This window comes from Blautia ammoniilytica (assembly GCF_025566965.1).
Taxonomy (GTDB): Bacteria; Bacillota; Clostridia; order Lachnospirales; family Lachnospiraceae; genus Blautia_A; species Blautia_A ammoniilytica.
The window spans coordinates 1-44,730 of record NZ_JAOQJL010000033.1 but is presented as its reverse complement, the minus strand read 5'-3'; the positions used below and the strand labels follow the sequence as shown (position 1 = coordinate 44,730).

The following is a 44,730-nucleotide window of genomic DNA, read 5'->3' as shown; positions in this document are numbered from 1 at the left end:
CAAACAAAAATATCCTGACAGTTACAGAACTTTCTGGCTCTGCAACTTGTTCAGGATATTTTTATTTTGATAAATACTTTCTGTTTTTGGCCGCAAAAAATCCTTATTGGGATTTTTTCAGCCGCATTTTTTTCTAGGCAGTTTTTCCTTCAAATTTTCTCAGTTTTTCGTATAAAAAACGATGATATTTATTTATATTTCTTCCAATAGCATACAGCATGAATTCTTTATATACCTTATCTGCCGAACGGTAATTAAAACGCCGAAAGTTCTCATTTTCCTTGATATCTCCAAAATGTCCTTCCGTCTGAATGGAACGTGTCTGGCGTTTCAGGATCCCGCGTTCACTCTGGATATTGGCATGGGATCTTTCTTTCAGTTCCTCCCATTGTTCATTGATCTTCATGACTTTGTTCTTTTCGGCATCTTTCTCCGCATCATACTTATACAGACAGCGCGCTTTATGCTCACATCCGCTGCAGTCTGCACAGCCATATACCTCAAAGGTCTGTGTATATCCATCCTGCTCTTTGCTCTCTGTCCTGAGATGCCGCAGTTCACGTCCGTCATGGCAGATATAGAACTGTTCATCTTCAAAGATCCCTGTCCTCATGTTGTAATATTTACTGATATCTTCTGAATAAGCGCGTGTTTTTCGCTTTTCATGATCCTGCAGTTTTATATAACTGGATATTTCATTCTGTTTTAAATAAAGCAGATTTTTTTCACTACAGTACCCGCTGTCCGCAGTTACTTCTTCCAGAATATTCCCGAAAGCATTCTTATGTTTTTCAAGGACCGGGATCAGGGTATTATAATCGGTGCGGTCGCTGCTTACATATCCATGTACGATAAAATAATTCTCTACCGCGATCTGAACATTATATGCTGGCTTTAACTGTCCGTTCAGCATGTGATCTTCTTTCATACGCATAAAAGTCGCTTCCAGATCTGTTTTGGAATAACTGTTTCTGTCTTTTCCCATGATCTCAAAGCATTCTTTATATTCCATCAGTCGTTTTCCGCATTGTTCCAGTTCCTCATGCAGCTGTTGAAGTTCAGGTTTTCTTTTTCCTTTTCCGTAAACGAATTCGATTCCCTCGTTATCCGCGATCATCGTGAGTTTGTTCTGGAGTTTCCGTATTTCAAGCGGCGAACAGTTATCGATCTCTATAATACGGTTATTTGAGAGTTTTTTATGTTTTGCAAGCTTTCGTTTTCTGTTCTTTTCGATCACTTCCCGGACTTTATCCATCCCTTCGATCACAAACATCTGTGCATTTCCCAGCTCGTACCTTGTCCCATAATCATTCTCCTGCAAAAAAGAATTATATTTTTCAAAAAGCTGGTCGATAGAGTCCAGAAGTCCTGCCAGATGGTAATTGATGCTTCCGCGCCATACAAAAGTATAACGGTTCGCATTTGCCTCTATCTTTGTACCGTCAATAAAAAGTTCTTTTAATGTGACCAGCCCTTCTTTCTGCAGCCGCCGCATAAACTGGTAATTCAGGTCATCCAGGACATCAGATGTCAGCTTCCTGTTTTTAAAGTCATAAAAAGCATCACGTTTCGGTTTTTGTCCGCGTGTCAGCCAGATAAAAGCAAGGTCTCTTTCACACAGATCAACAATACGGTCAACAGAACGTATTCCCCGCATATTTGCATAGGTAACTACAGCATACATCATAATTGGGTTGTACCCGGTTCTTCCCTTATCTGAACACTTGGCTACCAAGCCAGAAAAATCTAATTCCTCCATCACTTTTTTCAGGGTATAGACTGGATCGTCGTCAGGTAAACTCAATTCGAAGAAACTAAAGTTAATTTTTTGTTGCCCAAACTCAAAAAAATCGTTATAATAATTAGTTGTTAGCATAGTTACATTATAACATGTAACGGAGAGAAAGATGGTTGTCGTTAGCCATCTTTTTTTCTTTTTTCAGATAAATTCAAGGGAGGGTATGACTCGTTGTGAGTCATACCCTCCCTGCAGACTGTAGACAAAGCCCTGCTTTTGCAGGGTTTTGCTATTATTGGAACCGCTTTTCTGATATAATAAATATCAGAAGGGCGGTGTTTTTTATGATGACGAAAAATACAGATAAAAAAAGAGAACAAATGATGATGTTTTCCATGGATGACATGGTACCTCAAAACCATATGCTGCGATTGATTGATAAAGCAATCAATTGGAACTTTATTTATGATCTGGTTGAAGAAAAATACTGTCCGGATAACGGTCGTCCCAGTATGGATCCCGTCATGCTGATAAAGATACCATTCATTCAGTATCTCTATGGGATAAAAAGCATGCGTCAGACCATGAAAGAGATCGCGGTAAACGTTGCATACCGCTGGTTTCTCGGACTAGACATGTTAGATCCAGTNTATTCCCCGCATATTTGCATAGGTAACTACAGCATACATCATAATTGGGTTGTACCCGGTTCTTCCCTTATCTGAACACTTGGCTACCAAGCCAGAAAAATCTAATTCCTCCATCACTTTTTTCAGGGTATAGACTGGATCGTCGTCAGGTAAACTCAATTCGAAGAAACTAAAGTTAATTTTTTGTTGCCCAAACTCAAAAAAATCGTTATAATAATTAGTTGTTAGCATAGTTACATTATAACATGTAACGGAGAGAAAGATGGTTGTCGTTAGCCATCTTTTTTTCTTTTTTCAGATAAATTCAGGGAGGGTATGACTCGTTGTGAGTCATACCCTCCCTGCTTTGGAACTATCTATTTCCCGACAGCCCCTTGCATTTCAGAGTAACAATATTTAATGATGGCTTTACGGGTGATGATCCCGATAAAAAATCCCTGATCATCTACAACCGGAACATAATTCTGGTTAATGGCACGGTCTACCAGATCTTCCATATCAGAATTGATATGTACCGGCTTGTAATTGGCACGGCGTGGAATGGCCATGATCGGTACACTCTCTGCATCTTTCAGGTCTGAGATCTCCAAACGCTGCATGCCCCAGAGAAGATCTCCTTCTGAAATCGTGCCGGTGTATTTGCCGTCCGGACTTAATAAGGGAATACAGGAGAATTTTCTGTGTTCCATTTTTTCAAGAGTCTGCCGCAGGGTTTCATTTTCAAAAATATATGCTACCTCGCTTTTGGGGGTTAAAAAAAATAATATATTCACAATGGATCCCTCGTTCCTGTTCTTTTATAAGAGCGGTATGCCGCCCTGTGCTGCTTTTTCCTGGATCTCCTCTGGCCAAAGAGAAACATGGACTTCCCCGATATGTGCCTTGCGAAGGAAGAACATACAGATACGTGACTGTCCGATACCACCGCCGATGGTATAAGGCAGCTCCTTATTCAGAACCGCTTTCTGGAAGGGAAGCTCTCTCCGGTCGTCACATCCTGCTTCTGTCAGCTGTTTATCCAGAGTATCTTCATCCACGCGGATACCCATGGAAGAAAGCTCAAGGGCAATGTCAAGTACAGGATAGTATACCAGGATATCGCCGTTTAATTCCCAGTCATCATAGTCCGGGGCACGGCCGTCATGACGTTCTCCATTGGTAAGGGTCTTTCCTACCTGCATCAGGAAAACAGCACCTTTTTCTTTGACGATCTTGTATTCTCTTTCCTTTGGGGTGAGCTCCGGATACATATCTACCAGCTCCTGTGTGGAAACAAAAGCAATCTCCCGGGGCAGGATCTCTTCTATGTAGTCATATTGTACAGCCATATATTTCTCTGTTTTCCGAAGAACGCTGTAGATAGTACGAACCGTGGAAATCAAGGTCTCCATGTTGCGCTCTTCTTTGGAAATGATCTTCTCCCAGTCCCACTGATCCACATAGACAGAATGAATATTATCCAGATCCTCATCCCTGCGGATGGCTACCATATCAGTGTACAGACCTTCCCCATGGGAAAAGCCGTATTTTTTGAGGGCATATCTTTTCCATTTGGCAAGGGAATGGACGATCTCAGCTGGTTGATCCTGGCCTTTGATATCAAAGCTTACAGGGCGTTCTACGCCATTCAGATTGTCATTAAGGCCGGATGAAGGATCAACAAAGACAGGGGCTGATACACGGAGAAGGTTCAGCTTCTGTGCCAGTGTCTGCTGGAAAAAATCTTTGACAGTTTTAATTGCTACCTGGGTATCGTGGAGATTCAGGTCTGCATGATAACCCATGGGAATAATCAGTTGTTCCATAGGAACCTCCTTGTTATATATTTAAAATCATCTTTACAGTCATAAAAAGATATCTGTGCAAAGAACAGTATAATTATAACAGGAAAATATGTAAATGGCAATTTACACCTTGAAAGAATTATATAAAATAGATAATATATTAATATTAGAAGGAAAAATAGATGTAATATGGCTGTAGTATGAGGATGGCAGGAAGGAGTTTTACAATGAGAAAAGAATGTCAGGTATGCGGCGGTCCGATTGTCAATGGAAGGTGCAAGCTTTGCGGCATGCCATATCGAAATGATGAGATTTTATATCACCTGAATGAGAATCGAAGAGATCATTATAAGCATGCCTCTTGGAGAGCCAGGATTATGATGGAGGATGAGGAACGTCCTTTGGGTGATAAGAAGATACAGGAGTATCCGCAGGATGGACAGAAAAGGTCAAAGCCAGCCACAGGGACAGGCACCAGGGCGGCAGGGAGAAGTCAAGGTGCGCATCAGACTGTGAGAGGAAATGCACAGCCAGCCGCCAGAACTGTCAATAGGGAAAGGAAACGGAGAAGAGGAAGTGTCATATGGTTTATGGCATTGATTATTTTGATCAGTGTTGTACCGGCAGTAATCGAAGAATTGAAGGACAGGACAGACTCTGCTTATCAGGAAACGTACGATAACCTGACAGAAGATTCCTGGGAGGAAGCGGACACAGTTCTTACTTTGACAGGTGATGATCTACTACTGGTGGGAACAGACCTGGAAGCAGGATCCTATATCTTCACTGTGACAAAAGGGTATGCGAATATTCGTGTAGAACATAATGGGCACAGTGCGATGTATGGGCTGGCACAGGATAATGAGAGAAAATTTTATCTTTTAGAAGGGGATATGATCTGGCTGGAGCATTCTTCCCAGGATACAGATGCAGAAAATGCAGAAGTAGAGATACAGGGGATTTGAAAAGGGGAGCTGCCGGATGTATCGGGGAGAGTATAAATCCAAAGAGAAACACCCGGTAGGGGAGCTACCGGGTGTTTCGAGGGGAGTATAAATAATTAAATAAGGGGTTATAAACGGCATAGTTTGATAGGGCGCGAAATGGCGTAAATACGCGGAAAATCGGGTGTCGAAGTTTACTGGGGTTCATATTTGGGGAGGGCATCTTGGACATATTTTGGACATGAAAGTGGAATAAGAGAGCGAGGAAAAACTTATTTTTCAATGTATCAGTTGTAGAAAAGGAGAATATTAGCTATAATATAAAAAAGGAGCAAACTGTTGAAGGATAATTACATGACGCACAGAGAAGGGATGTGATATTATGGTAACAACAGAATCTGTAACTATTAAAGTTCCGGTAGGAATGTCTAAATATCTGGTAACTATGACACCAGAAACTGAGCTTACCAGAAATGCACTATTACTCTATCCTTATATATTAAATCAGACAATATCTCATGGTCGGGCTGCAGAGATACTGGGTATCAGAAAATCGGAGCTGATAGATCTGTATGATAAGCTGGGATACTCCTATTTTGATATGACTATGGATGATCTGGATGCTGAACTGAATACTTTCAGAGAACTTAAAAAGAGGGAGACTGCGGTATGATCGTTGTGTCAGATACCACACCGCTGATATCACTTCTAAAAATCAATCAGTTGGATTTGCTTGAAAAACTATTTGGAGAAGTTCTTATTCCAGAGGCAGTTTTTAATGAATTAACTGTAGATGAACGCTTTCAACTAGAAGCCAAGGTGATTAGACAGAAGGAATTTATTGCAGTAAAGCCTGTCAATAACCTTGAATCAGTCAGCATATTGAAAAGAGCAACTGGTCTTGACCAGGGAGAGAGTGAAGCGATTGTTCTGACAGATGAATTAAAAGCGGATTTATTGCTGATGGATGAAGCAAAAGGAAGAAATGTATCAGCACAGATGGGACTTAAAATTATGGGAACCATAGGGATTCTTATGGCTGCATATGAGGAACATGAATTAACGTCTGATGAAGTAAGGGAATGTGTTGATGGTTTGCAGCGTGCAGGACGGCATATCGGACAAAGACATTATCAGATGTTGTTGGGACGATTAAAAGACTAAAGATTAATAGTTAGAGACGGTATTAACGAAGTTTTCTATTGCTTATAGAGAAATGGAAGAGACTGGAATTTGAATTCTGGTCTCTTTTTTTATATTTTCAAATTTGCAACAGATAAAAAATTAAATATGCTCATAGAAGGGAGAATTGGAACCAGAGCAGGTTCGAAACATTATGGACAGTATGATAAAAAAATTGTATGACATGGAACTGGAAGAACTAGGACGGAGCGGCTGGCAGGATGAAAAATTACTGTCAGAAGTCAGAAAACTTCTGGAAAAGAACAAGGCTTCTATCCAGGTTGACGATAAAACTGGACGTGAGGGGGGGGGGATCTGGCGTTTGCGATTGCTGAGGTGGGAGAAGAAATTGGGTTTACGCAAGGATTCAAGTGTGCCTTTCAGCTTTTTATGGAATGCAGAAGGGAATAGAATCAAATGGTACAAGGTATTAAAGATAAGGCTATGCGTGGGGATACGCATAGCCTTTTAAAGAGTTTTTATAAATTCAATTAATGCACGCTGTTGTTCTTCTGAGAGGGCTGCTGAAGCCTCAAGTAAACTTCTCTGAGTTTTGGTAAGAACATAGGGTTCCTCGTTTTCAGAAAAGAATTGTGAGAGGGTAATCCCGAAAGCACTACATATTTTTTCAAGAGAAGGAATTGAAGGCACTAAATCTTTCCGATACCAGGAAGAGATGGTTGATTGAGTCAGACCAGATTTTGTAGCAAGCTGGTATTCTGTCCAGCCTTTTTGATTGCGATAGGTCGTAATTTTATCAAGTACAGGCACCATAATATCACCGTCTTTCTGTTAGTATATGGTTATAGTAGAGGAAAAACAGTAATAATATGCTATATCGTATTAAAATAACGAATATTAGTTGAACAACGAAAAAAGGTGCTATAATAAAAGTACATAAGAGAAAAGGGGGACTAAATTATGTCAATTGGAATTGCAGCAACAATAGGAATGATAGCAACGATGGTAGCAATTGTGCTATTGTATGTGAAGGTATTGCCAAAGAAATATGATGGCAAATTGGACAAGATTCATATTACTTGCTGTAATAGTTGCAGGGTACACGGTAAATAGTTAGTACCGTGCTTTTCGCCTAAAACCATGAGATAATCCCTTTATAAAACTAAAAGTTTTTTAAAGGAGAAATCTTATGGATAAGATCACACGTCAGATCCGTATTGAACATTGGACCCAGATCATGAATGAATGTTTGAACAGTGGCATGAATAAGACCGAGTGGTGCAGGGCAAATGGAATCTCAGACAAACAATTCTTTTATTGGCAAAGGATTCTCAGAAAAGAAGCTTTTGCTGCTTTGACATCAAAGGAACTTTCGGTTATTACAGACCCGGCAGATGAAACCAGCCCGCGAAAGATCTCATTTGCAGAGATCAGTCTTCCAATCAAACAGGAGCCTGTCAGAAATGGATTCCAGCCAGATATCATCATCCGGAAAGGATCGGTTTCTGTAGAGATATCCAATTCCGTTTCAGCAGAACTCCTGTCACGGATCGGAGAGATCTTTCATGCTGAATGATGCTTCTGGGTTTCGCAGAATCTACCTGGCTACCGGTTACACAGATCTGAGACGTGGTATGGAAGGCCTTGCATCCATCATCAAGTTTAATTTTCAGCTGGATCCGTATCAGAAAGATATCCTGTTCCTGTTCTGCGGAAGGCGGACTGACCGTATCAAAGGGCTGGTCTGGGAAGGCGATGGCTTCCTACTCTTATACAAAAGACTGGAACTGGGCGCATTTAACTGGCCCCGCACGAAAGAAGAAGCACTGGAGATCACACCGGAGCAGTACCAGTATCTCATGCAGGGACTTGAAGTTGTTGCACGCCATCCGATCCAGGAAGTCAGACCGGGGAAAGTCTTATAAAGTCCTGTGCAAAACAGAGAAAATAAAAAAATATCTTCCGGTCATTATAAGCTCAGAAAAAAAGTTATCCACTTTTCATGATCCGCTGTCTTCATTTATTAAGGAGTACTTTCAGGCCATTTACGGGGTTTGTGGATAAGTACTCTGAAAAGCCCGAAAAACTATTAGTTTTTTGAGTTTTTCAGAGTGTTCATCCATTGGTAAAAATGACGGATGCTCTATCTGCCGGATTCGCTTTTTCTTTATCTTTGCGTTACAATAAAGACATCAGATAAAGGAGAAGGGCATCCATGGCAAAAGTATATACAAAAGAAGAACTGAATAGTTTCAGCAGGGAAACACTCATGGCAGTCATCCTGTCCATGCAGGATCAGATCAGCCAGCTGAATACAAACATGGAGCGCCTTATCGAGCAGATCGCTGACGCAAACAACAAGCGTTACGGCCGTTCTTCCGAAAAGCTGGAGACGATCTCCGGACAGATGGAACTGGAACTTATCTTTAACGAGGCTGAAGCACTTACGGAAACACTGTATGTGGTCGAGCCTGCTGAGGAAGATGTGATACAGCCGCGCCATCGTAAGAGTAAGGGAAAACGCGAGGCAGATCTGAAGGATCTTCCGGTTGAAGTGATCAGCCATACCATGTCAGAAGAAAAACTCCGGGATGTCTTTGGCACAGATGGATGGAAGCAGCTTCCGGATGAGATTTATAAAAGAGTCCGTGTACAGCCTGCTGTCTATACCGTTGAGGAACATCACGTGGCAGTCTATGCCGGCAGGGACAACCAGACGATCATAAAAGCAGACCGCCCAAAAGATCTGCTGCGTAACAGCCTGCTCACTCCATCACTTGCAGCAAGCATCATGAATGCCAAGTACGTAAACGGGCTTCCTCTTTACAGGATCAGCCAGGAATTCCTGCGGAATGACATCCATATCTCCAGACAGGTCATGGCAAACTGGATGATCCAGTGTGCAGACAGGTATCTGGGTATCCTTTATGACCGTCTCCACAGGGAACTGTATCAGTTTCATGTGCTTCAGGCGGATGAGACTCCGGTCATGGTCACTAAGGATGGACGGCCGGTGAACAGCAAAAGTTACATGTGGATCTATCGGACTGGAAAGAGTTATACAGATACCCCGATCATCTTGTATGAATACCAGCGCACCCGGAAAGCGGATCATCCGGAAGAATTCCTGAAGGATTTTAAAGGGATCGTAGTCTGCGATGGTTACTCTGCATACAGGAAACTGGACAGGGAAAATCCAGACATCGTCTTTGCGGGCTGCTGGTCCCATGCAAGGCGTAGGTTTGCGGAGGCGTTAAAAGCCCTGCCAAAAGCAGTACAGAAAAATGCAAAAGAGACGATAGCCTACGAAGCAGTCAGCCGGATTGCCGCGATCTATCATCTGGATAACCAGATGGAGGGACAGCCTGCAAAAGCCAGAAAAATGTATCGTCAGACCAACATCAGACCTCTTGTAGAGGCCTTCTTTGCATGGGCAAAAGAGATACAGTCTAAAAACCAGCTTTCCTGCGGAAAGACTTTGGATGGGATCAACTACTGTATCAACCAGGAAGCTTCTTTGAAAGCCTTTCTGGAAGACGGTGATATTCCTATGGATAACAATACGACAGAAAGTGCTTTGCGTAGCTTTTGTCTCCATAAGCATACATGGAAGCTGATCGACAGTCTGGATGGCGCAAATGCCAGTGCCATTATCTACAGCATCACGGAAACTGCAAAGGCTAATAATCTCAATCCGTTCCGGTACCTTGAATATATCCTGACTGTATTAAAAGACCATCAGGAGGATAAGGAATACAGTTTTATAGATGATATTCTTCCATGGTCTGAAAAACTTCCAGAAATATGCCGGAGTAAAACAAAAACAATTAATATTTAAAACCTTGCCGCCGGAAACGGCGGCTTAAAGTTAGAGTAGTACGGATGGATTACCGTATACGTTGCAGGCTTAGGACATGCGCGAGAATGGTTAATAAAGGATTATGCCGGAAATCCTGAAATGAAAACATTTGGGATTTCCAGAGCTACTTTTGGGGATCTGTAAAAAGCACTAAACTGGATCTATCCAGTTGTGGCGATATTGTGTATCATTCCTTGTTTGAGATATTCAGGTGATGTATAACTCGCCAGGAAAATCTCCCTGATACCCTTTGAACATCAATTTCATTGATGGCTACTCGTTCATTCTGAACGCTATATTTGTTATATCTTACAAGAACAATAGAAGCACATCCGAAAATCACAGAGAATATAGTTGCTTCAATAGATTGGCATCTCGCCTGGAATCTCTAACTGTTAGATTTTCCAACACACTCTTTTCCGTTTCCGGGCTCCAATAGATTCTAAGATTTTCTTTTGCACGAGTGATTGCAGTATAGAAAATATTGTGTGTAATGCGTTCTTCAGTTTCGGTGGTAATTACAATTTTCACAGAACGATATTCCAAACCCTGAGCCTTGTGGATGGATACCGCATAAGCAACTTGAAATGGAACCACTGTGTCAGAATAATCATCATCTTCATCGGTGCTTCTGTATTTATCAACGCTGAATTTAATTATAGAATTTCCGCTTTTAGATGCATCCATCAATTCAAAATCATACCCCCATGCATCCAATTCATTAATCACGCAATCCAACTCAATTTCGAACCAAATCTTCATTTCCTCTGTTGCAATACCAACAATACGCCCCTTCGAATTATTGTGAATCAAAGGAGAGAAGCGGTCTGATTCATTAAACAATACAGGATCGCCAACTTTATACAATCCAATCCCCCATTGCATTGCCGGACTCGGATTACTGTTCTGTAAGAAGCGATTGATGTTATTAATTCCGTACAATCCATCGTAATTTAAGCAGAGAATGATTTCATCTTCTTCTGCATGGGAGAAAATAGATTCATCCAGACGGATGGAATATTTGCTCTTAACCATAGGCTCCAAAATTGCAATGTCCAGATTTCGCACTCTTTCCCACACGGTGAGAAGGTTTTCATTTTGCGTTCTGTATGGATGTGTTAGTTCGAAGATAGAGTCTTTGGAAATGAAATTGCGTGCAATATCAAACCAATTTCCAAAATAGATTGATTCAATCTGATAAACATCTCCTACAAGAACCAGAAGCTTAAACTCTGCCTTTTCTAAGACTTTTCGCATATCAGAATTGCTTACTGTACTACACTCATCGATAATAAGAACATCGCATTCTGTGTGCTGATTCTTTTCGGAAATAAAACTTGCAATGGTATTAAACTCTCTATTGCTGGCGGTTACTTTCCTGCGCATATTGTCTACTGCTGGATGTGTATTCGCCAAATACAACTTTTTCTGGTTAGAAAAGAAGTTTGAAATATGATTGATCAGCGTTGATTTTCCAGTTCCGGCAGAACCATAAATAAGCGCCACCTGCGATTTTGCAAACATATTTCGCAATGCGTCTTTTTTCTCTGGCGAATCAATAGAATATGAGCCTTTGTTCAGCCATGAATCTACAGATCCGGTATATTGTGCTATTCCACTTGTTGCCAGATCTCGTAATTTTTGAATTATGAATGCGCTATCATCAGCATATCCTTTGATATACACAAAATCATGAAAAGTCATCAGCTTTCTGTGTTCATGTTTTGGAAGATATAACTTGCGATTATATGTACTAATCAGCGCATCGATATTATCAAAACCTACTATATCCTTTTGGGGTGTAAACAACATCCCTTCTATCTCTGTATTATTTTGAATATGGCGTGCGAATAGTTCATGTTCTCTACCTTTTTCCGATAGGCAGTCCAGCAAATCGTATATGCGTGGATTATGATTTCTCAATGATGTACAAAACGGCATCCTATCAAACGGAATACATCCATAACTTAAATTTAGCCCTGACAACAACGAACAGCCATTATTCCAACGTTGCCATTTAATAATTCTGTTATTCAAATGGTACAGTAGATACTTAAGTACATTACATCCAGGCTTATTGGATAAGATTATCTCTCTACACTGATCAAGGGTGTCAAAAATATAAGTCGTTCTTGCCTGACTTGTAATCTGATTTTTTACAAAACCATAATACCGTTCTGAGCACGCAACCAACTCTGATAGTGGCATTTTAGTTTCCGTCAAAAATCGCATCAATTCGGAATACTCTTTTGTTCCTGTGTTGATTTTAGAATGTTTTCCGATAATATCTGCAAAATTATCCAATTCGCAGGGACGTATTGATACATTCCACCCATCGATAATTTGAATAGTCATGTCTTTTCCTAAAACATTGATCGAATCATTACGAATCGAAAGTTTTACCGCATAGTTACTTAGTATTTCATAACGCGAAAAAGCGATTACTCGGTCAAATTTGCTTATTTTACTGTTTGCTGCAGTAAATGTAACTTCGTAGTATATTCGCTGGTTCACAAAGAACGGCTTAATCTTTTGAATGTAATATCTATCTGAATATATACTTGTTGAACATCCCTGACTTGGACTGTAAATTTTTTCTGCAATTTTCTCGTGATACTCTGACAGTTCTGTATCCGTATCCAATGGAAAATCTTCAATATTATCCAGAACATGAAGCCCATAAGTATCATTAAGAAAGATTTTTATTTTCAGGAGATACTCATAGTACTTCAGCATTAATCTTTCAGAACCATTTTCATCTAAAGTGTAATGTGACACCGACTTTTGAAGAAGCTCATGAAATTGGTGTAAAAAACGGAGGTCTCCTCTTGTTTGCAAATACTTCAACGCTTCAACATTTAGAGCATAATTATTGGGGTCGAGGTCTGAACCATTAGCATATACTTTATCTGCAATGTATTCTACAAAATTACGTAACTGCGACAAGATATTCTGGCTCAATAACCCACGTTCTGAGTCGTCAAATCTACTGATATTTTTACAAATCACTTTGTCTGTAGCCAGTATTGCACTGTCAATTTGCATCATAGTTTTTCCCTCCAATCAAATGAGTTAAATATGTTTTAGTAATATCGGTTACTGGTTTTGCGAGTAATTCTTTCTGATATTATCCTCAATCAGTAACTGGGCATCATATTCAACAGAATCTTCCCAATTTTGAGTTGTATTGCAGCGTAGGCACTCCATTTCTGTTCCATACAGACCGCCTTGTTTGAGCCTCATACCACACTTTGTGCAAACTGGATGCAGGTTGCTAATGGTGTATTTCCCATCATACATTTTGGAATAAGTCCACTCCCATGAATAACCCAACATGTAATCCTTGGTGTATTGTAAAAATGTGGGGGGTATATTATTTGACTGGGAACCCGATATTTTTGCAACCACAAACAATCCAACTACGATAATTGCAATGGCAATAAGCAACCACCATACTTTAATTTCAAAATTCAGGAAAGAAACGACACCATTAAAAATAAATCTCATAACATTCTTAAAGGTACTTAACCAATCAATACCCTGAATCCAATCCAGTAGCAAAGAAAGAAGTACGCCACCTATTACAGTTGTTCCAATTCCAAGAACCCAAGGATTCTTTGCCCATTTCTTCATTGCAATCACCTCATTTCAACCGTTTACATAACGGCAGTATCTGTTCAATCTTGTTAGCAATTCTGATTTGTTCTTCATATGGGGGCAATGGAACTAAATATTCTCTGAATCTGGACAAGGAGATAAACGACTGCACACCACCGGATGCTTCTTTTTTTAACTTGTACTGAGCATAGAAGAAGAACCAGTACATATACTGCATAGAAATATCAGTATCAGCAAACTTCTTAAACAAAGCCATGTTTTTGATACAAAACTCGCTGTCTTTTTTCACTAAAACAGGATTTCCTATTGAGCCAATCATCGCAAAAAGAATATCGTCATCGTCAACCATAGACCTTGCATTTATTTTATCCGCATCTTCTTGGGTGATATATTTCACATTGCCATAATCAATGGTGCCGTTGCTTAAATTCTTACTTGTGACCAGTGGAATACCCATAGGAACATACTTCGGGCTATCATGTGTACCATCACGGACATCAATAATGTCTGATAGTCGCACCCACTTCCAGCTCTCCGGAATATCAAAAGGAATTTCATTCTCTGCAATTTCGGGCAGGGGTTTTTCCTTTTTGATTTTCTTTTCCGCAATGAGCCGTTGCTTCTCTGCCTGAATTTGTTGATAGAGTTCCTCGCCGGTGCCTTCCTCAGCTCGCTGCTCAACGAGCTTACCCTGAATGGCATATTGCAGAATGGACTTCTTCATATCCTCCGGGAACTTGGCGTTAAACTGCTCCAGCTTCTCATAGGAAGCAGCATAGCGGTCAACCAGAGGGAGGAGTTCTTCAATCTTGGCAACGATGCGCTTTTGTTCGACGAGAGGGGGAAGAACAACCATAGTGCTTGCTATAGCATCTAATACCCAATTTTTATTTCCCACTCCTCTTGTATTCTCGGTGGCTTGTGCTTGTACCAGGGGGCTCATAAGCATATAATACAAAAATTCTACATCTATACATTTGCAATCGAATTTGAGCAATGCCACACTTACAAACAGGCTAAATGGTTCGGTAGTATCTACGATTGCGGGAACGCCTGTTGTACCTACCTTTGAAAGTATTAAGTCCTCCTTTTCTGGATTGCATCGTGCATACAATTCTTTGTGTTCTTCTTCTGAAATATATTTAGTGTTTTCTAACGATAGGAAACCGTTGCTCATATCTTTAACAGATACAAATTTAACTCCTGTAGAGGTATATTTAGGGGTCTTGTGAGTACCATCAGTAAGTTTATTCAATATGCTTCCAAGAGTAACCCACATCCAATTCTCGGGAATATCAAAAGGTACTTCTTGAAAATTGATTATTGAGTTGGTTCTCTTGTCTTTTTTAATGATTTTTTCTTTTATCAACACTTCTCTCTTTCGTTCGATTTCCTGAAAGAGTTCCTCGCCGGTGCCTTCCTCGGCTCGCTGCTCCACCAGCTTGCCTTGTATGGCATACTGCAAAATACTCGCTTTTAACTGTTCCGGTGTCATTCGCTCACACCTCCCGGCAGCAGAGCTTCCAGTTCTGCCAGTACCTTATCAATTTCCGCATTGAGGGCAGTCCGTCTTTCCTGATATTCCCGGATAGTGTCCATTGGGTCAAGGATTTCTTCTTCCTCATGGGGATAGCCGCACAGGTCGATATTGCAGCCCTGTTCATTCAGCAGATAATCTGCGGTAAACTTCTGCGCCTTGAAGTTTTCGCCGTCCGTAATTTCCTTTCGGTCATTCCACCAGGCGATGCAGTCATCAAAGTGCTTCAGCTCCATCGGCTTGGTCTTAGAGAAATGCTTTCTGTCAGACGGAATATCTACCCGATAAAACCATGTCTCTGTGGTCGGCTTTGTGTTGTCAAAAAACAGCAGATTGGTTGTGATTGAGGTATAAGGGCTAAACACAGAGCCGGGTAGCCGGACAATCGTGTGCAGATTGAACTGGGAAATGAGTTTCTTCTTGATGTTTACCTTGGCGTTGTCCAGACCAAACAGAAAGCCGTCCGGCACGACAACGGCGGCTCTGCCGTTCTTCTTCAAGCGGTACAGGATGACCGACATAAACAGGTCGGCTGTTTCCGAACTTGCCAAGTCGTCTGGGAAGAAGCCTTGAATAGACTTGTCCTCATGCCCACCATAGGGAGGATTCATCAATATCACATCAAACTTATCATCATCCGTATAGTCCAACAAATTGTGTTTCAACGAGTTCATGTGATAGATGTTCGGGACTTCAATGTCATGCAGCAGCATATTGGTTACGCACAGCAGATAGGGAAAAGGCTTTTTTTCAATTCCGTAAATGCTATCATCCAGCTGCTTCTGAGCGGCGGTGTCCGTTACCTGCTTGGAGAGCTGTCCAAGCCAAGAGGTGATAAATCCACCGGTGCCACAGGCGAAATCTGCCATCTTTTCGCCCAGCTGCGGCTTTATCATCAATGCCATAAACTCGGTGACTGCTCTCGGCGTATAGAATTCACCGGAAGAACCAGCAGATTGCAACTCCCGCAAAATCTCCTCATAGACAAAACCGAAAGCATGGCTTTCCTTCACATCGTCAAACTCAATCTCGTCAATGACATCAATGACCTGACGAAGATAAACGCCGTCCTTCATATAGTTGTTGGCATCCTCGAAGGTGGACTTGACAATGGCTTTCTTAATTGGAGTATCGGGTGTCACCTTGATACCCTCATAGAGAACCGCATCACCATCTTTCACATCATTGCCTTTCAGAACCGGGAACAAGGTATTGTTGACAAAATTAAGGAGCTTATCTCCAGTCATAGCATGACCGCTACCATCAGCTTTCGCCCAATTTCTCCATCTAAGGTCTTCGGGAATGATGGATTCATAATTATCCTCATTCAGCTCCCAATCATCTTCTTTTGCGTCATAGACTTTGAGAAAAAGCATCCATACCATCTGCTCAATTCGTTGCGCATCGCCGTTGATACCAGCGTCCATACGCATTATATCTCTAATTCTTTTTATAAAACCTGACTGCATCGCCATATTTATCCTACCTCTACTTCTTCATAGATACTTGCCTCAAGCTCTCTAACAGCGGTTTCATATTGAGCCTTGCCGCCAAACAGCTTGACAATTTTTGCAGGCTTACCGTAATTGGCAAAATCCGCAAGGGAGAGAACTTTAATATCCTCAACCTCTGTGATACCTTGGTTCATATACTTATCCAGCAATATATCAAGAACGGCCTGTGCGTCGGCAGAATACTTGCTGAAAAAGTCTTTCTTCTTAACATTGTTAGCCCGTTCTTTTCGGGTCAGCGGCTTTTTACCATATGCCACATAACAGATGAAGTCGAAATCGTCCACATCTTCCATACCTTGGTCTGCTTTCAATGCTTTTAGATCAATGCCCATCGCCGTGAAAGATTCCTCAATAGTTTTCTTTTTGTCCGACGCTTTCCACTTGCGGATAAAATCGGACAGCGAAGCGTATTCACCCTTGATGTTGGTTCTGGTGTAGTCGATAATGTCCTCCTGTCTGAGGAGTTTTCCATTCGCATCATAAACTGAAACGGTCTTGTTGATAATTTTTACCTTGCAGCCATCTCTGTCAACGACGGGCGTTTCCACAGGGTCATCAGGAGGCTGCATACCTCCACCACCGCCACGACCGCTACCCTCTGGCTTGGAGCCGCCATGCTGGAAGCCCTCATCCTGCTCAACCGGGCCGTCCCAATCCGGGTCGGAAAATAGCCTTGTCACATTCCGAAAGTCCATGACAACAAAATGTGTTTTGCCGTCTTTTTCTCTGATACGGGTTCCACGCCCGATAATCTGCTTGAAAGTGGTCATGCTCTCAATCGTCTTGTCAAGAACAATGAGCTTGGTCATCTTGCAGTCAGCTCCGGTGGAAAGCAGTTCCGATGTTGTTGCAATAACGGGATACGGTTCGGATACAGAGATGAAATAGTCAAGTTTGGACTTGCCGTATACATCTGAGCCAGTAATTCTCACGCAATAGTCCGGGTTCTCCTTCACCATATCCTGATTACAGTTGGTAAGGGCAATTCTCATGCGTTCTGCATGATCTTCGGAAGCGCAGAAGACGATAGTTTTCTGCATTCTGTCGGTGCTTTTCAGATATTCCGTAATTTCCCTTGCAACCTCATCAATGCGGTCTTGGAGAATGATGGTGTAATCGTAATCCCGGTTGTTGTAAATGCGGTCTTCAATGACATTGCCGAAAATATCGGTCTGCCCCTGGTATGGTCTCCAGCCGTCTCCGATGTTGGTTGTGATATTGATGACCTTAAACGGGGCAAGGAAGCCGTCCTCAATGCCCTGTTTTAAGCTATAAATATAAACCGGCTCTCCAAAATAATCTATGTTCGATACCTTTTCACTTTCCTTTGGAGTAGCGGTCATACCGATCTGAGTGGCAGAAGAAAAGTATTCCAAAACCTTGCGCCAGTTACTATCTTCCTTTGCACTTCCTCGGTGACACTCGTCTACAATAATAAGGTCGAAATATTCTGCCGGTATCTGCCTGAAATGTTCTTCATCGTTCTGACCTACCATCTGATGATAGAGGGCAAAATTCACTTCATGGGCTGCAATTTCTCTCAAACATTCTTTGTCAGAAAAATTAACCTTGTAAATTGTCTTTTCAAGCGGTGCGAAGTCCTGTGCAATACTTTGGTCTACAAGAATATTTCTGTCCGCTAAATACAAAATTCTCTTTTTAAGGTCAGAACGGAGCAGACGATATACAATCTGAAAAGCAGTATATGTTTTGCCTGTTCCGGTAGCCATGACAAGCAGCAATCTCTGCTGTCCTCTTGCAATTGCTTCCACCGTTCTGTTCACAGCATTTCGCTGATAATATCTTGGCGGATAAGTACTCTGAGATGAATAATACGGCTGGGAAACAATTTTCTTTTCCACGACAGAAATGCCATTTCCACCATTTAGCTCCGCATAGTAACGTGCAATCAGCTCATCTTGTGTCGGAAATTTCTCCAATTCAATCTGTTGCTCCTGTCCGGTCAGAAAATCATGCTCATAGAAAGCGTCACCGTTTGACGAATATGCAAACGGCAAATCCATCATCTGAGCATATGTCATCGCTTGCTGCAATCCATGAGATACAGAGTGATTGTTATCCTTTGCTTCCACAACGGCAATCGGCTTGCCATCGTTTAAGTACAACAAATAATCGACAAACTTGGGTTTACTGCGAACTACGATATTGCCCCTGATGTTGATGCGACCATCTGTGATTCTGGTCTCCATCGTGATATGACCTTTCCAGCCTTTCAGAATAGCAGGAGTAATATAATTCAATTTGATATCTTCTTCTGTCATTTGTTTCTTTGATAAAACAATACTCATCAGTATATCCTCCTTGCCTTAAGCTGTCTGTTCTGGAATGATATCCAGAATATCATCTATGGAGCAATTTAACACTCCGCATATTTTAACCAAAACCTCTACTCGGACATCTTCGTTCTTTCCAAGTTTTGCCATGGCATTTGTACTAATTTTTGCTGCCTTAATAAGTTCCGTCTTGCTCATACCACGATCAATAAGAATTTTCCATAATTTATTATAACAAACAGCCATGTTTCAACCTCCCACAAACGCAACTTCTCATAATTTTGTGCTATAAAAACATTATACCTCTTTTTTCTCAAATTTCAATTTCAAATTGCAATTCTCAATCGATAAATATTTTGATCCAATCCGCATTCCTGCCATCCTACCATATAGCTGAATTGTCAAAAGCACAATTCTGGAACTGCCATAAATACAATTCAAGAATTATCCCATCAAAGAAATAAGGCTGACCTGTTACAGTCAGCCCTAAGTAAAAATTCTATATTCTGTTAGCCAAAAATCAGTTCTGCATTTACGATTTCTTCTGCCTGTGATTTCAGACTACTCATGTGTTGCATCCAGGCAAGTTGCTGAATTACCTTATCCGGAGCCGGATTTTTCTCCAGAAGTTCAGTCATTATCTGTTTTACTCTACGGCGAGCTGTTTCGTCAATTTCCCATAAGTGCGGAAACAAGGTCCCAGTCAGAATCATGTCGTCCAAGAGTATTGGATTGTTTTCCACAAGAAACGCTCTGCGCATCCTGCCGTACTTCCCAAGCGGTTTATCACTTGTGTGGTTCAACTGAATATCAGGGATAAGATAATCACCGCAACGGGTATAAGTCAAATTCTGTGCCATAGGTCACTCCTCCAATCATTTTTTCTTTCACCTTCATTGTAATGGATGCTCCCATAAAAGTGAAGTTTGTAGACCGGTGGCTTCGAGCATAGCGCATATCTTCTGATAAACCTTTCGTGACGGTCTGCGATTGCCTCTTTCGAGCTTATAGTAGTAACTGGGTACAATCTCTATTTGCTCTGCAAAAGCCTTCAGCGAGAGCCCCAGAACCATTCTAACGCTCTTTAAAGCTTCCGTATATGGTGTGGCAAGGAAATGAGAGAAATCATCATAGAGTAAAGACTCTTCAATTTCCAAAATATCCGCCAGTTTGACAGCTACATCATAAGGGATGGGCTGCTTTCCATTTTCATACATCACAACAGTTGATGGTACAATATCCAGCTTTTCCGCCAACTGTCTTGTTGTCATCTGTTTTCGCTGACGGTAGTACTTGAGATTGTCGCTCGGTAAGTTGGTCTTTGGTTTTTCTTCAAAAGGTATCGTTAAATGGAGTAACAGCTTGCCCTGATAAAATTCACACAGCGATGTGTGATTGAAAATACCATTGCAAATGCAATTAATATGTTTACATTGAATTTTGAGGATGATGATGTAAATTATAATCTTTATCGTTCTACGGATTATTATGATGCAGCGTTAAACCAAAATATATATTCTGGTACATATGCAATTAAGGATCTTAATGCTGTTATTAATTTGCAGTATAACGGTTGTAGATTGTGAGAACGCTGACGAAAGCGATTTAAATGAAATTATAGGCGATGTACTTAAAGAGGCATATGAAGTTTCTGAAGATGGTAGTATCTCGCTGCGAAAACCATTTGTTCTTATCATTTGAAGTTTAGTGAAAGTTAAAGAGTATAGGGGTAACATAAGGAGAAATTGCTATGAACGACAATAATATTAACGAGATCTCAACTGCTCCGGTATGCGTAAACCGGAAGGAATTTATGAAAATTCTGGGATGTGGACAGTACACAGCAGATAAGATTGCCAGACAGTCTGGAGCCAGAATTGAAATAGGAAGACGAGTATTGATTTACATGCCGAAGGTTAATCAATATCTTTCAGATGTAACAAATTTAAAGTGATGTATATGGTGCTCTCCAGCAAATGCTGGAGGGCACTTGAAAACTGGAGGGATAAGATGAGCACAGATAATAATGGAAAAAAGCTGCCAAAAGGCATAAGGATGAGAGGCAAAGAATTATATGAGGCTCGCTTTACTTACAAGGGGGAAACTTATGTACTGTATAATACAAACCTTAAATTACTCCAAAATGAACTGGCAGCCAAAAGATATGAAGTTGAACATGGATTTTATGCGAAAGAGAGCAATGTGACTGTAGATTCCTGGTTTCATACGTGGATGGAAGAGTACAAAAGGAATAACGTCAAGTATGGCACATACAAAGTATATCTGGACGAGTACAAGACACATATTCAAGAAACTCTGGGGAGAAGACAGTTAAAAGACGTCAGAGGCGAGCATATCCAGAAGCTATTTAATGATATGGCTAAGCGTTATAGCCATACGACTGTCAATCTGGTAAGGGTTATACTGAGTGGGATGTATACACAGGCTGTTCGTAATGGAATGGTACTGCGAAATCCAGTAGAAAATACTTCTATCAAGAAGAAAAAGCGGAAAAGAAAAATACGTGTAATGACTCAGGAAGAACAAAAACTATTTATGAGATATTCGAAGACCAGTCAATTTTATGACCTGTATATTGTAGCTCTTGGAACTGGGATGCGTAGCGGAGAACTGCGGGCGTTGCAATGGTCAGATATAGATTTTGACAATAAAATTATACATGTGAATGGAACTTTAAAATACGTCGCTAAAGCTAGAGAAAAATATATGATTGATGAGCCTAAGTCTGAAACTAGCAAAAGGGATATTCCAATGCTTGAGAACCTTGTGAGTGTACTGCGTGAACACAGAAAGCACCAGCTCGCGACAAGAATGCTTCTGGGTAATAAATGGAGACCAGAATCTGGCTTCGAGAATCTAGTGTTTACAGGCAGCTTTGGCAGGTGTATCTCTGAAACCGCATTATACGAGGACATGAAGAAAATCAGAGCTCAAATTAGGGAGGATGGACATGTGTTTGGAGAACATACACCTCATTCGTTGCGGCATACATTTGCAACAAGGGGCTTTGAGAGAGGAATTCCGCCAAAGGTCATGCAGGAAATCTTGGGGCATAAGTCTATCACGATGACTCTGGATATCTACTCACATGTACTTCCAGATAAGAAGGCTGAGGAGATCAACAAGTTGGCGGCGATGTTTTAGCGGAAGTAGTAAAATGGTACAAAACGGTGGAAATAGAACTGCAATTCGGGTATAATAAAAGTAACAATAGGTTCTAAGATTTGTTAGCTGTGAAGGACACAGCTGATAGATATTGTATTATGGGAGGTGACATTATGCCAAAGCGTATGCAGAACTTGATTGAACAGTATGTAGAGGCGATTAAGAAGATATATGGTTCGCATGTAAGGCAGATAATTTTGTATGGTTCTTATGCCAGAGGCGATTTCAGACCGGATTCGGATGTTGATATTATGATTTTGGTGGATATGTCTGACCTGGAATTGAAGGCATATGGACAGCAGCTTTCGTATATGACTTATGATTTTAACATGGATCACGATCTTGATATAAAGCCGATAGCAAAAAGTGAAGCACATTTTAACAAGTGGATCATGAACTATCCGTTCTATTCTAACATTCATAAAGAAGGAGTAGTGTTATATGGAGCAGCCTAACCAGGAAATTGGCACCAGGAAAGACCTTGTCCTATATAGACTGGAGACCGCGAGAAAAGATCTGAGATCGGCAAGAGCTTTGCTGGCAATAGAAGATTACAAAGGTGCCAACAACAGGGCTTATTATTCGATCTTTCACGCAATCAATGCGGTGCACGCGGTCAGTGGAAAGGCTTATAAGCGTCATAAGGACGCTGTAGCCAATTTTAATAAGGACTATGTTCGGACTTCTATATTTCCCAGGGAAATGGGGCGGAAGATCGGGCAGGCAGAAGAGATTCGTCACGCCAGCGATTATGACGATTTTTATATTGCAAGCAAAGAAGAATCCGAGAGGCAGATTTCTGTTGCTGATGAATTTATAGTATTGGCAGAGAAATATTGTATGGAACAGCTTCAGGAGAAGAATTAGAGTGGGGGCAGTCAAAGAACTGTCCTCATTTTTATTATAGGAGAGAGCTAAAACTGGGACGGAAAATAGAATCTTGGACATATTTTGGACATACCTATCAAATGTTACAGAAATATTACGAGAACGATGAACCCAAAAATCCCACAAACCCTTATAAATCCAAAGAGAAACACCCGGTAGGGGAGCTACCGGGTGTTTCGAGGGGAGTATAAATAATTAAATAAGGGGTTATGTAAAAAAAATTTTTGAAGGGTAAATTCTTTTTACAGGTTAGATTATAATATAAAATGGAAAAAAAATCAATATCATTTTGATGAATATTCCGTCTGTTTTTGGAGATAATGAACAATGCAATGAAATTAATCTGCAACAGGAGGAAAGATTAAATGGCAAAGAATTATGAAAATGAAAGCAGAAACAGCAGAAGTTCTATAGGAAATGTAAATGGATCCAACCGAAATTCCAATAAAAACGCAATGGATACAAAGAACTGCAGAAACGCAAATACTTCTGATAAGAGTAAAAACAAAACAGAAGATGAATATGACCGGGAAGAAGACCGGTACTAAAACGGATTTTCTGATTTGGGATGCTGCCTGTGCAGCGTCCCTTTTTATATGATAAAGCAGAAACATGTGCACATTCTTTTTACATCCTGTATGCATATCATATAATAAAAAGGAGTTTCTTATGTTTCCCTTTGAAACAATGTCAGCAAAAATGCTAGATGATTATGTTGGACGCAAAGACGCATTGATCATAGATTTACGGGGACAAGAAGAATATGAAAAAAGTCATGTAAAAGGTGCATTCAATATGCCATATGAAAGATATATGGAAACAGGAAGTCTTTCCATGGAACTTTCAAAAGGAAAAATCTTTGTGTTTTACTGTGACCGGGGAGGTGCAAGCCTGAAGGTGGCAAAGGAACTGGCTGTAAAGGGTTACAGAACCAGATCTGTGATTGGAGGATTCCATGCATATCGGGGAAGAAACCTTGTAATTTCCGGCTAACCGTGATAATGTAAAAAGGAATACCGTAACTGTTCAGTACCCGTACAGTTACACAATATTTAAAAAGATAGTTGCTATTTTAAAATATTTTTAATGAGGAGAAATTTTCATGAAATACATGTTTGCATCCGATATCCATGGTTCCGCATATTATTGCAGGAAAATGCTGGAAGCATACGAGAAAGAAGAAGCAGAGCGCCTGGTGCTGCTGGGCGATCTGCTTTATCATGGACCACGTAATGATCTTCCAAAGGATTATGCACCCAAGCAGGTAATCTCCATGCTGAATGAAATGAAAAATCAGATTTATGCAGTTAGAGGCAATTGTGAAGCAGAAGTTGATCAAATGGTACTGGAGTTCCCAGTTTTGGCAGACTATTGTATTTTAGCCATTGATGATCTGACCTTTTTTGCAACCCACGGGCACGTATATAATCAGGATCATCTTCCTCCACTAATGGCAGGCGATATTCTGATCCATGGTCACACTCATGTATTGAAAGCAGAAAAAAGAGACGGATATATTCTTTTGAATCCAGGCTCTGTTTCCATTCCGAAAGAAGGGAATCCGCCTACGTATGCGATATATGAGGACGGGATCTTTTCTATCCGGGATTTCGATGGAAATACGGTGAAAAGCCTGAAGCTTTCATAATCATCAGAAGAAAGGGATTTATCCATGGAAAAATATGAATTGATCGCACCCTGCCATTTTGGACTAGAAGCAGTATTAAAAAGAGAAATCCTGGATCTTGGATATGAGATCAGCAAGGTGGAGGATGGAAAGGTCACTTTCCTGGCCGATGCACAAGGCATCGCAGATGCCAATATTTTTTTGCGTACAACAGAAAGAATCCTCTTGAAGACAGGAGAAGTAAAGGCAGTTACCTTTGATGAGCTTTTTGAGAAAACAAAAGCTATTCCCTGGGAAAGATATATCCCAAAGGATGGGCGTTTCTGGGTGGCAAAAGCCAATTCCATTAAAAGCAAGCTTTTTAGTCCTTCGGATATTCAGTCAATTATGAAGAAAGCCATTGTAGAACGCCTGAAGGAGGTTTATCATATTTCCTGGTTCCCGGAAGACGGACCGGAGTTTCCTATCAGGGTTTCTTTCATGAAGGATATTGCTACCATTGGAATCGATACATCCGGTATTTCCCTTCATAAACGGGGGTATCGCCAGATGACTGTGAAAGCACCGATCACAGAGACACTGGCCAGTGCACTGATTCTTCTTACTCCCTGGAATAAGGACAGGATTCTGGTTGATCCATTTTGCGGCAGCGGTACATTCCCTATTGAGGCTGCGATGATCGCTGCAGATATAGCGCCAGGTATGAATCGGTCCTTTCTTGCAGAACAGTGGAGACATCTGGTGCCAAGAGGCTGCTGGTATCAGGCAAAGGAAGAAGCTATGGATCGGGTAAAAATGGATATAGAAACAGATATTCAGGGGTATGATATTGATCCGGAAGCTTTAAAAGCAGCTAGATCCAATGCAAAAATGGCGAAGGTTGACAAGCTGATCCATCTTCAGCAGAGACCTGTGTCACAGCTGCGTCATTCCAAGCCATACGGCTTTATTATCACAAATCCTCCTTATGGAGAAAGACTGGAAGACCGAGAAGCACTTCCGGCTATTTACAAAGATCTGGGAGAAAGCTTCCGCAATCTGGATAAGTGGTCCATGTATATGATCACTTCCTACGACAGGGCAGAAAACGATATAGGGCGGAAGGCAGATAAGAACAGAAAGATATATAATGGTATGCTTAAGACCTATTTTTATCAGTTCCTTGGGCCTAAGCCGCCAAGAAAAACAGAAAAGAAGGAGTCCCTATGAAAAAGATAATTTTTGCAACAGGTAATGCGGAAAAAATGAAGGAGATCCGGGAGATCCTTTCAGATGTGGATACAGAGATCCTTTCCATGAAGGAAGCAGGGATTTTTGCAGATATTGTAGAGGACGGAAAGACCTTTGAGGAAAATGCTGTTATTAAGGCAAAAGCAGTGTGTGCGTTATGCGGTGAGACGGTTCTGGCAGACGATTCAGGTCTGGAAATCGATTATCTGAATAAAGAACCAGGAGTGTATTCTGCCAGATATATGGGGGAGGACACGGATTATCATATTAAGAATCACAGTCTGATCCAAAGACTGGAAGGAGTTCCGGATGAGCAGAGGACTGCAAGATTTGTATGTGCCATTGCAATGGCCTCTCCTGATGGCACCGTAAAAACAGTGCAAGGTACCATGGAAGGACGGATTGGCTATGAGGAAAAAGGGGAAAACGGATTTGGCTATGACCCCATCTTTTTCCTTCCGGAATATGGATGTACTTCTGCAGAACTTTCCATGGAAGAGAAAAACAAAATCAGTCACAGAGGAAAGGCTTTAAGAGCGATTAAGGACGAATTGAAATGAAAGTACTGATTGTCAGCGATACACATGGAAAGGATGAAAATCTGGAAGAAATCGTCCTGAGAGAAACGCCTTTTGATTATTTTATCCATTGTGGGGACGTGGAAGGAAGAGAAATTTTCATGGAGGCTTTGGTAGAATGTCCTTGTACTATTGTTTCCGGTAATAATGATTTTTTCTCAGACCTTCCAAGAGAAGTGATGATCCAGCTGGAAGGGCACAGGATCCTGGTGACTCACGGACATTATTATGGGGTCAGTATGGGGCTCTATGGGGTTTTAGATGAAGGAAAAGCCAGAGAATGTCAGGTAGTATTGTTTGGTCATACCCACAGGCCTGTAGAGGAAACAGAAGAGGGGATTCTTCTGCTGAATCCGGGAAGCCTGTCCTATCCCCGTCAGGAAGGACGAAGGCCAAGTTACGCAGTAATGGAACTGCAGCAGGGGAAGGCACCGGTGGCAGAGATCAGATATCTTTAAACAAACAGAAAAATAGGAGGCAGTAATAAGTGGAAAAGCAGATTGCAGTATTGATCGATGGTGATAATATTTCTGCAAAGTATGCAGAATATATTAAACAGGAGGCAATGGAGTATGGAAATGTGCGGATTTTCAGATTGTATGGGTCTGTGAATTCACAGACAGTGAAGGCGTGGTATAAGGTGATGCCTCTTCAGGGAATTATGCCAGTGCTTCAGATTTCCTATGCATATGGGAAGAGTATTGCTGACCAGGCCTTGACCATTGATGCAATGGATCTGCTTTATACTGGCGGTGTAGATGTGTTCTGCATAGTTTCCAGTGACAGTGATTTTACAAAGCTGGTGTACAGACTTCGGGAAGCAGGTAAGACAGTGGTAGGCATGGGCGAAAAGAAAACGAAAGAGGCACTGGCGAAGGCTTGTGATGAGTTTAAGATCCTGGATCTGATCTATAAAGAAGCAGAAGAGGAAGAAACAGAGGTACAGGCAGATTTGCCGGAAGAAGCAGAAGAAGTTCAGCTTCTAGATGATGATCAGGATGATATTCTGCCTGAAGAAGCAGAAGAGACTGCAGAGGAGATCAGTATTCCATCTGAGGAGGAAGTGATTCGGTATATCCTGGATTATCTGGATGAGGATGAGAATGTGAATCTTGCTGAGATTGGAGCTGTGCTGAAGCAGAAATATCTGGGATTTGATGCCAGAAACTATGGGTATAAGAGTATGACCAGTATGATCAAAAATCATTTTGACTGTTTTGATCTGATCATTGAAAATGCCAGGGATGGGATCCATAAGATCATGTATATCAGTAAGAAATAGTGGATTTTGTGCCTGTTTTCCTGGGAATAAAAAAATTCAAAAAAAAATAAAAAAATTTCAAAATAGGTGTTGACATTTAGGTATTGCTATAATATAATACATCTTGCGTCAAGCGACAAAGCAAAATTTCATAAGTCGTAAATGATTACAGCGGGGTGTGGCTCAGTTTGGCTAGAGCGCCTGGTTTGGGACCAGGAGGCCGCAAGTTCGAATCTTGTCACCCCGATTGCTGTTAAACATCATTACCGTTTCAGCGAAATGCGGGTGTAGTTCAATGGTAGAACACTAGCCTTCCAAGCTAGATACGTGGGTTCGATTCCCATCACCCGCTTCTCTGATGAGGAGAGATGTGTCAGTAGCTCAGTTGGATAGAGCAACGGCCTTCTAAGCCGTGGGTCGGGGGTTCGAATCCCTTCTGACACGTTATGGTGGATATAGCGCAGTTGGTTAGCGCGCCAGATTGTGGCTCTGGAGGCCCAGGGTTCGAATCCCTGTATCCACCTTTTGCCTTTGGGCTATCGCCAAGCGGTAAGGCACAGCACTTTGACTGCTGCATTCGCTGGTTCGAATCCAGCTAGCCCAGTCTTTTATATGGGATATTAGCTCAGTTGGTAGAGCACTTGACTTTTAATCAAGTTGTCCGGGGTTCGAATCCCCGATGTCTCATTGGTTTAGGCCGTAAATCTTATATGAGATTTACGGCTTTTTATTAAACAGGTATGTTGTCTGATGACGGCATCACCATACATGACATGCGGATATGGCGGAATTGGCAGACGCGCCAGATTTAGGTTCTGGTGTCTACGACGTGCAGGTTCAAGTCCTGTTATCCGCAGTTTTTAGGTTGTTGTATAATCGACATCCGTGAAATTCTTTTCAGGGATCAGTACATTATGCAGCAGCCTTTTTATGTAACAGGCATTCTTGAATAAGATGTATGAACCAGAAGACTACAAAGTTCAGATCTAACGGCAGAAGCTGCCGGGAAGGGAGTATTTATGGACGTTGTTAAATTTCAGAAAAGGCTGCAGAAGCTTTGCAGCATTGCAGAAGAGAATGGACAGGTGCTGAGCCAGGCACAGATCAGGGATTGCTTTCAGGAGATGGAACTGGAAACCGAACAGATGGTGAAGATGCTCCAATACCTGAAAACAAAAGGAATCCAGATACAGGGGGCAGAGACAGAAAAGTGTGAAGAGCCAAAACTGCAGTCCGGCACCAGGATGCCGCTTACTGCTGAGGAAAAAGCATATCTGCAAGAATATCTGAACGGGCTTTTGACAGAAGAATTTGAGGAGCAGGAATTGCTAGAATTGTTTCAGAGGACTGCCCATGGGGATGCACTTGCCCTGGGAAAACTAGCCCAGGTATATCTGCCTGTTGCGGCCAATATGGCAGCAGAGATGAACTGTGAAGAGATCCACCTGGCGGATTTGATCCAGGAGGCTAATGTGGCACTTTTGGAAGCATTGGAGCAGGAAAAACCGCAGGTGAAAAATGACCAATGGCTGCGGTTACAGCTGCGGAAGGGAATCCTTGCAGCTATTGAAGAACAGACGGAAAGAAAATTTCAGGATGACAGTCTTGTGGCAAGGGTAGAAAAGCTGGAATCGGCAGTGAAAGAACTGACAGATGATGATGGAGAAACACGATTTACTCTGGATGAATTGGCTGTGATCCTGGATATGAAGACGGATGAGATCCGGGATGTGCTTCGTCTGACAGGAGACGATAAATAAAAAGAGGTGGGAGTCTTCTCGACTGAGATAAAATAAACCTGAGGGGTCCTTTCCTGATTGTAATTTACAGATAAATATGGTAGTATTATTTAAAATATTCAGAACCTGACGTATTTACAATTCTAAATTACAATAAAAAGGGGTGGACTGTATGGAATTGGAACAATATTGTGAATATTCAAAGGTTACTAGAGGAGAAAAGCAGGCAGACCTGGTATTGAAGAACGCACAGATCATTAATGTATTCACAGGAGAGATCCTGCCTGGGAATGTGGCTGTTACAGACGGGATGATCGTAGGAATCGGTGACTATCAGGGAAAGGAAGAACATGATCTTAAGGGTAAATATCTTTGCCCTGGATTTATTGATAGTCATCTTCACTTGGAATCTACCCTTGTTACACCAGGGGAGCTGGTAGCGATTGCATCCAGACATGGGACCACTACTTTTGTTGTAGATCCTCATGAATCAGCCAATGTATCCGGGCTTGAGGGGATCCGGTATATCCTGGATCAGACAGCGGATTCCTGTGCAAATGTATATGTGATGATGCCGTCCTGTGTTCCGGCTACAGGGATAGATGACAATGGATGTACCCTGACTGCTGAGGATATGGTTCCATATCTGCCAAATAAACGAATCCTGGGATTGGGCGAGGTGATGGATTATCTTTCTGTTGTAAATGGAGACAAGTCCATGCATGATAAGCTGCTCCTTTTCCGGGATAAAATTAAGGATGGTCATGCACCTTTCCTTTCAGATCAGGATCTGCAGGCATATGTGATGGCAGGCATTGCCACAGATCATGAGTGTTCGGATTTTGAATACGCAATGAAAGAACGGAGATGCGGGATGCATGTACTGATCCGGGAAGGAAGTGCTGCCCGGAATCTGGAAGCAATTGTTACAGGCATTGTAAAGAATAAAATGAACGGAGAGGGTTTTTGCTTCTGCACAGATGATAAGCATATTGAAGATATTGAACGTGAAGGCCATATTGACCATAATGTGCGTAAATCTATTTTGCTTGGCATGGATCCTGTTGAGGCTATTCAGATGGCAACGATTCGTCCGGCTATGTGCTACGGACTGCAGCATCTGGGGGCTATTGCGCCTGGACGTCAGGCTGATATGATCGTGCTGGATGATCTGGAAAAGGTATCCGTGCAGGAAGTATATTACCAAGGGAAAATCATTAAAAAAACAGAGCAGGTGCAGATCAAGAAATGCAAGACGGAATTGAAAAATACAGTTCATGTGGGAGAATTTTCTGCTAAAAAGCTGGAACTTTCTTCAGAAGATGGAATGTATCATGTAATCCAAATGGAAGAAGGGCAGATCACTACAAGAAAACAGATCCTGAAGCTAACCGGACCTGGAGAATTATTTGTTCCTGATAAAGCGTACAGTAAGATCGCAGTAGTTGAGCGGCATAAAGCTACAGGGAAAACAGGAAGAGCTGTTGTAAAAGGGTATGGCATTACAGGCGGAGCCATTGCATCCAGTGTTTCTCATGACTCCCACAATATTATTGTGATCGGAGATAATGATCAGGATATGGCACTTGCTGTACAGGAACTGATCCGTGTGCAGGGAGGCTATACCATTGTGGCAGATCATAAAGTGTGGGAGACCCTTCCCCTTCCTGTTATGGGCCTGATGAGCGATGCCGGATATGAGACCATAGAAAATACTCTGCGGCACATGAAAGAAAAAGCCCATCAGATGGGCATTCCAATGGGCTTTGATCCTTTTATTACATTGTCTTTTATGGCGCTTCCGGTAATTCCCCAGATTCGTATCACTCCCAGAGGTATATATGATGTGGAAACCGGTGGATTTTATAAAAGCTAAGTACAGGTGAGACTGTTTCAGGCCACATAACGAAATGGCTGAAGCAGTGGTCCAAGTATTCGGTATAGTATTTGTTTAGGCAGGGGCATGGTCTGAGGGATCATGCCCTTTGGCATTTCGTAATTGTTTTTATCCAGGATACGTCGGCTTTGTGCCAAGTAGCTATTCAGATATCCAAGCAGATCCTGATTTAGTTCCTTACTTTGCACACAAAGCATAAGTTCTGTATCCATATAGGTGCTTCGCATATCCAGATTATAGGAACCGATCAGGGAAAGATCATCATCGATAAGAATGGATTTTCCATGGGAGGACTGTCCACCGTCAAATTCATATAAAGCAGCACCGGTATCCAGAACCTGCTGCTTGTGCAGCAGATAGTCACTGGAAGCAATCACATTGTCACCGTTTTCTACAGAGTTGATGATCATGGAAAAGTCTGAAACATTCTGGGATATTTCTTTTATGCCAAAGGACATCTCTTTATCCAAAACCACATAGGGGGTATGAAGAATCACCTTTTCCCGGGCAGAGGCCATCAGGTATTGCAAAGTATTCCATACATATGGTTTCTTGCCATAAGGAGTGATAGGTCCAAAGATCAAACAGGTCTTCTGGGTGGGAACGGTATGCTCCTGATAGGAATAATCCTGAAAACACTCCGGGTACAGATCCGAAAGCGTTTTATATCGATCTTCCAGAAGGAGGATCTTTTTTTGTACTGATTTCTGGGAAGAAAGAGATTCCTGATCGTGGAAATCTTTCACATAGGAGCTTTCCCATATGCTTTGGAAATATGCTTTCACCTGGGAAATCACGCTATTTGTACAGCCATTTTTAAAATCTGTGTTATAAATTAGAACTTCACGGTCATAGCTGCGGGAATCTGTAGGATAGCTTCCCAGGAAATAATCAAATGTATTCCGGCCTCCAAGGAGAAGAAGCTGATCATCGCAGATCACATATTTGTCATGCATCCTGCCGTTAATACTCCATGGCCGAAGTAGATTTACCGGATTGTAAATACGGATGTGGATATTAGGATGGCTGGACAGGGCATAGAAAAAAGGCTTTCTTTCCATACGAAGCAGTCCGGACATTCCATCTACCAGGATATTCACCTTTACCCCGCGCTTGGCTGCATGATAAATGGCGGCGGACAGATCTGTAGTACTTTCATCCTCACGGAAATCAAAGGTGGATAGGATCACTTCTTTCCTGGCAAGTTCCAGCATCCGGATCCTCTGGGTAAGGGCTTCCTGATTCTCTTCTACGATATGGGCCCGGTCAGCACTAAGAGCATCCGAATCTTCTGTATAATAATCTTCTTTTGAGAATGTCTTCTCATCGACGGAAAGCTGTCCAGGAACCGCAAAGGGGGCAAGTGCGCCGATCGCTACATAAAGGAGCAAAATAACAATAATACTGGAAACCGGATGTCTCCGAAAAAAAGACAGAACTTTTCTCATACAGGCAATTCCCTTTCTGTGTAAGGCTGAAGTTATTTGACTATAAAATAATATTCGTCCTCAACCGAGGGAATATTGGAAATTTGGCAGTCATCAATGCGGATAAACGTGCCGCTTTCCAGGGAAGTAAGCATATGGAAAATACTGCTTTCTTCGCCTTGTACCTCCATCTCGACCCTGCCGTCCCAAAGATTGTCAACCCAGCCTGTAAGTCCGTAAGCTTCGGCAAAATGCATGGCCATGTAGCGAAATCCTACACCCTGCACCCTGCCTGAAAAATATATGTGTTTTCTTTTCTTTTTATCCATGTGTGTTTACCTCGCTTTGATTATCATACTATGTTTATTTCACGGAATCAAGGAACAAAAAGAGAAAGGTCAGGAGTAATGAGGAAGTCGTGGAAACAGACTTGCTTGATTTATCCTTGACAAGCATAAGGATCTTATATATAATTGGTTCGTAAACGAACAGTTCGCATACGAACAATTATAACTGCGGAAAGGAGGAAATCATGGAGAAGGAATTAAAGAACAAAGAGAGACATATTGGATATGAGGTGCGTACTCTTGATAATATGATTGGCAGGCGTGTGAATTGCTGGCACTCCAAAATGGATGAGGAAGTGGGGATCACCCGTATGCAGGCATGGATCATAGGATATGTATATGAGCATTCAGAGAAACCGGTTTTTCAAAAAGATCTGGAGGAAAATTTCCAGATTGCCAGATCAACTGCTACTGGGATCCTGCAGCTGATGGAGAAAAAGGATCTGATCGTAAGAAAGCCTTATCCGGGGGATGCCAGATTGAAAAGACTGGAGCTGACTGCAAGAGCAGAGAAGTATCAGCATGGGATCATGCATAATTTTGATCTTTTACAGATTGCCCTGAAAAAAGATATTCCTCAGGAAAAGCTGGATACGTTTTTCCAGGTTGTGGATATGATAAAGAATAATATAGAAAAGGAGGATTTCCATGATAAAAACATTATTGAGCCAGGTAAAGGAGTTTAAAAAGGCTTCGTTCCTGACTCCGGTCTTTATGATACTGGAGGTTGTGGTAGAGACCATGATACCGGTCGCCATGGCACTGATGATCGACAACGGGGTGGAAAAAGGCAACATGTCTTACATTTACCGCGTGGGTGCTGTTATGGCGGTACTTGATATTGCAGGTTTGATTGCAGGCTTTCTTGGCGGAAAATATGGTGCTCTGGCATCTTCAGGATTTGCCAGAAATCTCCGAAAGGCCATGTACACCAATATACAGACATTTTCTTTTTCAAATATTGACAAATTCAGCACAGCAGGTCTGATCACCCGTTTGACAACAGATGTGACCAACCTTCAGAATGCATACCAGATGATTCTTCGTATGTGTACCCGGGCACCAGCCAGTCTGATCTGTGCCATGACTATGGCCTTCCTGATCAATGCCAGACTTGCAAGTGTATATTTGATTGCAGTTATTTTTCTTGGTTTTGCATTGGTTATGATCCTTCGAAGGGCTACCAAGTATTTTCAGGAGGTTTTTAAGAAATATGATGACTTGAATGCAAGCGTACAGGAGAATATATCCGGAATTCGCGTGGTAAAAGCTTATGTGCGTGAGGATTATGAAACCAGTAAATTTCAGAAGGCCTGCAATAAAGTATACGAAATGTTTGTACGGGCAGAAAAGCTGGTTGTTATGAATATGCCGCTGATGCAGTTTACTGTATACGCCTGCATTCTTTGTATCAGCTGGCTTGGGGCAAAAATGATCGTTGGCAGCAGTCTTACCACCGGCGAACTGATGAGCCTTCTTACTTATTGTATGAATATCCTGATGAGTCTGATGATGCTGTCTATGGTATTTGTTATGGTGACTATGAGTATGGCCAGTGCAGAGCGTGTGACAGAAGTTATTAATGAGAAAGCAGATTTGTCCAATCCGGCACAACCTGTAGTTGAAGTTCCGGATGGAAGGATTGACTTTGACCATGTTTCTTTCCGCTATAAGAAAGAAGGAAAAGAAAACGTATTGAAAGATATTAATCTGTCCATTCACGCAGGGGAAACCATCGGTATTATCGGAGGTACTGGAAGCGCCAAATCCAGTCTGGTGAATCTGATCAGCCGCCTTTATGATGTAAGCGAAGGAAGTGTGAAAGTGGGCGGGATCGATGTGCGGAATTATGATATGGAAGTGCTTCGTAACCAGGTTGCGGTTGTACTTCAGAAGAATGTACTTTTTTCCGGAACAATACTGGAAAATCTTCGCTGGGGAAATAAAGAGGCTACAGAGGAAGAGTGTGAAAGGGCCTGTCAGCTTGCCTGCGCAGATGAATTTATCCAGAGAATGCCAGATGGATATCACACTTATATTGAGCAGGGCGGTACCAATGTATCCGGTGGACAGAAGCAGAGGCTGTGTATTGCCAGAGCACTTCTTAAAAAGCCCAAGATCCTGATCCTGGATGATTCCACAAGTGCAGTGGATACGGCTACAGATGCAAAGATCCGAAAGGCTTTTGCGGAAGAAATCCCGGATACAACCAAGCTGATCATTGCACAGCGTATTTCCAGTATACAGAGTGCAGACCGTATCATTGTAATGGAAGATGGACGAATAAATGGCTTTGGAACTCACGAAGAACTTCTGGAGAATAATCCTATTTATCAGGAAGTATATCATTCCCAGACCAAGGCTGGTGGTGATTTTGATGAAAACAGAGGAGGTGAGCAGGCATGAATAATACCAGAAAAGTACCTGGAAGGCCAGGAAAGGGCGTTGGTCCAAAGGTGGAGAACCCAGGAAAAATGCTGAAAACGCTGATGGCTTACATCCTGAAAAGCTATAAGATCCATGTAGGGATTGTTGTAGTGGCCATATTTGTCAGTGTGCTTGCAAATGTACAGGGTACTATGTTTACAAAGACATTGATCGATCAGTACATACTCCCTCTTCTGCAATCTGACCAGCCGGATTTTCATCCTCTTGCCATGGCAATTCTTAAAGTGGCCGGATTTTATGCCATTGGAGTTGCCAGTACCTATTTGTACAACCGGATCATGATCTATGTAAGCCAGGGGACTCTTCGGAATCTGAGAAATGACATGTTTGCAGGTATGGAAAAGCTTCCAGTTAAATATTTTGACACCCATGCACATGGGGATATTATGTCCATCTATACCAATGATATTGATACACTGCGTCAGATGATCAGCCAGAGTATTCCCCAGCTTCTTTCCAGTGCTGTGACCATTGTAAGTGTTCTGGTTAGTATGCTGATCCTGAATGTACCTTTGACTTTAGTTACCCTTGTGATGGTAGCTATTATGCTCACAGCAAGTAAAAAGGTGGCATCTTTAAGTGGAAAGTATTTCCTTGATCAGCAGAAGAACCTGGGTGTGATCAACGGCTATATTGAAGAGATGATGGAAGGCCAGAAGGTAGTTAAGGTTTTCTGCCATGAGGAAGAAAGCCTGGATAAATTTAACGAACTGAATGACCAGCTTTTTGCCAGTGCGAATAGTGCTAATAAATTTGCCAATGTAATGGGCCCTATCTGTGCACAGATAGGAAATCTAAGTTATGTGATCTGCGCCATTGTAGGCGGAGGCCTGGCGTTGAATGGCATCGGAGGGTTTACTCTGGGCGGACTGGCCAGCTTCCTGACTTTTAATAAAAGCTTCAGCATGCCTATCAATCAGGTGAGCCAGCAGTTTAACAGTATTGTTATGGCTCTTGCAGGAGCAAAACGTATCTTTGAACTTCTGGATGAGAAGCCGGAGACAGATAAGGGATATGTTACTCTTGTGAATGTAAAGGAAGAGAATGGAGAACTGAAGGAAACTGATGCGAGAACCGGACGATGGGCATGGAAGCATTTTCATAAGGATACCGGAAAAACAGATTATGTTGAACTGAAAGGGGATATGGTTCTGGATGGAGTGGATTTTGGCTATAATGATGATAAGATCGTGCTCCATGATGTGAAAATGTATGCAAAGCCAGGGCAGAAAATTGCTTTTGTTGGATCTACAGGAGCAGGAAAAACTACTATAACCAATCTTTTGAACCGTTTCTATGATATTCAGGATGGAAAGATCCGATATGACGGTATCAATATCAACAAGATCAAAAAAGCAGATTTGCGCCGGTCCATGGGGATCGTACTACAGGATACTAACCTTTTTACTGCTACAGTGAAGGAAAATATCCGTTATGGAAAGCTGGATGCTACAGACGAGGAGATTGTTGCAGCTGCTAAACTGGCCAATGCAGACAGTTTTATTCGCAGACTGCCAGACGGATACGATACCATGCTGCGTAATAACGGAGCGAATCTGAGCCAGGGACAGAGGCAGCTTTTGTCTATTGCCAGGGCTGCTGTGGCAGATCCACCGGTGCTGATCCTGGATGAAGCCACAAGTTCCATTGATACACGTACTGAGAAACTGGTGCAGGATGGTATGGATAAGCTGATGAAAGGCAGAACCACCTTTGTGATTGCTCATCGTTTGTCTACTGTACGGAATAGCGACTGCATCATGGTATTGGAACAGGGGCGTGTGATTGAGAGAGGCTCCCATGAAGAACTAATGGCTGAGAAAGGAAAATACTATCAGTTGTATACAGGCTGATGTTCACATGCTACATTTTCCAAAAACACAGGTTGACAAGAACACAGATGGAAGATTATAATTTTAAATAATGCGTTCGACTTGAACTGTCAAATATTTCTTCTGAATTCAGGTGGTAATGCGGAAGGATTTTCGCCCTGAGCTTTATGACAGCTCGGGGCGTTTCTTTACTATGAAAGTCCCGGACAGATGTGGGAGTATCAATAACTGGGAGCATCTGACTTTCATAGTAGTCAGAAAATACATCCAGGATAAGGAGGCTAAGAACATACATGAAACAGATTTCTGGGAATAAACTGCTTGTAAAAGCTTTGAAAGAAGAAGGCGTGGAATACCTTTTCGGGTATCCTGGTGCCTGTACCATTGATATAAGCGATGAATTGTACAAGCAGGACGATATTACCATTATCCTGCCACGTCATGAGCAGGCACTGGTGCATGCGGCAGATGCTTATGCAAGGACCACAGGAAAGGTAGGCGTATGCCTGGTGACAAGCGGCCCTGGAGCTACCAATTTGGTAACAGGGCTTGCTACTGCCAATTATGACAGTGTGCCCCTGGTATGCTTTACCGGTCAGGTTGCACGTAATCTGATCGGTAATGACGCTTTCCAGGAAGTTGATATTGTAGGGATCACACGCAGTATTACCAAGTATGGGGTGACTGTGCGCAGAAGGGAAGATCTGGGAAGGATCATCAAAGAAGCATTTTATATTGCAAGTACAGGCAGGCCAGGCCCTGTACTGATCGATCTTCCCAAGGATGTAATGGCTGAACTTGGTAGCGCAGAGTATCCGAAGAGTGTGAACATCCGCGGATACAAGCCCAATACCAATGTGCATATCGGTCAGCTGAAACGTGCTATCAAGACTTTGAATAAAGCGAAAAGGCCATTGTTCCTGGCTGGCGGTGGAGTGAATATTGCCCGAGCTAATCAGCTGTTTCGTCAGGTGGTGGAAAAGACAAATGTGCCGGTGGTTACTACAGTTATGGGGCGCGGTGCTATTCCTACAGATCATCCGCTATTTATTGGCAACCTGGGAATGCATGGTTCTTATGCAGCCAATATGGCAGTTAGCAACTGTGATGTACTGTTTTCAATCGGAACCAGATTTAATGATAGAATCACAGGAAAGCTTCATGAATTTGCGCCCAATGCACAGATCATCCACATTGATATTGATACAGCATCCATTTCCAGGAATATTCATGTAGATATTCCTATTGTTGCAGATGCCAAAGAAGCACTTGAAAAGATGAATGAATATGTGGAAAACTGTACCACCAAGAAATGGCTGAATGAGATCCAGGACTGGAAGGAAGAGCATCCATTGACTATGCGTCAGGGAGCACCCCTTGGACCTTTGGATGTGTTCGGCGAAATCAATCGCCAGTTTGATACAGCAATCATTGTTACAGATGTGGGGCAGCATCAGATGCTGACTTCCCAATATGTGGAGATCACAGAGAAGAAGCAGCTGATCATGTCCGGCGGACTGGGAACTATGGGATATGGTTTTCCAGGTGGGATCGGAGCACAGATCGGTAACCCGGATAAGCCTGTGATTGTTATCTCAGGTGATGGAGGAATGCAGATGAATATTCAGGAATTTGCCACAGCAGTCCTGGAAGAACTGCCTGTCATCATCTGTGTATTTAATAATGAATATCTTGGAATGGTCCGCCAGTGGCAGAAGCTTTTCTATGGCAAGCGATACAGCATGACCAATTTGAAATATGGTGCATTGTACAGAAGGAGCGAAGGACAGGAGATGCCTGCGTATACTCCGGATTTTGTAAAGCTTGCAGAAAGCTATGGAGCAAAAGGTATTCGTGTTATGAATAGAGAGGATGTTCCGGCAGCTTTTGAAGAGGCAAGAAAAAATACAAAAGGACCTACACTGATCGAGTTCATCATTGACCCTGAAGAGATGGTTTATCCTATGATCAAGCCAGGCGGTACACTGGAAGATATGATCCTGGATTGTTAAGGAAAGGGAGGAACAGTACATTGGATAAAGGATTAAAGAAAAGATGGATTTCCCTGTATGTGGAGAACCAGGTAGGTGTTCTGGCAAAGATTTCAGGACTTTTTTCAGGGAAAAGCTATAATCTGGACAGCCTGACAGTAGGAACAACAGAGGATAATACAGTGTCACGTATGACCATTGGTACATTTTGTGATGACGAAACCTTTGAACAGATCAAAAAGCAGCTGAACCGTATGGTAGAAGTGATCAAGGTGATTGATTTCACAAATATGTTTGTACGTATGAAAGAGATTCTTTATGTAAAGGTATTTGGCTGTAGCCCGGAAGATAAGGTGGAACTTTTTCAGATTGCAGAGACCTTTAAAGCACGAGTGATCGACTATGGCAAAGACAGCCTGCTTCTGGAATTTGTGCAGACAGCTACGAAGAATGACGCTGTTGTTAAGTTGATCAAAGAAGAGTTCGGACATATTGAAGTGGTTCGAGGAGGAAGTGTAGGCATTGAATCCATCAGTATGATGGAACGCTAAGTGTGGACCGGTAATATATGCTAGTTTGATCTGCTGAAAATACGAGGAAAATTATTATGAAAAAACAACAGATACCCTTAAAGAATTCCCTTCTCCTGCTTTTAACCGCAACCATTTGGGGCGTTGCGTTTGTGGCCCAGAGTGTAGGAATGGATTATGTAGGAGGCTTTACCTTTAATATGGCCAGATCGTTGATCGGGTCTGCAGTACTCCTTCCTGTGATCTGGTTTATGGGCAGAAACAGCAGCAAGAAAGCGGAAGAGGCACAGGGATCCGGTAGCAGGAAGGATCTGCTTTGGGGAGGCCTGGCCTGTGGAATTCTTATGTGCCTGGCAAGTAATTTCCAACAGTTTGGTATTAAATATACCACTGTTGGTAAGGCGGGATTTATTACGGCATGTTATATTGTACTGGTGCCTATTTTAGGGCTTTTTCTGAAAAAGAAGTGTTCTCCGTTTATCTGGCTGGCAGTAGCTATGTCCGTTGCAGGACTTTATCTTTTGTGTATTACAGACGGATTTTCCATTGGAAAAGGAGATATTCTGGTTCTGATCTGTGCTGTACTTTTTTCATTCCATATTCTGGTGATCGATTACTATTCACCGAAAGTGGATGGGGTAAAGCTGTCCTGTATCCAATTTCTGGTGTGTGGGATCCTGTCCGGGATCCCGGCACTGATTTTTGAAAAGCCGGAGATGTCTGCAGTTCTTACGGCCTGGCAGCCCATCCTGTATGCTGGTGTAATGTCTTGCGGAGTGGCTTATACTCTGCAGATCATTGGACAAAAAAATATGAATCCAACCGTAGCATCTTTGATCTTGAGTCTGGAGTCCTGCATCTCTGTTCTGGCAGGCTGGGTGATTCTGGGACAGCAGTTAAGCGCAAGAGAGATTGCTGGCTGTGTGATCATGTTTGCAGCCATTATTCTTGCACAGCTGCCGCAGAAAGAGAAAGCGTAAATGTAAATATAAGCGTATTGAACAGTTGCACATAAGTAAAACATAAGCAAGTATAAGCAAACATAAGTAAACCCCTGGGATATCAGGCAGTGACTAATTAGTTTCCTGCCTGTATCACAGGGGTTTTATCTCAGTCGAGAAGACTCCCACCTCTTTCAGGTGGTGAGTAACGCAGCTGCTCGACTTGAAATTACTTATTCAGATGTAACAGGTTCCGTTTTGCTTACAGGAAAATGTATTTCAAAACAAACAGAATCGCCAGAACATACATAAGTATACTGATCTTCTTTTCTTTTGCTTTGCCTGTTACAAGATTGATCACTACGTAGGAGATAACGCCAAGGGAGATACCCTCGGAGATACTGTACAGGAATGGCATTGCGATGATAGCGATAAATGCCGGGATCGCTTCTGTCATATCGTTGAAATCAATCTTGGTAACGGATGTTAACATTAAGAATCCAACCACGATCAAAGCCGGAGCTGTGGCAAAGGATGGAATTGCCAGGAAGATCGGGGAAAGAAGCAGGGACAGACCAAATAGGATTGCAGCCACAATAGAAGTAAGACCTGTACGGCCGCCTTCGGCAACGCCGGAAGCACTTTCTACGAATGTTGTTACTGTGGAAGTACCGCACATTGCACCTACTGTTGTACCTACTGCATCAGACAGAAGAGCACCTTTGATCTGAGGAAGCTTTCCGTCTTTGTCCAGCATATCTGCTTTGGATGCAACACCGATCAGGGTTCCCAGAGTATCGAACATATCTACAAACAGGAAAGCAAACATGATAACTACAAAATCAAGTGAAAATACAACGGTAAAATCCATTTTCATGAAAGTCGGTGCCATGCTTGGAATGGAAATTCCATTGGAGAAATCCGGAAGCAGGCTGAAGAAACCAGCTTCAACATTTGGTACATAAAGGCCTGTGAACTGACAGACAATACCAAGTGCCCATGTGATCAGGATACCCCAAAGGATACCGCCTTTTACATTCTTTACAAGAAAAACACCTGTGATCAGCACACCGATCAGAGCAAGAAGAACTGTGATACCCTCTGTGTTGAAGGTTCCGTTCTGAGCTGCACTTTTAAAGGAGAACATACTTACAAGTGTGGAGTCATTGTTTACAACGATTTTTGCATTCTGCATACCAATAAATGCGATGAAAAGGCCAATTCCTACAGATACTGCATGTTTCAGGTTCATAGGAATGGAATTAAAGATCGCTTCACGCACATTGGTAAGGGAAAGCAGGATGAAAATGATACCTTCCACAAATACTGCTGCAAGAGCCTGTTGCCAGCTGTAGCCCATACCTAATACAACTGTGTAGGCAAAGTATGCATTCAGTCCCATTCCAGGTGCAAGCACAAATGGATAATTGGACAGCAGTGCCATCAGACATGTGGCGATAAAGGAAGACAGAGCAGTAGCTGTAAACACAGCACCACGATCCATTCCTGATGCGGAAAGGATATTCGGGTTGACTGCCAGGATGTAAGCCATGGTCATGAAAGTAGTGATGCCGGCCATGATCTCAGTCTTAACATCGGTGTGGTGTTCCTTCAGGTGAAAAAGTTTTTCTAGGTTCATAGAGTTACCCCCTTCATTTGGCACTTTGGTGCCTTGTATTATCTATCTTCAGTGTTGGAAAAAATAGAATTTCCGCACACGAATTTTTGAATGATATTGCTGCTATCGGAAAGAGAAATCAGTCTTTCAAGGCGGGTCAGAGGTGGCAAAGAACGAGGAGATGGAAGACTGGAATCATCCAGCACCACTGCATCAAGTTCGTAGCCTTTTTCAAAACTGCCTGTTTTTCCAAAAAATGAACCGCCGCCTATTGTAGCCATGTAAAAAGCTTCAGGAAGTGTTAAAGCCTTAAGTGAAGGATCTACAAGGCGCCAGCGAAGCTTGGATACCTGGATAGCATCTGCGATGGCGCGCAGCATGGAAAGAGAAAATCCTCCGGCAATATCTGTTCCAAGACCAACATGAAGCCCTTCCCGCAGATATCGGGCTGCAGGTGCAATACCAGAGGAAAGATTGGTATTGGACTGAGGACAGTGAGCTATATAAACACCCTGCTTTTTCATAAGGGCAATTTCTTCTTCTGTGGAATATACACAGTGAGCCATCACAGTAGGACAATGATCTCTTCCAAAAAGGTTGAAATGATCATATGCATCTCCATAAAAAAGACTGTCCGGACACAACTCTTTAACCCAGTGTATCTCTCCGGGATTCTCAGAAAGATGGGACTGGACAGGCAGATGAAATTCCTGCTGGATCTCAGATAAAAGAATCAGCAGTTCATCGCTGCAGGAAGGAATAAAGCGGGGAGTGAGGATAGGAAAGGTATTCTGATAATGCCGGCCAGAGACTGCATCTATCCATTGCCTGGTGGCAGCAGCAGAAGTGCTGGCGTTCTGCTCCATGAGATATGATGGGGCATTCCGATCCATATTTACTTTCCCAACCATTGTCTTGAGTCCGGTGTCTTCCAGCAGATCCATAAGAATCATAGTGGCATCTGTGTGAAGAGTTGCAAAAATGCAGGCTCTGGTGGTTGGACTTTGTTTCAGATCTTCGGTAAAAATCTGATATGCTTTTTGGGCATAATCAGATTCTGCATATCTGGCCTCCTCTGGAAAGGCAGAGGTATTCAGCCAATCAAGCAGTTCCAGATCCATACCTGTTCCTCTGAATGTATACTGAGGGGCATGAAGATGCAGATCTATAAGCCCTGGAATGATCAGTTTGTTGGTATGATCGATCACCTGGATTCCCTGAAAACAGGCTGGAAGTTCCTCATAAATGCCTTCAGAGATACCATTGTTGCAGATAAGATATGCATTTTCACGGATGATCAGATTCTGTGAGTCCTTGCTGTAACAAAAAGTGCCTTTTAATGCAAATATGTTATTGAGCATATACGTTTACCTCCTAACAGTATAGATGCTTATAGACAACTATTACGGTAGTTGGTAGAAACGTCCAACCTATTATGGACTTATATAAGCGGTGTTGTATATAACTGATAATTCTATATTCCTATATTAAGAGATATTGGACAATATGTCAATGATTGGTTGCAATTCTGAGCGGATTCTATAATTTAAAGAATTTTGAAAACGTAAATAAAACTGGTGTAAAGACTTATCTGAAAAAACTTAAAAACTTTTTAAAAAAAGTGCTTGACGAATGCTTTTGGGTGTGGTAAAGTAAACAAGCTGTCACAAGGAAGTGTTTCTGAACAACTGAAAAATTAGTAAGTTTTCAGAAAATTAAAATTGATGTTGACAAATGACTGAACTTGTGATAAAGTAACCAAGTCGTTGAAACAGAATGACAGATATCATTATCTTAAACAGTTTTGAAACTACTTAAAAAGTTTTAAAATAACTTAAAAAGTTCTTGACAAACGAAAACAGATGTGATAAATTAGATAAGCTGTCGCAAGACAGATGACAATGAACATTGATAACTAAACAGTGAAACACATACGATTCTCGAAAATTCTTTAACACACTACGATCACTTGACGAAGCGAAGCTGAGTTTAGTGAGAGTGCGGTTCGGTTTTTAAAAACCGAACTTCATTGTTTGAGTGAATGAACTTTAAAACAGTAATGACGAGAGATAACTAAGCTAGTTGGTTGTCTTGAGACATCAAACTTTA

At 42.0% G+C, this 44,730-nt stretch carries 42 protein-coding genes, 7 tRNA genes, 2 pseudogenes and 1 riboswitch; of the genes and pseudogenes, 34 read left to right on the top strand and 17 right to left on the bottom strand.

Annotated elements, in window-relative coordinates:
• Positions 1-133: 133 nt before the first annotated feature.
• The gene (locus OCV61_RS14370; RefSeq protein ID WP_158422381.1) at positions 134-1,876 is read right to left on the bottom strand and encodes an IS1182 family transposase; all 1,743 of its coding nucleotides are present in this window, start codon (positions 1,874-1,876) and stop codon (positions 134-136) included.
• Between the two features lie 206 nt (positions 1,877-2,082).
• On the opposite strand from OCV61_RS14370, the pseudogene OCV61_RS14365 reads away from it, so the two are divergent.
• Positions 2,083-2,382, top strand: a pseudogene (locus tag OCV61_RS14365) (transposase); the annotation flags it as partial.
• A 6-nt stretch (positions 2,383-2,388) separates the two neighbouring features.
• Here the strand turns inward: OCV61_RS14365 and OCV61_RS19005 are convergent.
• From OCV61_RS19005 to asnA, 3 genes and pseudogenes are all read right to left on the bottom strand, one after another.
• A pseudogene (locus tag OCV61_RS19005) lies at positions 2,389-2,619 on the bottom strand (transposase); the annotation flags it as partial.
• 125 nt (positions 2,620-2,744) lie between these two features.
• Positions 2,745-3,161: a CBS domain-containing protein gene (locus OCV61_RS14360; protein WP_158422380.1), complete on the bottom strand. Its 417-nt coding sequence runs from the start codon at positions 3,159-3,161 to the stop codon at positions 2,745-2,747.
• Between the two features lie 24 nt (positions 3,162-3,185).
• On the bottom strand, positions 3,186-4,193 hold the full coding sequence (gene asnA, locus OCV61_RS14355; RefSeq protein WP_158422379.1) for an aspartate--ammonia ligase: 1,008 nt from the start codon (positions 4,191-4,193) through the stop codon (positions 3,186-3,188).
• 206 nt (positions 4,194-4,399) lie between these two features.
• On the opposite strand from asnA, the gene OCV61_RS14350 reads away from it, so the two are divergent.
• From OCV61_RS14350 to OCV61_RS14335, 4 genes are all read left to right on the top strand, one after another.
• Entirely contained in the window at positions 4,400-5,137 is a 738-nt protein-coding gene (locus OCV61_RS14350) for a hypothetical protein (protein WP_158422378.1), read from the top strand.
• Positions 5,138-5,498: 361 nt separating this feature from the next.
• Entirely contained in the window at positions 5,499-5,789 is a 291-nt protein-coding gene (locus OCV61_RS14345) for a hypothetical protein (protein ID WP_158422377.1), read from the top strand.
• A complete protein-coding gene (locus OCV61_RS14340; protein ID WP_158422376.1) occupies positions 5,786-6,280 on the top strand; it encodes a PIN domain-containing protein in 495 nt (164 codons plus the stop codon). Before OCV61_RS14345 ends, OCV61_RS14340 begins: the two co-directional genes overlap by 4 nt.
• Before the next feature lie 172 nt (positions 6,281-6,452).
• Positions 6,453-6,770: a hypothetical protein gene (locus OCV61_RS14335; protein WP_158422375.1), complete on the top strand. Its 318-nt coding sequence runs from the start codon at positions 6,453-6,455 to the stop codon at positions 6,768-6,770.
• On the opposite strand, the gene OCV61_RS14330 is transcribed toward OCV61_RS14335, so the two are convergent.
• Positions 6,767-7,072, bottom strand: a complete 306-nt coding sequence (locus OCV61_RS14330; protein WP_158422374.1) for a helix-turn-helix domain-containing protein — start codon at positions 7,070-7,072, stop codon at positions 6,767-6,769. The two genes, OCV61_RS14335 and OCV61_RS14330, sit on opposite strands and share 4 nt — an antisense overlap.
• Before the next feature lie 376 nt (positions 7,073-7,448).
• Here OCV61_RS14330 and tnpA point away from each other — a divergent pair, with 376 nt between their 5' ends.
• The 3 genes from tnpA to tnpC all read left to right on the top strand — a co-directional run bounded on the left by tnpA (position 7,449) and on the right by tnpC (position 10,097).
• The gene (gene tnpA / locus OCV61_RS14325; RefSeq protein ID WP_158422373.1) at positions 7,449-7,835 is read left to right on the top strand and encodes an IS66 family insertion sequence element accessory protein TnpA; all 387 of its coding nucleotides are present in this window, start codon (positions 7,449-7,451) and stop codon (positions 7,833-7,835) included.
• Positions 7,825-8,184 carry an IS66 family insertion sequence element accessory protein TnpB gene (gene tnpB, locus OCV61_RS14320; RefSeq protein ID WP_148446808.1) on the top strand — a complete coding sequence of 120 codons (360 nt, stop codon included), beginning with the start codon at positions 7,825-7,827 and terminating at the stop codon, positions 8,182-8,184. The genes tnpA and tnpB overlap by 11 nt, the downstream gene beginning before the upstream one ends.
• A gap of 290 nt (positions 8,185-8,474) precedes the next feature.
• Positions 8,475-10,097, top strand: coding sequence for an IS66 family transposase (gene tnpC, locus OCV61_RS14315; RefSeq protein ID WP_158422372.1), 1,623 nt, complete (start codon positions 8,475-8,477; stop codon positions 10,095-10,097).
• 360 nt (positions 10,098-10,457) lie between these two features.
• Here tnpC and OCV61_RS14310 read toward each other — a convergent pair whose 3' ends face one another.
• From OCV61_RS14310 to OCV61_RS14275, 8 genes are all read right to left on the bottom strand, one after another.
• Positions 10,458-13,166: an ATP-dependent DNA helicase gene (locus tag OCV61_RS14310; protein ID WP_158422371.1), complete on the bottom strand. Its 2,709-nt coding sequence runs from the start codon at positions 13,164-13,166 to the stop codon at positions 10,458-10,460.
• A 48-nt stretch (positions 13,167-13,214) separates the two neighbouring features.
• On the bottom strand, positions 13,215-13,751 hold the full coding sequence (locus tag OCV61_RS14305; protein WP_158422370.1) for an Asp23/Gls24 family envelope stress response protein: 537 nt from the start codon (positions 13,749-13,751) through the stop codon (positions 13,215-13,217).
• A 10-nt stretch (positions 13,752-13,761) separates the two neighbouring features.
• The gene (locus OCV61_RS14300) at positions 13,762-15,231 is read right to left on the bottom strand and encodes a restriction endonuclease subunit S (RefSeq protein WP_158422369.1); all 1,470 of its coding nucleotides are present in this window, start codon (positions 15,229-15,231) and stop codon (positions 13,762-13,764) included.
• Positions 15,228-16,748 (bottom strand): class I SAM-dependent DNA methyltransferase, encoded by a 1,521-nt coding sequence (locus tag OCV61_RS14295; protein ID WP_158422368.1) that lies wholly within the window; start codon positions 16,746-16,748, stop codon positions 15,228-15,230. Before OCV61_RS14295 ends, OCV61_RS14300 begins: the two co-directional genes overlap by 4 nt.
• Before the next feature lie 2 nt (positions 16,749-16,750).
• The gene (hsdR, locus tag OCV61_RS14290; RefSeq protein WP_158422367.1) at positions 16,751-19,096 is read right to left on the bottom strand and encodes an EcoAI/FtnUII family type I restriction enzme subunit R; all 2,346 of its coding nucleotides are present in this window, start codon (positions 19,094-19,096) and stop codon (positions 16,751-16,753) included.
• An 18-nt stretch (positions 19,097-19,114) separates the two neighbouring features.
• Positions 19,115-19,327, bottom strand: coding sequence for a helix-turn-helix domain-containing protein (locus OCV61_RS14285; RefSeq protein ID WP_118488449.1), 213 nt, complete (start codon positions 19,325-19,327; stop codon positions 19,115-19,117).
• 263 nt (positions 19,328-19,590) lie between these two features.
• A complete protein-coding gene (locus OCV61_RS14280) occupies positions 19,591-19,941 on the bottom strand; it encodes a TnpV protein (RefSeq protein ID WP_158422366.1) in 351 nt (116 codons plus the stop codon).
• A gap of 33 nt (positions 19,942-19,974) precedes the next feature.
• Complete coding sequence (locus OCV61_RS14275) at positions 19,975-20,424, bottom strand: helix-turn-helix domain-containing protein (RefSeq protein WP_262583071.1); 450 nt, start codon at positions 20,422-20,424, stop codon at positions 19,975-19,977.
• 407 nt (positions 20,425-20,831) lie between these two features.
• Here OCV61_RS14275 and OCV61_RS14270 point away from each other — a divergent pair, with 407 nt between their 5' ends.
• The 20 genes from OCV61_RS14270 (at position 20,832) to ade (ending at position 31,466) form a co-directional block, all read left to right on the top strand.
• Entirely contained in the window at positions 20,832-21,035 is a 204-nt protein-coding gene (locus OCV61_RS14270) for a hypothetical protein (RefSeq protein ID WP_158422364.1), read from the top strand.
• A complete protein-coding gene (locus tag OCV61_RS14265) occupies positions 21,035-22,246 on the top strand; it encodes a tyrosine-type recombinase/integrase (protein WP_262583069.1) in 1,212 nt (403 codons plus the stop codon). Before OCV61_RS14270 ends, OCV61_RS14265 begins: the two co-directional genes overlap by 1 nt.
• Before the next feature lie 134 nt (positions 22,247-22,380).
• Positions 22,381-22,722, top strand: a complete 342-nt coding sequence (locus OCV61_RS14260) for a nucleotidyltransferase domain-containing protein (protein ID WP_158422362.1) — start codon at positions 22,381-22,383, stop codon at positions 22,720-22,722.
• Complete coding sequence (locus OCV61_RS14255; protein ID WP_158422361.1) at positions 22,709-23,134, top strand: HEPN domain-containing protein; 426 nt, start codon at positions 22,709-22,711, stop codon at positions 23,132-23,134. The genes OCV61_RS14260 and OCV61_RS14255 overlap by 14 nt, the downstream gene beginning before the upstream one ends.
• 386 nt (positions 23,135-23,520) lie before the next feature.
• Positions 23,521-23,703, top strand: coding sequence for a hypothetical protein (locus OCV61_RS14250; protein ID WP_158422360.1), 183 nt, complete (start codon positions 23,521-23,523; stop codon positions 23,701-23,703).
• A gap of 121 nt (positions 23,704-23,824) precedes the next feature.
• Entirely contained in the window at positions 23,825-24,148 is a 324-nt protein-coding gene (locus tag OCV61_RS14245; RefSeq protein ID WP_158422359.1) for a rhodanese-like domain-containing protein, read from the top strand.
• Between the two features lie 109 nt (positions 24,149-24,257).
• Positions 24,258-24,803, top strand: a complete 546-nt coding sequence (gene yfcE / locus OCV61_RS14240) for a phosphodiesterase (protein WP_158422358.1) — start codon at positions 24,258-24,260, stop codon at positions 24,801-24,803.
• Positions 24,804-24,827: 24 nt separating this feature from the next.
• Positions 24,828-25,991: a THUMP domain-containing class I SAM-dependent RNA methyltransferase gene (locus OCV61_RS14235; RefSeq protein ID WP_158422357.1), complete on the top strand. Its 1,164-nt coding sequence runs from the start codon at positions 24,828-24,830 to the stop codon at positions 25,989-25,991.
• A complete protein-coding gene (locus OCV61_RS14230; RefSeq protein WP_158422356.1) occupies positions 25,988-26,572 on the top strand; it encodes an XTP/dITP diphosphatase in 585 nt (194 codons plus the stop codon). The genes OCV61_RS14235 and OCV61_RS14230 overlap by 4 nt, the downstream gene beginning before the upstream one ends.
• Complete coding sequence (locus tag OCV61_RS14225; protein ID WP_158422355.1) at positions 26,569-27,048, top strand: metallophosphoesterase; 480 nt, start codon at positions 26,569-26,571, stop codon at positions 27,046-27,048. Before OCV61_RS14230 ends, OCV61_RS14225 begins: the two co-directional genes overlap by 4 nt.
• 29 nt (positions 27,049-27,077) lie before the next feature.
• Positions 27,078-27,872, top strand: a complete 795-nt coding sequence (locus OCV61_RS14220) for an NYN domain-containing protein (RefSeq protein ID WP_158422354.1) — start codon at positions 27,078-27,080, stop codon at positions 27,870-27,872.
• Positions 27,873-28,023: 151 nt separating this feature from the next.
• Positions 28,024-28,098: transfer RNA gene (locus OCV61_RS14215), tRNA-Pro, on the top strand.
• Positions 28,099-28,132: 34 nt separating this feature from the next.
• Positions 28,133-28,203 (top strand) — tRNA-Gly (locus OCV61_RS14210).
• Positions 28,204-28,221: 18 nt separating this feature from the next.
• Positions 28,222-28,295 (top strand) — tRNA-Arg (locus OCV61_RS14205).
• Between the two features lie 5 nt (positions 28,296-28,300).
• Positions 28,301-28,374 (top strand) — tRNA-His (locus OCV61_RS14200).
• 9 nt (positions 28,375-28,383) lie between these two features.
• A tRNA-Gln gene (locus OCV61_RS14195) sits at positions 28,384-28,455 on the top strand.
• A gap of 10 nt (positions 28,456-28,465) precedes the next feature.
• Positions 28,466-28,538, top strand: a tRNA-Lys gene (locus tag OCV61_RS14190).
• Positions 28,539-28,626: 88 nt separating this feature from the next.
• A tRNA-Leu gene (locus OCV61_RS14185) sits at positions 28,627-28,707 on the top strand.
• 163 nt (positions 28,708-28,870) lie between these two features.
• A complete protein-coding gene (locus OCV61_RS14180; protein WP_158422353.1) occupies positions 28,871-29,611 on the top strand; it encodes an RNA polymerase sigma factor region1.1 domain-containing protein in 741 nt (246 codons plus the stop codon).
• A 151-nt stretch (positions 29,612-29,762) separates the two neighbouring features.
• Positions 29,763-31,466, top strand: a complete 1,704-nt coding sequence (gene ade / locus OCV61_RS14175; RefSeq protein WP_158422352.1) for an adenine deaminase — start codon at positions 29,763-29,765, stop codon at positions 31,464-31,466.
• 17 nt (positions 31,467-31,483) lie between these two features.
• On the opposite strand, the gene OCV61_RS14170 is transcribed toward ade, so the two are convergent.
• Positions 31,484-32,935, bottom strand: coding sequence for a phospholipase D-like domain-containing protein (locus tag OCV61_RS14170; protein WP_158422351.1), 1,452 nt, complete (start codon positions 32,933-32,935; stop codon positions 31,484-31,486).
• A 32-nt stretch (positions 32,936-32,967) separates the two neighbouring features.
• On the bottom strand, positions 32,968-33,243 hold the full coding sequence (locus OCV61_RS14165; RefSeq protein WP_158422350.1) for an acylphosphatase: 276 nt from the start codon (positions 33,241-33,243) through the stop codon (positions 32,968-32,970).
• Positions 33,244-33,446: 203 nt separating this feature from the next.
• Here OCV61_RS14165 and OCV61_RS14160 point away from each other — a divergent pair, with 203 nt between their 5' ends.
• The 6 genes from OCV61_RS14160 to OCV61_RS14135 all read left to right on the top strand — a co-directional run bounded on the left by OCV61_RS14160 (position 33,447) and on the right by OCV61_RS14135 (position 41,042).
• On the top strand, positions 33,447-33,947 hold the full coding sequence (locus tag OCV61_RS14160; protein WP_158422349.1) for a MarR family winged helix-turn-helix transcriptional regulator: 501 nt from the start codon (positions 33,447-33,449) through the stop codon (positions 33,945-33,947).
• Positions 33,910-35,667, top strand: coding sequence for an ABC transporter ATP-binding protein (locus tag OCV61_RS14155; protein WP_158422348.1), 1,758 nt, complete (start codon positions 33,910-33,912; stop codon positions 35,665-35,667). The genes OCV61_RS14160 and OCV61_RS14155 overlap by 38 nt, the downstream gene beginning before the upstream one ends.
• A complete protein-coding gene (locus OCV61_RS14150) occupies positions 35,664-37,562 on the top strand; it encodes an ABC transporter ATP-binding protein (protein ID WP_158422347.1) in 1,899 nt (632 codons plus the stop codon). The genes OCV61_RS14155 and OCV61_RS14150 overlap by 4 nt, the downstream gene beginning before the upstream one ends.
• Before the next feature lie 272 nt (positions 37,563-37,834).
• Positions 37,835-39,553 carry a biosynthetic-type acetolactate synthase large subunit gene (gene ilvB, locus OCV61_RS14145; RefSeq protein ID WP_158422346.1) on the top strand — a complete coding sequence of 573 codons (1,719 nt, stop codon included), beginning with the start codon at positions 37,835-37,837 and terminating at the stop codon, positions 39,551-39,553.
• Positions 39,554-39,573: 20 nt separating this feature from the next.
• Positions 39,574-40,083, top strand: coding sequence for an acetolactate synthase small subunit (gene ilvN, locus OCV61_RS14140; protein WP_158422345.1), 510 nt, complete (start codon positions 39,574-39,576; stop codon positions 40,081-40,083).
• 71 nt (positions 40,084-40,154) lie between these two features.
• Positions 40,155-41,042: a DMT family transporter gene (locus OCV61_RS14135; RefSeq protein ID WP_158422382.1), complete on the top strand. Its 888-nt coding sequence runs from the start codon at positions 40,155-40,157 to the stop codon at positions 41,040-41,042.
• Positions 41,043-41,265: 223 nt separating this feature from the next.
• Here the strand turns inward: OCV61_RS14135 and OCV61_RS14130 are convergent, their stop codons facing one another.
• Both OCV61_RS14130 and OCV61_RS14125 read right to left on the bottom strand, forming a co-directional pair.
• Positions 41,266-42,642 carry an NCS2 family permease gene (locus OCV61_RS14130; RefSeq protein WP_158422344.1) on the bottom strand — a complete coding sequence of 459 codons (1,377 nt, stop codon included), beginning with the start codon at positions 42,640-42,642 and terminating at the stop codon, positions 41,266-41,268.
• Positions 42,643-42,680: 38 nt separating this feature from the next.
• On the bottom strand, positions 42,681-43,982 hold the full coding sequence (locus OCV61_RS14125) for an amidohydrolase family protein (RefSeq protein WP_158422343.1): 1,302 nt from the start codon (positions 43,980-43,982) through the stop codon (positions 42,681-42,683).
• A gap of 12 nt (positions 43,983-43,994) precedes the next feature.
• Positions 43,995-44,090: riboswitch (purine riboswitch) on the bottom strand.
• Between the last annotated feature and the right edge of the window lie 640 nt (positions 44,091-44,730).

Coding starts and splice junctions, on each gene's coding strand:
- OCV61_RS14370 (WP_158422381.1), bottom strand. CDS start 1,876: ATGCTAACAACTAATTATTATAACGATTTTTTTGAGTTTGGGCAACAA.
- asnA (WP_158422379.1), bottom strand. CDS start 4,193: ATGGAACAACTGATTATTCCCATGGGTTATCATGCAGACCTGAATCTC.
- OCV61_RS14350 (WP_158422378.1), top strand. CDS start 4,400: ATGAGAAAAGAATGTCAGGTATGCGGCGGTCCGATTGTCAATGGAAGG.
- OCV61_RS14345 (WP_158422377.1), top strand. CDS start 5,499: ATGGTAACAACAGAATCTGTAACTATTAAAGTTCCGGTAGGAATGTCT.
- OCV61_RS14340 (WP_158422376.1), top strand. CDS start 5,786: ATGATCGTTGTGTCAGATACCACACCGCTGATATCACTTCTAAAAATC.
- OCV61_RS14335 (WP_158422375.1), top strand. CDS start 6,453: ATGGACAGTATGATAAAAAAATTGTATGACATGGAACTGGAAGAACTA.
- OCV61_RS14330 (WP_158422374.1), bottom strand. CDS start 7,072: ATGGTGCCTGTACTTGATAAAATTACGACCTATCGCAATCAAAAAGGC.
- tnpA (WP_158422373.1), top strand. CDS start 7,449: ATGGATAAGATCACACGTCAGATCCGTATTGAACATTGGACCCAGATC.
- tnpB (WP_148446808.1), top strand. CDS start 7,825: ATGCTGAATGATGCTTCTGGGTTTCGCAGAATCTACCTGGCTACCGGT.
- tnpC (WP_158422372.1), top strand. CDS start 8,475: ATGGCAAAAGTATATACAAAAGAAGAACTGAATAGTTTCAGCAGGGAA.
- OCV61_RS14310 (WP_158422371.1), bottom strand. CDS start 13,166: ATGATGCAAATTGACAGTGCAATACTGGCTACAGACAAAGTGATTTGT.
- OCV61_RS14305 (WP_158422370.1), bottom strand. CDS start 13,751: ATGAAGAAATGGGCAAAGAATCCTTGGGTTCTTGGAATTGGAACAACT.
- OCV61_RS14300 (WP_158422369.1), bottom strand. CDS start 15,231: ATGACACCGGAACAGTTAAAAGCGAGTATTTTGCAGTATGCCATACAA.
- OCV61_RS14295 (WP_158422368.1), bottom strand. CDS start 16,748: ATGGCGATGCAGTCAGGTTTTATAAAAAGAATTAGAGATATAATGCGT.
- hsdR (WP_158422367.1), bottom strand. CDS start 19,096: ATGAGTATTGTTTTATCAAAGAAACAAATGACAGAAGAAGATATCAAA.
- OCV61_RS14285 (WP_118488449.1), bottom strand. CDS start 19,327: ATGGCTGTTTGTTATAATAAATTATGGAAAATTCTTATTGATCGTGGT.
- OCV61_RS14280 (WP_158422366.1), bottom strand. CDS start 19,941: ATGGCACAGAATTTGACTTATACCCGTTGCGGTGATTATCTTATCCCT.
- OCV61_RS14270 (WP_158422364.1), top strand. CDS start 20,832: ATGAACGACAATAATATTAACGAGATCTCAACTGCTCCGGTATGCGTA.
- OCV61_RS14265 (WP_262583069.1), top strand. CDS start 21,035: ATGTATATGGTGCTCTCCAGCAAATGCTGGAGGGCACTTGAAAACTGG.
- OCV61_RS14260 (WP_158422362.1), top strand. CDS start 22,381: ATGCCAAAGCGTATGCAGAACTTGATTGAACAGTATGTAGAGGCGATT.
- OCV61_RS14255 (WP_158422361.1), top strand. CDS start 22,709: ATGGAGCAGCCTAACCAGGAAATTGGCACCAGGAAAGACCTTGTCCTA.
- OCV61_RS14250 (WP_158422360.1), top strand. CDS start 23,521: ATGGCAAAGAATTATGAAAATGAAAGCAGAAACAGCAGAAGTTCTATA.
- OCV61_RS14245 (WP_158422359.1), top strand. CDS start 23,825: ATGTTTCCCTTTGAAACAATGTCAGCAAAAATGCTAGATGATTATGTT.
- yfcE (WP_158422358.1), top strand. CDS start 24,258: ATGAAATACATGTTTGCATCCGATATCCATGGTTCCGCATATTATTGC.
- OCV61_RS14235 (WP_158422357.1), top strand. CDS start 24,828: ATGGAAAAATATGAATTGATCGCACCCTGCCATTTTGGACTAGAAGCA.
- OCV61_RS14230 (WP_158422356.1), top strand. CDS start 25,988: ATGAAAAAGATAATTTTTGCAACAGGTAATGCGGAAAAAATGAAGGAG.
- OCV61_RS14225 (WP_158422355.1), top strand. CDS start 26,569: ATGAAAGTACTGATTGTCAGCGATACACATGGAAAGGATGAAAATCTG.
- OCV61_RS14180 (WP_158422353.1), top strand. CDS start 28,871: ATGGACGTTGTTAAATTTCAGAAAAGGCTGCAGAAGCTTTGCAGCATT.
- ade (WP_158422352.1), top strand. CDS start 29,763: ATGGAATTGGAACAATATTGTGAATATTCAAAGGTTACTAGAGGAGAA.
- OCV61_RS14170 (WP_158422351.1), bottom strand. CDS start 32,935: ATGAGAAAAGTTCTGTCTTTTTTTCGGAGACATCCGGTTTCCAGTATT.
- OCV61_RS14165 (WP_158422350.1), bottom strand. CDS start 33,243: ATGGATAAAAAGAAAAGAAAACACATATATTTTTCAGGCAGGGTGCAG.
- OCV61_RS14160 (WP_158422349.1), top strand. CDS start 33,447: ATGGAGAAGGAATTAAAGAACAAAGAGAGACATATTGGATATGAGGTG.
- OCV61_RS14155 (WP_158422348.1), top strand. CDS start 33,910: ATGATAAAAACATTATTGAGCCAGGTAAAGGAGTTTAAAAAGGCTTCG.
- OCV61_RS14150 (WP_158422347.1), top strand. CDS start 35,664: ATGAATAATACCAGAAAAGTACCTGGAAGGCCAGGAAAGGGCGTTGGT.
- ilvB (WP_158422346.1), top strand. CDS start 37,835: ATGAAACAGATTTCTGGGAATAAACTGCTTGTAAAAGCTTTGAAAGAA.
- OCV61_RS14130 (WP_158422344.1), bottom strand. CDS start 42,642: ATGAACCTAGAAAAACTTTTTCACCTGAAGGAACACCACACCGATGTT.
- OCV61_RS14125 (WP_158422343.1), bottom strand. CDS start 43,982: ATGCTCAATAACATATTTGCATTAAAAGGCACTTTTTGTTACAGCAAG.